A 57172-nucleotide genomic window follows, 5' to 3' on the forward strand; every position below is an offset into this window, starting at 1 on the left:
AATAATTTACAATTTTTAAAAAATGTAGCTTATTACACTGGAAAATTCAGGGGGATATCCAACTCTTATTTTCTGTGGTTCTTTTAAACTCATAATCTTATGTTTTTTTAATAGCCATTGATACTAAGATAAGTAAAATTAATATACATCTAACTTTCATCAAAGATGAAAAACTATGATAAACTACTGATTTCGAAAATCAAAGACTCATCTATTTCTATATATCTATATGGTCATTTATTCAAAAGTTACAACAAACCACTTCCGTAATCAATAAAAACACACAAGTATTATTATTTTTAAGGGAAACAATTCATTTCTAACTTAAAATCAATAAGATAATAGATTAATTTTATATAAATCTTACAACTTTTTTTATGAAGAGTCCACTAATAAGCTCATCTAAAGTTTCAAGATGAGCTTTAATCTACTTTTTACTTCTTTCATCTAATTTATTCCGTAAATTTGTTCTCACATTTTAATCTAAATTATTTGAACTATGTTCCTCGAAAATACCTTTAATCATAACAAAAAAAGTGGATGGATAGAAGTCATCTGTGGCTCAATGTTTTCTGGTAAAACCGAAGAACTTATACGCCGTCTAAAACGTGCCGAATTTGCCAAACAACGTGTCGAAATCTTCAAACCTACGATAGATACGCGTTATGCGGACCGCGAAGTCGTTTCACACAATCAAAATTCTATTACATCAACGCCAGTTGAGTATTCTTCAGCAATTTTATTATTGGCTGATGATTGCGATGTGGTAGGGATTGATGAAGCACAATTTTTTGATGAAGGAATTGTAGACGTAGCCAATCAATTGGCAAACGAAGGCAAACGCGTTATTGTTGCTGGTTTGGATATGGATTTCAAAGGTCGTCCTTTTGGTCCAATGCCCAATTTAATGGCGACTGCCGAGTATGTAACAAAAGTGCATGCAATCTGCGTTCGTACAGGAAATTTAGCCAATTATTCGCACCGAAAAATTGACAGTGATCGTCTTGTAGAACTTGGCGAAGTACTAGAATATGAACCATTAAGCCGAGTTGCTTTCTGGGAAGAACATAACAAACATAAAGTTGAAAACTTATAATCTAAATCAAATTGCAAGTATCATCAACGGTACTTTGATTGGAAATGGAGACGAAATCATCAATCAAATTTTCTTTGATTCGCGCATGATTGTCAATCCAATTCACGGAATTTTCTTTGCTTTTCACGGAAACCAAAAAGACGGACATTTGTTTTTGCAAGATGCTTATCAAAGAGGAATTCGAAATTTTGTCGTAGAAAAAGCGTTGACAAATTTGCCTCATGCAAATTTTATCGAGGTTGAAAATCCGCTACTTGCTTTGCAAAATTGGGCAAAAATTCATCGCAAACAATTTCATTTTCCTGTGATCGGAATTACCGGTTCCAATGGAAAAACGATTGTCAAAGAGTGGTTGAATCAATTGTTATGGAAAAAATTCTCGATTGTTCGTAGTCCAAAAAGTTACAATTCTCAATTTGGAGCAGCACTTTCTGTTTTGCAAATGGAAGAGAAAAACGATTTGGGTATTTTCGAAGCTGGAATTTCGATGCCAAATGAAATGCAAAATCTCGAAGAAATTATTCAACCAACAATAGGTGTGTTGACAAAAATCGGAGAAGCGCATTTAGAGAATTTTAAAAATCAAGATGAATTGATTCAGGAAAAACTGAAACTATTTTCTCATGTTGATAAATTAGTTTTCAATATCGAAAACGAAAAAGTTCATCAAGCTATTCTTGAAAACGCTCATTTAGCAAAAACAGATAAATATACTTACGGTTACTCCAATTCTGCCACTGTACAGATCAAGCAAATACAAAGTAATCAGACTAATACGCAAATTTCTATTTTACATAATCAACAAGAATTCACCTATTCGATTCCTTTTATCGATGATGCTTCGATTAAAAATAGTTTAATTTGCTTAACGACTTTAATTAGTTTAAATATTGATTATAAACAACTTAAAAACGAATTTAGTCAACTTCTACCAATCGAAATGCGTTTGGAAATTAAAGAAGCGATTAATCATTCAATTTTAATTAATGATACATTCAATTCTGATCTAAATTCATTAAAAATTGGTCTAAATGTGTTAAATCAACAACCACGCGACAAAAAATCGTTGGTGTTGACGGATATTTTACAAAGTAACTTATCTGACCACGATTTATATCAACAAGCAGCCAATTTAGTCAACCCTTATCATTTTGATGAGATAGTTTTAATTGGAGAAAAAATTTCTCAGTTCAAACATTTATTTGAATCCTATGTTCGTTCATTCAATTCGACTGAAGAATTCTTAGAGCAGTTCCGTCATCAAAACGTCGACAACGAAGCTATTTTATTAAAAGGCGCTCGTCCGTTCAAATTAGAAAAAATTTCGAGTGAATTAGAAACACGTTCCAACGATTCTGTTCTTGAAATTAATTTGCAACACCTGATCGAAAATATAAATGTGTACCGCTCATTGCTAAAACCTACCACAAAATTGATGTGCATGGTAAAAGCGAATAGTTATGGAACAGGAAGTTTTGAGGTAGCAAATACCTTACAAAATAACGGTGTCGATTTCTTAGGCGTTGCGATTGCAGATGAAGGAAAAGAATTGCGCGAAGCTGGAATTACCATTCCAATTATCGTCATGAACCCGGAACAAAGTAGTTACTCTACTGTTATCGATTATCAATTGGAACCAGAGATCTATAGTTTACGTGTTTTGAAATTATTCATTCAGAAACTACAAGAAAAACAAATTTCTTCACCTTATCCAATTCACCTAAAAATGGAAACAGGTATGAATCGTCTTGGTTTTCACGAAGATGATTTCGAAGAGTTAATTGCAATTCTAAAAGATAATTCACATGTTTATGTTCGCTCAATTTTCACGCATTTAGCAACTGCCGATATGCCAGAGCAGGAAGATTATGCGAAATATCAATTAGAACGTTTTGATAATAGTTATTCAGTAATTACAACTGCTTTAAACATAAAACCAATCAAACATGCATTAAATTCTCCTGGAATTGTAGCGTATGGAGAACATCAATATGACATGGTTCGTTTAGGAATCGGAATGTATGGCTACTCTGAATATACCGATTTTATGGAGAAATATTTGAAACCTGTTGTGCGTTTCAAAACGGTAATTTCTCAGATTTCAGAGATTGAAAAAGGCGAAACTGTAAGCTATGGTCGTCGTTTTACAGCGGAGCGTCATACCAAAATTGCAACCTTGCCTGTTGGTTATGCAGACGGAATTCGTCGTTCACTTGGTTACGGAAAAGGAAAAGTAGGTATCAACGGGCATTTGGCTACAATTACCGGAACCATTTGTATGGATATGATGATGGTTGATGTTACCGATATTCCATGTAAAGAAGGTGACGAAGTGACTATTTTTGGAAACTCGCCAACTTTAGCTAACGTTACCGAATGGTTAGGAACAATTCCTTATGAAGTCTTAACTTCGGTTTCCCAACGTATAAAACGCGTTTATTACAAAGAATAATTTATTGAAAAGAGTTACTGAATAGTAGCTCTTTTTTTGTAATTTTAAAAAAAATAAATGGATAAAATAATTAGATTAATTGAAGAGTATAATAATTCTGACGATTCTCTGAACAATGAATTCGAATTAGAAATAACATCTGAACAGATTCTTCTTTATTTAAATGATTTTATCCTAAATAAGGATGATTATCCATCAGAAATTTATGATTCATATCCACTTTCTGTTTCACAAATAGAAAAACTAAAGCCTTTTCTAAAACTAAATAAAGCTTTTTCTGCAGACTTTTCGAAATTTTCATATTATTTAAGTTGTTATGAAAATAATGTAGAATAGGTTAAACAATTCTACAACTTAGATTCAAAATTGCTATCTTTATTCCTCAATTTAGATCAATTTATGCGCAGTCTTTTTGCTTTCATTTTCATTATTTCAACCATTTCTTTTGCACAAGAAACGAAGAACGATTCAACGCGTCTAAAAGTGGGTGTTGTATTGAGTGGTGGTGGCGCAAAAGGCTATGCACATGTTGGCGCTTTGAAGAAAATTGAAGAAGCTGGAATCAAAATTGATTACATCGGAGGAACAAGTATGGGCGCGATTATCGGTGGATTATATGCCGCTGGATATACACCTGACGAACTCGAGAAAATCATGCATCAATTGGACATTTCTTCATTGATTACGCAAAATAAAGATCGTGCAGAGATTCCTTTTTTCGAGAAAGCATACAAAGAAAAATACATCTTAGAATTACCTTTTGATAAGTTCAAATTAACGATTCCAAATGCCATTTCAAAAGGTCAAGGTCCGCTTGATTTATTGACTTATTTATTGCGTCCAGTTCATGATATTGATGATTTCAATAAACTTCCGACACCTTTTGTTTGTATCGGAACCGATCTCGAAACTGGAGAAGAAAAAGTCTTTCGTTCGGGATTCTTACCTCGCGTTATTTTGGCTTCTGGCGCTTATCCAACGATGTTAGATCCTGTCACAATTGATGGTAAAATATATGTTGATGGTGGCGTTGTCAACAATTTCCCCGTGAAAGAAGTGAAAGATATGGGTGCTGATATTATTATCGGTGTTGAGCTGGGTGATGGCTTACAAAAACGTGATGATCTAAATTCTGCTATTGATATTTTGAGTCAAATTATGACGATGAGTATCGTTAAAAAAACGGATGAGCAGAAAAAACTAGTCGATTTATTGATTAAACCAGAGCTTAAAGAATACGCTGTGACAAGCTTTGATGAAGTAGATTCTATTTACAATCGTGGACTTATTGCTTCGGAAAAAGTATATGATCAACTCAAAGAAATTGCAAAAAAACAGCATGCTTCAAACAAAGCTCGAAACGAAATTAAACTTGATGATTATGTTTTGGTGAAAGAAATTGAAGTAGAAGGATTGAAAAACTTCAACAAGAATTATATCGAAGGTAAACTAGGGATTCGTACACCTGAAATTATAAAATATGATGATTTGAAAGCTGGAATTTCGAAATTGTATGCTTCTGGAAACTTCAATAATATCACGTATAAAATCTCAGAAATTAACGATGAAGAGAATTTATTGACGTTAAAAGTTCAAGAAAATAAGACCAAACAATCAATCCGTTTTGGATTACATTACGATGATTTATTCAAAACAGGATTACTTTTAAACTTTACTTCAAAGAATTTATTTGTCAAAAACTCGGTGCTTTCTGCTGATGTTGTGGTTGGAGACTATGCGCGATATAACATCAATTTTTTCATTGATAATGGTTATTTTCCAAGTATCGGCTTCAACTCTTTTTCGCATTATTTTGACAAAGAAATTGATTTAAGAAACTTCTTTGGTCAAGATAATATCTACAAAAAAGTAAATTATAACTTTAGAGAATACATCAATCAACTCTACATTCAATCAACGATTAAAGAAAAATATGCGATTGGCATTGGATTGGAGCATCAATACACAAAAGTTTTCACGAATAATTTCATCTCTTCTAACGAAGAATTTCCAGCAAAATCAGAAGGTTATTATTGGAAAGCGTATGGATATATCAAAGCAGATAATCGAAATAATGCAAATTTTGCGCGTAGTGGTTTAAAATTTGATGGAAGCTTTAAGTATTTGTTTGATTCTAATGTAACTGGATTTGAAAATAACTATTTGTTAGAATCGAGTTTAGAGGCAAATTTTCCGTTAAATAATTTCCTAAGTTACAGATTTACTGCTAACTTTGGAACCTTTTTCAACGATAATGTAACAATGCCTCAGAAGTTTTATATCGGAGGTTATGTTGAACAAGATTTTTTAAATTATACCAAGTTTTATGGGCTTCCTTTTGGCTCTGCGATTGGCGACAATCAATTGCTTTTTGGCTCTCATATCCAAGCTCGAATTTTGAAAAATCATTACACAAGTGTATTTATGAATATTGCAAATATCACAGATAGATTTGAGCAATTAAGTTTAACAGATTACAAATATCTTGGGTATGGCGTTACCTATGGCTACGATAGTCCATTAGGACCTTTAAATTTTATTTGGAGTTATTCGCCTTACACAAAAAAAGGGTTATTTAATTTAAGTTTAGGTTACTGGTTTTAGAACAATGATAGAATTATTTTACGAAACAGATTTTGAGCTAAAAGATGCTCAAACTTGGATAGATTGGATCGTAGAGAGTATGAAGAATGAAGGGAAAACAATAGAAGATTTAAACTATATTTTCTGTGATGACGAATACTTACTTCAAATTAATCGACAATATTTAGACCACGATTATTACACAGATGTTATCGGTTTCGATAATTCTATTGAAGACGAATTGATGGGTGATATTTTTATTAGCGTCGAACGAATCAAAGATAATGCAGAGCAAAATGGTGTTTCTTTTGAGAACGAGTTGGCTCGTGTTGTTATCCACGGAATATTACATTTTGCTGGTTATATGGACAAAGAACCAGATGACAAAGAATTGATGACTGCTAAAGAAAATCAATATTTAGAAACGTTTAGTAGCTATCTAAATCAATAATGTTCCACGTGGAACATTTATTATTTTAACAAGAAAAATAAGTTTACAAATCAAATGATATTTCAATCAGAATATGATGTAATTGTAGTTGGTGGTGGTCACGCAGGTGCAGAAGCAACAGCGGCAGCAGCCAATTTAGGAGCAAAAACGCTTCTTGTTACAATGAACTTACAAACAATCGGACAAATGTCTTGTAATCCTGCTATGGGTGGAATTGCGAAAGGGCAAATTGTTCGCGAGATTGACGCTTTAGGCGGATACTCAGGTATTATTACCGACAAAACTGCGATTCAATTCAAAATGTTGAATCAATCAAAAGGTCCAGCGATGTGGTCACCACGTGCGCAATCAGACCGTATGCGTTTTGCAGAAGAATGGCGTTTATCTTTAGAGAGAACAGAGAATGTTGACTTCTTTCAAGATATGGTAAAAAATTTAATCATCGAAAATGGTAAAGTTTGCGGAGTAATTACAGCCATGGGAATGAAAATTCGTTCTAAGTCTGTTGTACTTACAAATGGTACTTTCTTGAATGGTTTAATTCATATTGGAGAAAAACAATTTGGAGGTGGACGCATGGGAGAATCTGCTGCTTTCGGAATTACGGAACAATTAGTTGATTTAGGTTTCGAAGCTGGACGAATGAAAACAGGAACTCCTCCACGTGTAGATGGTCGTTCTATCGATTATACGAAAATGGTTGAGCAACCAGGTGATGAAAATCCTTCAAAATTCTCATATACAAATACACAAAAATTAACAAAACAACGTTCTTGTTGGATTACTTATACGAATCAAGAAGTTCACGATTTATTGCGCGAAGGTTTTGATCGTTCTCCAATGTTTAACGGAACAATTAAATCAACAGGACCAAGATATTGTCCATCTATCGAAGATAAAATTAATCGTTTTGCAGACAAAGATCGTCATCAGATTTTTGCTGAACCGGAAGGTTGGCACACGATGGAATTCTACATAAATGGATTCTCAACATCTTTGCCAGATGATATTCAAGCAAGAGCTTTACGTTCTGTTCCTGGTTTTGAAAATGCAAAAATTTTACGTCCAGGTTACGCCATCGAATATGATTATTTTCCACCAACACAGTTAAAACATACGCTAGAAACTAAGTTAATTGATAACTTATATTGCGCTGGTCAAATTAACGGAACAACAGGTTATGAAGAAGCTGCTTCTCAAGGTTTGATGGCGGGTATAAATGCTGTGTTAAAAATTCAAGGAAAAGATCCATTTATCTTAAATCGTAACGAAGCTTATATAGGAGTTTTAATCGACGATTTGATAACAAAAGGTACAGAAGAACCTTATCGTATGTTTACGTCTCGTGCAGAATATCGTATCTTATTGAGACAAGATAATGCTGATGAACGTTTGACAAGAAAAAGTTTTGAACTAGGCTTAGCCTCAGAAGATCGTTTGAGAAGAATGGAAGAAAAATTTGACAAAGCTGAAAAGCTTGTTAATTATTTCGAAGAAAATTCAATCAAACCACAAGAGATAAATGATGTAATTGAAGAACGAGAAGGAACACCTTTAAAACAACCAAACAAAATGATTTCGGTTATTTCTCGTCCTGAATTAAAGCTTTCTGATTTCACAAAATTAGATCGAGTAAAAGAGTTTATTGAAACGAATGAATACGATCAAGAAGAATTAGAACAAACAGAAATTCAGATCAAATACAAAGGTTATATTAAGAAAGAACAACAGAATGCTGATAAATTGCATCGTTTGGAAAATCTAAAAATTCCGGCTGACATCGATTATCATGTCTTTGGTTCGATGTCGATAGAAGCTCGTCAAAAATTAACAAAAATAAAACCTGCGACGGTAGCACAAGCATCAAGAATTAGTGGTGTATCACCAGCAGATATTAGTGTATTATTAATTTACATGGGAAGATAATATGGAAAATGTTCCACGTGAAACATCTCAAGAAAATCCTTCAAAAGAAGGATTTTCTGGTATTAAGAAATTAGATTTAAAAGATTATTTTTTAACAGGAGAAAAGTTCGAAATTTACGAAGATTCAGAAACTGAAGTTTTGTATACTCTCCCCCAACCTATCGAAAATTTAGGAAAGTATTACGAAAGTAAAAATTACATTTCTCATACGGATGGAAAGAAATCTATTTTCGAACGTTTTTATCAAATGGCAAAATCAATCAATCTAAATAATAAATTAGAATTGATAAATAAAGTTTCAAATGGTAAAAATATTTTGGATTATGGTTGTGGTGTTGGAGATTTTTTAGAACATCTACAAAAAAATGGGTATGATGTTTTGGGAATGGAACCAAATGATTCGGCACGAAAAATTGCACAATCTAAAATTGGAAACGAAAAAGTTACTTCTACAGAACTAGAACATAATGATCAAAAATTTGATATCATCACGTTGTGGCATGTCTTAGAACATATTCCAAACTTGAATGAAATCATTCAACAATTAAAAAATCATTTATCAGAAAATGGTCGATTAATTATTGCAGTTCCAAATCACAAATCATATGATGCAGAATATTACGGAAAATATTGGGCTGCATATGATGTACCAAGACACCTTTGGCATTTCTCTGCAAGTAGCATGAATAAGCTTTTCAACAATTTTGGTATGAAAATTGAATCTATCCACCCGATGAAATTAGATTCATTTTATGTGAGTCTACTATCTGAAAAATATAAAGGTAATAAGTTAGGTTTTATCAATGCGCTTAGAATTGGTTTGAAGTCTAATGCTCAAGCTAAAAAAACAGGTCAATATTCTTCTTTAATCTATATTATTAAAGCTGAAAATTAAAATAAGCGTTTTTAAAGAATGATTATCTAATCAGATGTATTAGAAGTCGTTTTTTTTCTAAAAATTTATTAAATCTAATTTATAAAAGCCATTTTTTAAGATTAATAATAGATAAAATAAATAGCTATGAAAAAAAGTATTTTATTATTTGGGATATGCGCTTCAGCATTTTTAACTTCTTGTGCATCTACAACCGTTGCAAAACAAGAAATACAAACTGGTAAAGAAGTAAGAGGTGCATGGACTTTGACAAATGTAGACTACCAAGGTTTAACAACCAACGAGGTACAAGGTAATGTAAAAGTTACAGATGCAGTTTCAAAAGTTTTTGACACAGCAAACCCAGAATGTTATGAAGGTTCTACATGGAACTTAGTTCAAAACAACAAAAAAGGAACATATACATTTAATAACGCTGGCGGAGATTGCCCTTCAGGAACAGCAAATATTATTTGGGATTTACAACAAGATGGTTCTACAACTTACTTTATCTTCAAAGATGTTACAGGAATCAAAGCGAAACAAAATACAGCAGGATATAAAATGCGTGTAGATTATGTTGATGCAAATTCGATGAAATTGGTACAAGATATCAATGCAAACGGAAAAATTGCTCAAGTGATTTATAACTTCGTACGTTAATCAACAATTTAAAAAACTTTGAAATTATGAAAAAAATAAATACTAAAATAGCCGCAATTGTATTAGGAGGATCATTTATTATGTCTTCTTGTACAGCTGTACAAAATGCAAATAATACACAAAAAGGTGCTGGTATTGGTGCTGTTGCTGGTGGTGTTATTGGAGGAATCTTAGGTAATAATATCGGTAAAGGTGGTAATACTGCTTTAGGTGCTGTAATTGGAGCTGCTGTAGGTGGAGCTGCTGGTGGTGTTATTGGTAACAATATGGATAAACAAGCGCAAAAAATTGAGCAAGTTTTACCAGGTGCAGAAGTTGTAAGAACTGAAGAAGGAATTAATTTAATTTTAGATGAAAACTCTAAAGTTACTTTTGATTACAACAAAGCTTCTTTAACTGCTGTTGCTAAATCTAACTTAGATAAATTAGTAGAAGTTTTCAACGAATATCCTGATACAGATTTATTAATTGTTGGCCATACTGATAACGTAGGTTCTCAAAATTATAACTTACCATTATCTCAAAAACGCGCACAGTCTGTAAAAGATTATTTAGTTTCTAAAGGTATTGCTTCTTCTCGTTTAACATCGAAAGGAAAAGGTTTAGAGGAACCAATTGCTGATAATACAACTGCAGAAGGACGTGCTCAAAACCGTCGTGTAGAGATTGCAATTACTGCAAACGCAAAAATGAAAGCGGACGCTGCTAAAGAAGCAAACGGACAATAATTCATTTCAATATAAAACAAGAAAAGCGTTCAGATTTTGAACGCTTTTTTTATCTTTAATACGTTTACGATTATTTAAAATTAACCACAAACCATTTATTATTGATCTTTTCTAAAGTCACTTGATATATCTTAGAAGATTGGTCTTTTAAATTTGCATTCACTTCAACCAAAGCTACTTTTTCATCTGCATCTAACACTTTTGCATCATTAATTGTTGCTTGCTCTAAATTCTTAATTGATTCATCAGAAGAAAATTTTTGGAAAGTATTCCATTCTCCACTTCTTGTCAACGCAAAAGCGCCAGAATAATTTTTCTTAGATAAATTTGTCATAAAACGATTCGAAAGAGATTTTACCATTCCAGCTTCTTTACTTACATGTGCAGGCGTACTTTCAACCAAAAGAGAATCTACAACCTCAGCAGCACCAACTAAATTTAACGGAACTTTTACCGCTTTACGATTCGTTAAATATCGTTCAGAATTCGGAATTCGAACCAAAATATCTAATCGATCACTCTTAATTTTAGAAGCATCTAATGACGAATATTTAATATTAATTGTATTTTTTCTGTACAAATCATCCATAGAATTTGGATCAATTGTAGAACGAAATGTGTACACAATACTACCTGAATTAAACACTTCTATTGTTGCCGTTACAGCTTTATCCAACTGAATTTCCTCTCCTTGCACATTATAAAAGAATGGCGAAATTGCAATTCCTTTCTCATCTTGTTTTACACTAAAATCAAAACGTTGTACATTAGAAGTCGGTTCAGCAGGCGTTTCTACAGTTTCGGTTGCGCCTGGTTTTGGAATTCCATTCACCAAAGGAACTTGATTTCTATTCCATGTAAATTTATTTTGTAATGCAACTTTTTCTGCAATATCAAAAACCTCATCTACCGTTTTTCCATCTAACAACGTACGCACAATTCCCCAACGCGCTTCATTATCCATTGATTGACTTGTGTTGTACTCGAAAATAATTTGCAAAGCTTCCTTAAATTTATCTTGTTGCATAACAGGCAAAGCCTTCGAAATTTTGTCTACCGTTTCACTAAAAGTTTGCGCAGATGTAGAATCAATTTCAATGTTATCATTTTTACAACTGATAATCATTAAAGCAAAAGAGGCAATGATGAATAAACGTTTCATATAGTATAGATTAAGTACGTTTTGAGTTAAAGTTTTATAAGAAGTAAATATACTAAATACTTGTGTTGATAATGATATTTTTTTAACAAAAAAAAAGCAAATTTCATTTCTGAAATCTGCTCTATATATAAAACAACTAAAACTTGAAAAAAATTTCTAAATATCCATAGGAACTTCGATTAACATCAAGCGAGAATCTTTTGCTACATTGAAAGAAAACTCGTTTGTATCTTTAATCTCGATGACATCTCTTCGTCCTAATTTATTTCCGTCAAATTCAACTTCTCCTTCAACAACCATAAAGAAAACACCATTTCCTTCTTTTTGTACTTTGTATGTTTCTTGATTATCTTCTGTATAATTTCCTAAGAAAATCCATGCATCTTGATGAATCCAAACTCCTTGATCATCTGGATTTGGAGAAAGAACTTGGTATAATTCATTTTCTTTTGCAACTTCACGAACAGAAATTTGTTGATAGCGAGGCTCAACATTCATTTTATTTGGAATAATCCAAATCTGAAAAAAATGTCCTTCTTGGTTTTCATAAGCATTCATTTCACTATGAAAAACTCCTGTACCAGCGCTCATTACTTGTACATCCCCAGACTCAATTACAGAACCAGTTCCCATTGAATCTTCGTGAGAAATTCCTCCTTTTGTAGGAATTGTAATAATCTCCATATTATCATGAGGATGTTTTCCAAATCCCATTCCTCCAGTAATTATATCATCATTTACGACACGCAAAGCTCCAAAATGAATACGGGCTGGATCGTAATAATTTGCAAAACTGTAAGAATGTTTAGAGTTTAACCATCCGTGATTTCCTCCACCTCTTGATTCTGATTTAAATATTTGGTAATTCATAGTAATTTATTTTTATACAAATTTAGGGTGCGAAAAAAACTTATCTATTGATATGTGATAAGTTATCAATTAACACACCTAGAAGATGAATAAAATTATTTTTAAATTATTAACGAAATGTTAAAAATAATTAATATTTTAGCATTCAGTTAACACATGAGACATATATATGCTATCAATTTCAGGCGAATCGACATTTAATGTTATACTTTGGATTCTACTCCAAATCGTTCTTGTTATTATAGTAGCAGTTATTTTGTATAAAGTTTACAAAAAACTTACAAAATGAAAAAAGGTTCCAAAATTTCGGAACCTTTTTAGTTTATATCAATTAATCATTTTACTGATTATTCTTCCAATCTATTATTTTATCACGAATAAACTCTGCTAATTTCACTTTACTTTGATGCGTCCAACCTGCAATATGTGGCGCTAAAACAACATTATCCGCTTGGATTAAATACTGAAATTCTTCTGGTAAATCAGATGCAACTAATTTCTCAAAACTCGATTTTTCAAATTCTAAAACATCTAAAGCAACACCTAAAACTTTTCCTGTTTTTAATGCTTCAACCAAATCTTTTGTCACAACAGATTTACCACGCGCTGTATTCACAAAATAAAATGGCTTTTTGAAGTTAGAAATAAATACTGCATTAATCATTTGCATCGTTTCTGGCGTTTGCGGCGTATGTAAACTTACAACATCTGCTTGCTCAAAAAAATCTTCTAACGAAACTTGTTTCGCAAATTCATTTCCTTTATTTGGCAAAATATCAAAACAAATCACATTCACTTCAAAACCTTGCAAACGTCTCGCAAAAGCATTTCCCATGTTCCCATAGCCAATAATCCCAACCGTTTTACCTTTCAATTCATCACCACGATTTTCTTCACGTTTCCAAATTCCATTACGAACTTCGTTATCAGCTCTGCGCAAATGATGCATCAACATCAACAACATACCAATCGCATGTTCACCAACAGAATCTCGGTTTCCTTCGGGAGAATTGAATAAAACAATGTTATGATCAGCTGCAAACTCTTCGTCAATATTCTCCAAGCCTGCCCCTACTCTACCAATAAACTTTAAATTCGTTGCTTTTGCTAAAAAATCTTTATCAATTGGAAATCTACTCCTTACAATCAATCCATCATATTCATTAATCTTTTGTTCGATCAATTCTTTTGATGAAATATAATCTTCATCAACAATAAAACCAGCTTCGCGAAGTCCATTATTCAAACATTCATGATTAGAATCGATTGCTAAAATTTTATAAGGCTTATTCATTGCAAAAATTTTATTCAAAGTTACAACGAATGCAAGTATTATTATAAAATTGAAGATAAAAATGGTTACACACAAATCGTTTACAACTCAGTTAATAACATTTTAATTTATTGAAAATGTATGATTTATATTGTTAATTAAATAATAATTGAAGTTTAAAAAATGATTTTTAAACCATTTGGTATGACCTTAACTTTTACTTGAAGTGAATCGGTATTATGAATCTCTCCATCAAGTTGATACGTAATCGGATTATTATCTAAACTTTCAATCTTGAATTTTTTCACTTTTCGATACTTTGCTTTGTCTAATAAATCAATTTTCTTGGCTAAAACCAATACCGAAAAATAAAATTGTTCGAAAACATCTAAATCTTCAATCATCAATAAATCCAATTCTCCATCAGACAAATCAGCTTTCGGTGTAAAAGAGATTCCATAACCAGCAATGTTAGAATTAGAGCAGAATAGATAATAAAAATTTTTCTCAATAATTACATCATCAATATAAAGGCGAAACAATTTAGATTTATAATTCAACAACGTTTTCACAGATGCATCAACATAACCAGTAATCGTACGTTTTTGATTTTCTTCATATGTTTTGATAACTTCTGCGTCAATCCCAAAACCTAAATTGCTAAAAAAATAGTTGTCCTCTACTCTACCAACATCAATCGTATGAACAATATGGTTTTTGATAATTTCGATTGCCTTGTTAATATCTTTCGGAATGTTAAGATTTGTAGCCAAACCATTTCCAGATCCGGCAGGAATTATTCCCAACGGAATATTTTTTTTCACCAAAGCACTCGCCACTTCATTGATTGTCCCATCACCACCGCACGCAACAATAACATCTGAATTTTCTGCAATCGCCTCCTTCACCAATTCTTTTGCATGAAATTGATAAGCGGTTTCTTTCAAAACGATTTCGTCTGAAGAATCAAATTTTGATTGTAAAAAATCGAGCGAAATATCGTGTTTTGCGTTTCCAGAATTAGGATTAACAATGAAAGTGTACTTCATTTTTTGGGAATTGAAATTTATCAAAACACAAAAATAAGAAATCTAAAAGAATCAAGCTATTTAACGTCTTTTTTTGAGGAAAAACTATCAAAAACTTTCTAACTTTGTCATATGAAAATTAAAGAAATTCAAAACGAAATAGTAGACGAATTCTCATTTTTTGACGATTGGGAACAACGCTACGAATATTTGATCGAGTTAGGAAAAAGCTTAAATAATTTACCAGAAGAAGCAAAAACAGATGATAAAATCATCAAAGGTTGTCAATCTTCTGTTTGGTTAGATGCAGAATTGGATGGTAATACAATCGAATTTAAAGCTGATTCTAATGCTATTTTACCAAAAGGAATTGCCGCATTATTGGTGAGAATGTATAATCATCAAACGCCAAAAGATATTTTAGAATCGGATACAGATTTTATCAACGAAATTGGTTTATCAGAATTTTTATCACCAACTCGTGCAAATGGATTATTAGCGATGATAAAACAATTCAAATTTTATGCGATTGCATTTCAATCAAAACAAAATAATAGTTAGACACATCATCTAATCAACCTTATAAAATAATGAACGACTTTTTAGGCCAAGCATTTATTTTTCTATTTTCCGCTGTAATCTGCGTTCCTATTTCCAAAAAATTAGGAATGGGTTCGGTTTTGGGATATTTAATTGCCGGAGTTTTAATTGGACCTTATCTGCTGAAATTTGTTGGCAATGACGGTACAGACATTATGCACGCCACTGAATTTGGTGTAGTTATGATGCTTTTTTTGGTCGGATTAGAACTTGATCCAAAGGAATTCTGGAAGATGAAAAATAAAATCATCAACCTTGGTGGAATGCAAGTTTTGGGAACAATAATTATTGCAACTTTAGTCGGAATATTTGCCTTGAAAATGGATTTTTCTTTGGCTCTTTCTATAGCTTTTGCAATAACCATGTCTTCAACAGCCATTATTATGCAAACGCTTAGCGAAAAAGGATTGACCAAAACAAACATAGGTAAATCAACTTTTTCAGTTTTGTTGTTTCAAGATATTATGGTAATTCCAATCTTAGCAATTATTCCACTTTTAGTTGGAGATTCCTTGATTCAGTCCATTGGAGATGATTCTAAAAGTTTGTTAGTTGGTGGACCAGCGTTCATGAAAACCTTGGTTATTCTTGGTGCAATTACATTTATTTATGTGATTGCAAAATACATTATTACACCTTATTTCAAGTATGTTGGACAATTACAAGTTCGAGAAATTTACACCGCTTCTGCCCTACTTTTAGTCATTGGAGTTTCAATTTTGATGCAAAAAGTTGGAATTTCTCCTGCCTTGGGAGCATTTATTGCTGGTGTTGTTTTGGCGAATAACGAATATAAACATCAATTAGAAAGTGACATTGAGCCATTCAAATCATTATTATTAGGAATCTTTTTTATTGCTGTTGGATCAACGATTAACTTTAAATTAATTGCAGATAAACCTTTTATGATTCTTGGATTAACATTTGGAATAATGTTAATAAAATCATTGGTTTTATGGTTTATTGGAATCAAACATAAATTTGATTTTGATCAGAAATGGTTGTTCATTTTGCTTTTATCACAAGTCGGAGAATTTGCTTTCGTTATCTTATCATTGACTCGAAATTTAGATATTCTAAACAAAGAATGGTACGATTTGATGTTAGCTACAACAGCGATAACAATGGTAATAACACCATTACTTTTAGTCTTAAATGAAAAATTAATTCTAAAATATTTTGGTGTAAAAACAAAAGTAAAAACAATCATTGAAAACGATAAAATAAATCCACATTCAGCAGAAGGTGAAATAATTATTGCTGGTTTTGGTGATTTTGGAAACACAATTAGTCGTGTCTTGAAAAGCACTGGAATAAAATCGATTGTTTTGGATAATGATAGCGAGCGTGTAGAGAAAATGCGCAAGCAGGGTTTTAATGTTTTCTATGGTGATGCAACAAATGTTAACTTACTAAAATCGGCTGGTGCTGAACATGCAAAATATTTTGTAGCTGCTTTGGATCCGCCAGAAATTAATCAAAAATTAGTTTATATTGTTCGTAAAAACTTTCCGAATTTAGAAATTATTGTTCGTGCAAAAAATCGTAGTTATGCGTATAATTATTTGAAAGATGGTATAGACGAAGTTTATCGAGAAAACTTTTTCTCATCTGTTTACGTTGGTAGACAAATCCTTATAAAATATGGTTTTTCACCTGAAGAAGCGTCTAAAATTGGGGAAATTTTCATAAAAAGTGACCGAAAATCGTTGCGTAAAATTGCAAAACATGCCGAAAATTCTGATCAATATTTTGAAGCATCTAAGGAAGAGTTTGAAAAGCAAATGAAAATGGTTGCAAAAGAAATTAACAATAGGAATAATGGAGAAAACGAATCATAAAAAACTATTAGTTTTACGTTTTTCTGCTTTGGGGGATGTTACAATGATTGCTCCTGTTTTAAAAGAGTTTATTGAACAAAATCCTAATGTCGAAGTTTATGTTGCTTCGCGCCCTTTTATGGGAAATATTTTCAAGCAATTTCCTCAAATCAAATTTATTTCGGTTGATTTGAACAAAGACTACAAAAGCTTTTGTAGCTTGTTCAAATTATACAAAGAATTAAAACAATATAATTTTGATTATGTAGCTGATTTTCATAATGTAATCCGATCAAAAGTAATTGCAACTCTATTCAAACTTAACGGAACAGAAACGGCTACTTTAGATAAAGGTCGTGAGGAGAAAAAAGCTTTAGTCAATCAAAAAAATCGCGTTTATAAGCAATTAAAATTAACAACTGAGCGCTATGCTGATGTTTTGCGTAAACTTGGTTTTAACGTCAATTTAAAGCATAAAATCGAACCAAAATCGATTAAGGAACCAAAATCAATTGGAATTGCACCTTTTGCAGCCTTTACAAGTAAAATGTATCCCATCGAAAAGATGAAAATCGTGACGAAGAAATTAGCTGAAAATGGGTACAAAATTTATTTATTTGGCGGTGGAAAAACTGAAATTGATGAATTAAAAACATGGGAAAATTTCAATCCAAACATCCATTCTTTAGCTGGAACAATCTCTTTTGAAGAGGAATTACAAGCAATTGCTAAATTAGAAGTAATGATTTCTATGGATAGCGCAAATATGCATTTAGCTTCGTTGATGGGTACGCGCACGATTTCTATTTGGGGTGGAACGCATCCATTTGCTGGATTTTTAGGTTATGGACAATCTATGAATGATGTGATACAAGACGAATCGATGAAAATTCGTCCAACTTCTATCTTTGGAAAAGATCCAAAAAAGTTTCAAAATTATGATTATTTTCAAAATTTGAGTGCCGAAGATGTTTATCAACAAATCGTCAATAAATTAGAAAAATAATACTTTTAAAAGCATCATATCGATGCTTTTCCTATTTTTATAAGAAATTATAATCACATGAAGTATACATTTCTTATTCTTTCCTTATGCTCAAATTTTTTATTTGCTCAAGAACCGAAAGTTATCTTGGTTACGCTGGATGGTGTTCGTTGGAAAGAAGTTTTTCGGGGAGTTGAAAAATCAATTTTAAATGATAAAAAATACAACTCACTTATTGTTCAAACTAATGAAAAATATTGGACAGAAGATTCTATAAAACGTCGCGAATTATTGATGCCATTTACATGGAAAACGATTAAAGAAAAAGGAGTTATTTTAGGAAATCGTGATGAACAAAACTTTGTTAATTTGACCAACAAAAGATTATGGTCTTATCCTGGATACAACGAAATTATTACAGGAAAAGCTGATGATGAGCGAATTAAAAACAACAAAGATATTCCGAATCCTAATGTATCAGTTTTTGAAATTGCAAATCAACAAAAGAATTTAAACAATAAAGTAATGGCTTTTGGAAGCTGGAGAATGTATACAAATATTTTGAATCAAGAACGTTCTAAATTGTTTGTAAATGCTGGATATCAAGATAGTTTTAATCAAAAAAAATCTGAACGAGAATTGCTTATAGAACGTTTTCAATTAGAAACACCAAAACAATGGTGGGCAACAAGATTTGATATTTTTACGCACGAATTTGCATTAGAAGCGATGAAAAATCAAAAGCCAAAATTACTTTTTATTGGTTATGGAGAAGCTGATGATTACGGACATGATGAAGATTACGATCAATATATTACTTCAATAAACCGCAATGATAGAATGATTGAGGAAATATGGAATTATGTACAAAGCGATCCATTCTATAAAGATCAAACAACTATTATTGTAACAACTGATCACGGACGTGGAAATGGAAGACAATGGTCAGAACATTATGATGAAATTCTTGGATCAGACGAAGGTTTTATTTTGATGATTGGAAATGGGATTAATCCTAAAAAATTCAAACAGAAACAAACTTATCTCAATCAAATTGCCTCTACAATTGCTGATTTAATGAAAGTAAAAACATGGAATTATAAGGATTCTGGAAAGTCGTTATTGAAGTAAGATTTGTCTGCTTTGAATATCCGATTCCAACGGTAAAATGCGGTCTCCAGCGTGTTTTTCTAACTGAAATAATTTATTCAAAACGGCACTTTCAGTAAACCAACGTTTTAACCTAAAAAATATTGGTAGATAATACTAATTATGTTTAGTAGATATCTGAAACAATTTTTACATATCAATTAGTAAAGAATAAAGTCATTAAGTTAATGGTTTTATTCTTATTAAAATAGTATATATCCAAATTTAACGCCTATAGTTGGGCTTAAGTTTCCTTCTTTAAAATCATAATCATAAAGATATCCTAATCCAATATGCGTTCTAAAATATATATTAGATCCTAAATCTCTTTGAATCCCCCAATGAATTTCGGTTAATAATGTTTTGTTTAAGTCTATATCATTTTTATCTCCAAAAGAATATTTCATTTGTAATTCTATAAAATTTCCTGAATTACTTTTTAATGACTTGCCTTTTTCTTCCCTTTTTTTCTTATTATAATTAATAGCATATCCCACTTTAGCATAAGGTATAGGGTTTTTAAAACTAAAAACATACTCCGCAGAACCATCATTCACATTTGATCCCGCTCCTAATCCAACTTCAATATTAAAAAAGGATTTTTCTCCTACAAGTATACTATATCCTACATCTATACCTTGTGTACCTAATTCAACTACTCCTACATTTTTATAGTTGTCTTTTTTTTCTTGAGAAAAACAAAAAAATGGTATTAAATTCAAAATAATTAGTGTTAATTTTTTCATAATTTTTTTTTTGATGTTATTTTTAATATAAATATATTTGATTTTCAAATATATACAAATATGAATTTAAAAAAACTTACTCTCTTAGGGATTTATTCCATCTTACTAACATTCAATTCTTGTAATGATGATGAATCTTTTTTAAACAACGATGAAATTAAATCTTCAAAAGAATTATCTTATAGATTTAATAATGAAAAAAATATGATTGTTTTTTCAGGTAAAAAATCAGATCTAAAAGACTTTGTCTATAATTCTAAATCCCAAAAAGCCTCTTTATTAGAAAATTCTTACAATAATGGTTTTATTCCTTTATCAGTTTCTACTGAAATTAGCAATGAATCTCTTTATAACGAAATTATTACAAAAAAAGCTAATAGAAATAGTTTATTAGAAAATCTATTTTCTAATAAAATTTTATCTAAGAACAATACGGATATAGATGGAGATATTACTGATGTTGAAACTTTTTTAGAAGATGAAGATTTTGCTTCAGTACTTAATGAAAATGGGCAATTACAATTAAATGATTCTATATATATGTACACTCCTAATGGTTTGTTTATTGTAGATAAAGATGATTATGAAAGTCTTGATGAATTCATTGAAGAAAATCCAGAAATTTCTATTCCTGAAGGTTTAAACTATGTGAACGACAAAATAGTATCTTTTAAAGCTGAATCTTCTTTCACTCAACAATTCAAAATTCTGCCTGCTGATCCTTGTGATGGATGTGGAGGCGGAGGCACTGGAGGTAGTGGAACCAATACAACTTACCCTCCAAAAATCCCTACTTCTTCTCAAACTACTCATTATACAACAAATGTTGTTAATCCATCATTAGGGAATATTTTTGGACAGCAATATGTAGCTTATTACAAATTTAATGGAGATAGACAATCTAAAACTGTTTTTGAAGTTCAAGATTTTTTTCTTTTCAATAGCATAAGAGCTAAAGAAAAAATGAGAAAAAAGGGATGGACAGGCATTTGGACTGGTGTTAATGCAAATTTACTATATTTAAAAATTAATGAAGCTATTTTTAATATTGAAAGAAGAACATATACAGTTTCAATTGATAATAAAACTATAAGACCTGTTTTAGATGTTATAAACAAATTAGGCACGCCTCAAAACAGGTTTGTAGCTTCTGTTTCTAATGAATATTTTTTTGATTATTTAACTCAAAAGTATAATCAAAGAATTTTTGATATAAAAATGGCAGACTTAAATAATACTAATCTAAATCCTAATTCTGTTTTCTATCCTGGTAGTTATACTAATACTACTAATACCAATATGGATTCTTTTAAAGGACTTCTTAATCTTAATAAAAAATTAATAGTCTATGTTTCTGTTTTTAATGGAGATAAAAAGAAAATAGATTTAACCTAAGCTTTAAAATTTGCTGCTGATATTTATAAAAAAAATGCAGCAAAAGGAATACCTCAAAGTGATATAGCGGTTGTTTTAAATCAGCTAACTGACGCACAGACGGAGTTAAATGCTGAGCCTTTTTGTATTATTACGAGAGACGAAATATTTTCAACCAATGGAGCTGCTGAGAAAATAACTTATGACTTTACTGTAAAAAAAGAATTTAATTTAGAGTCTTTTGATCTTTCAGCTATTTTTGGAGGAGGAAATGGAGGTTTAAATACTGAAAAAGCCAAGGCTACATTTAAATTAGGCTATAACAAAGTAATTAGTTATAAAGTAGATATGGAAGGAGGTGCTTTTTTTGATAATAGATGGGGAGGTGCCAAATTTGTCGTTTCCAAAGAAAAATAATAAAAATTTATAACACCTTTTATGTTAAGTAAAAACTCCCATCAAAAAATTTGATGGGAGTTTATATTTCTAACTTGTTTGTTCTTGATTAATGAGCTGATTCTCTATCTTTTGATCAATTTCTTTAAAGAATCCGAAACCTTTTAAGATAATGATTAATCCAAAGACTAAAAGACAAATACCAACTCCTTTTCGCACCATAAATACTTTTTGATCGGTAAAACGTTTTTGAAGTTTTCCTGCCAAAAATATTTTACCCAAATCTATTACAAAATAGGTCGTCAAAACAACGCCCATATACAGCATAAAATCGCTTGGATTTGGATATTGAATCATAATTGAAGAGACAATTACAAACCAAAAAACAATGACACCGATATTCAACAAATTCATAATAAATCCATTGATAAACGTTCTCAAATAATTGTTGCTTACAAATCCCGCTTCGCCTTCTATATGTAGCTTTGGTTTAGAGAAATACATGAAAATTCCGTAAATCAATACAAAGAAACCTGCAATGATATAAATGCGGTAAAACTTTGGATGATTGGTCACATAATCTGTAAAATCTTTACTTCCGTAATAGGCTGCTGCAATACACAAAATATCAGCTGCAATAACTCCTAAATCTAGGACTACAGCGGTTTTCCAACTTCTACGCAAACTGGTTTCAATAAGTAAGAAAAATACAGGTCCAATAAGAATTGTACTTAACAAAAAACCTATTAGTATGGCCGAAAATATTATTTCCATAACATAATTAAGGTCTGCAAGATAAGTCTAAAATATGAAACTTAAGCATCAACTAATTCAAAATCTAATTGCTTCTTGATTAAATCAGCATTTAAAACTTTGATTCTAACCGGACTTCCTAACTGATATTTAACACGTGTGCGTTTACCTATTAAAGCATGATTTTTTTCGTCAAAAACAAAATGATCACCTTTCATAGCACGAGAACGAATCAAACCTTCGCAACGCGTTTCTGGGATTTCAACAAAGATTCCATAATCTTGTACACCTGTAATAAAAGCATCAAAAGTTTCGCCAACAAATTGCTCCATGTATTTTACTTGCATATATTTTATTGACTCTCTTTCTGCTTCTGCAGCAATTTTTTCGCGAGAAGAACAATGTTTTGCTTTATCTTCGTAAACAGCTGCTGCAGGAGATTTTTTATCATCTAAATAATCTTGCAACAATCGGTGCGCCATCATATCTGGATAACGACGAATTGGCGATGTAAAATGCGTGTAATAATCGAACGCTAAACCGTAATGTCCTATATTCTCTGTTGTATATTTTGCTTTCGCCATTGTTCGCATTGCCAAAGTTTCAACCATATTTTCTTCTGGTTTTCCTTTCACTTCTGCTAACAACTTATTCATAGAATTGATAGTTGTTTTACGATCTCCAATCTCTAATTCATACCCAAATTGACGAATAAAATTTTTTAAGTCTAATAGTTTATCTGGATTTGGATCATCGTGAACTCGATAAATATAAGTGTTCGCATTCTCTTTTCCATGTTTATCTAAACTAATGAATTCTGAAACTTTTTTGTTACATAATAACATGAATTCTTCAATCAATTTATTCGAATCTTTCGAAATTTTGAAGAAAATTCCTTGTGGATTATGCGCTTGATCTAAATCGAATTTTACTTCAACTTTATCAAAATTAACCGCTCCATATTTCATACGTTTTTGGCGCATTGTTTTGGCTAAACGATCTAAAGTCAAGATTTCATCTTTAAAATCGCCATCTTTTCCTTCGATAATTTCTTGTGCTTCTTCATATGTAAAACGTCTATCCGAATGTGTAACAGTACGACCAAACCATGTTTTTACAATCTTCGCATTATCATCCATTTCGAAAACTCCCGAAAACGTATATTTATCTTCGTTTGGACGCAAAGAACACGCAACATTCGACAACACTTCTGGCAACATTGGCACTACTCTATCCACCAAATAAACAGAAGTTGCACGCTTGTATGCTTCTTGCTCGATCAACGAACCTGGACGAACATAATGTGTAACATCGGCAATGTGAACACCAATTTCCCAGTTTCCATTCTCTAATTTTCGTATTGATAAAGCATCATCAAAATCTTTTGCATCTTTCGGGTCGATTGTAAATGTCGTTACATTTCGCATATCTCTACGACGAGCAGCTTCAGCTTCATCTATCGAAGTATCCAACTGATTTGCTTCTTCTTCAACTTCCTCTGGAAATTGTGCTGGCAAATCGTATTCTAACAAAATTGCATGAATTTCTACATCCGTATCGTCTGGACTACCCAAAACTTGCGTGATTTCACCAAATGGTGAATTAGATCCTTCTGGCCAATTTGTTAATCGAACCACAACTTTTTCTCCTGGTTGAGCATTTTTAATTTTCTCTTTCGGAATAAAGAAATCGTGGTTACCATTTTGCATCGTTACAAAACCAAAATTTCCGTTCTTTCCTAACTCGAAAATACCTGTAAATTCAGTTTTATTACGCTCGATAATTTCTACAATTTCTCCTTCTGCTCTCGATTGATTGGCATGTTTTTTTGGATAAACATATACGCGAACCGTATCGCCCATTAAGGCATTTCGCGTTTTTCCTTTTTGTACAAAGACATCTTGTTCAAGACCATCAATCATAATATAAGCGCTTCCCGAAGAAGTCAAATCCGCAATCCCAACCATATAATCATTGGTTGCATTGATTTTGTATTTTCCTCTTTCTACTTCAGAAATCTTTTTGTCAGCTAATAAAACATTCAAATTCTTAATCAATAATTCTGTATCAATTCGATTTGTTAGGTTTAAAGCTGCTGCAATTTGTTTATAATTTAAAGGTTTATTCGGATTTTGAAATAAAACTTCGATGATAGACTTCGTAAACTTTGTTATGTTTTTGTCTTTTTTCGCCTTTGTATTTTTAAAATTTCTTCTTGGCATAATTTGTTTTCTGTCAAATCTCTTCTTTTTTTTTAGAGATTTATTTTAAAATAGTTAATAAATAAACATCTTAATTATTTGATTATTAAATTATTTTTAATAACTATTGATAAGATGTTAATAAACAACATAACCACTGCAAAGGTAATATATCCTTTTTCTAAAATAACATTTTACAGCCAATTCTATGTTACGGAAAGGATAAGATTACTTGTAACGTTTTGATTTATTGCGAAAATTGAGCCAAAAAAGCTATTTTTGCATTGATAATTAATTGAATGAAAACTAAACCATTATATCAAACTTACTTGATTAACCTTGATAGAGCTACGGATCGGCTTGAATTGATGCAAAAAGAATTCGAAAAATGTGAGATTACTTACGAAAGAATTTCTGCTGTAGATGCCAAAACTTTGGATTCGTCAACCTATAAAATAAAAAATAAATATGACCGCGATTTAGTTCCTGGAGAAATTGGTTGTTATTTGAGTCATGTGAAAACGCTAGAAACTTTTTTGGCTTCTGAAAATGATTTTGCTTTGATTATAGAAGATGATGCAATTTTGGTTGATGATTTTAAATCTGCTGTAGAACATGCTCTTTCTAATTATGAAGAACTTTCTAACAAGCATAAATGGGATGTTTTGAAGCTATTTAACGGAAAAAGAAAACATATAAAAATTGCTGATGTGAATAATAAATACATTATTGGTGCTTGTGGAACGAGTATTCCAATCACAACAATTGCAGCCATTTGGACAAGAAAGGCCGCAGAAAAATTTTTGAATAAAATTAAAACGCCACTACCTATGATTCAACGTCCAATTGATTGTGATTTGCAGCATGCTTGGGAATTTGATTTAAGAATTTACAACCTTCTTCCATCGCTTGTTAAACCAGCTCCAGTAGAAACGCAAATTCAGATTAATCGCAGTTTAAGAAAGTCTAAATTTCCAAAACAAATTCAATACGAATTGAATCGATTATTTCCTAAATATTTCTATTTGATTAATCATCATGGTTTCAAAAAATTCTATGATAGTTTTATTGTGAAGAAAAATGAAAGAATTTCTTAATCAACAATTATTACACTTATTAAGTTACTGAATTAAAATAAATTAACAACCTTTATCAACAGTTATAAACATTGTTAATTTCGATATAAAATACAAAAATAGCAGTTTCAAAAATTTTGAAACTGCTTTTTCATTTATAATAATTCGATGCTTTCTTCTTTTAATTTTTCTTTTACTTTTCCGTCCCAAATACTCGCTTGTACTTCGCCAATATGTCGAGATTTCAACATAAACATACACATACGAGATTGTCCAATTCCACCTCCAATTGATTCTGTTAACTGATCATCTAACAACATCGAGTGAAATAATAAATTTTTACGATCCGAAAAATCTCTAATTTCTAATTGTTTGGTCAAAGCTTCTTTATCTACACGAATTCCCATCGAGGATAACTCGAAAGCAGATTCTAAAACAGGGTTCCAAACTAAAATATCACCATTAAGACCTCTAAAACCAGCACTGTTTTCTGTACTCCAATCGTCATAATCAGCGGCACGTGCATCGTGTAATTCTCCATTACTCAATTCTCCTCCAATTCCGTAAATAAAAACAGCTCCAAATTCTTTACAAATTGCATTTTCACGTTGTTTCGGCGTAAATGTTGGATACTTTTGTAGTAAATCTTCAGACGAAATAAATGTAATTTGTTCTGGTAAAACAGCTTTCAATTGTGGATATTTCGCCTCTACATTTTGCTCCGTTTTTTTAATAACTTTATAAATCGATTTTACTGTCGAAAAAAGATAATCCAATTGACGATCTTGTGGAACAATTACTTTTTCCCAATCCCATTGATCCACATAAATAGAGTGAATTGGCGAATAATCTTCGTCTGGACGCAAAGCGCGCATATCTGTTATAATTCCTTCGCCTGGCTCAATTTCTAATTCTTTCAAACGAATACGTTTCCATTTTGCCAAAGAATGTACAACTACCGCATTTTTATCATTCAAAGATTTTATAGGGAATTTTACAGGTCTTTCGATACTATTCAAATCATCATTAATACCTGTTCCGTCCAAAACTACCAATGGTCCAGAAACTGGAATAATGTTTAATTCTTTTTGTAATCCTTTCGAAAATTCTTCTTTTACAAAAGAGATTGCTTGTTCTCTACGTAATAATGCTCTGCTCATCTTTTTAATCTTTAAATGATTTGTTTTTTTAACTGATGTAAAAGTAGAACAGCTAAAATCAATAAATATACTATTGACTTAAATTGGTTTAAAAATATTTAATTTTAAATATAAAATATTATTTATACTTAACTATTTAAACTTTATAATAGTTTTAAATTTAATTTTTAAAATAAAAATCGGTCAACTCTAACGAATTGACCGATTTTATATCTTATAATAGATGTATAAAATTATCCGTTGTATGAACAAGCAATTTTATCTACGCGTCCTTGGTGACGACCACCTTCAAATTCTGTTGCTAAAAATGTATTCACAATTTCTTCTGCATAGTCATACGCAATAAAGCGTGCAGGTAATGTTAACACATTTGCGTTATTGTGTTGACGAGCTAACTTGGCAATATCCGTCATCCAACATAATGCAGCACGAATTCCTTGGTGTTTATTTGCAGTCATTGTAACGCCTTGCGCACTACCACAAATCAAAATTCCGAAATCTGCTTTTCCATCTTCTACAGCTTGTGCCGTTGGGTGTGCAAAATCAGGGTAATCAACACTCGCTGTTGAGAACGTACCAAAGTCCTCAACCTCAAATCCTTGACTTGTTAAAAAGGGTACTAATTTCTCCTTATAATCGAACCCAGCATGGTCCGCTCCGATTGCAATTTTCATTTAATTAACAGGTGTTTTTGTTGTTTTTGTTTAAATAATTGTAAATCAAATGTTAAGTAAAAGTAACAACTTGTTAAAAGATGATTGAATAAAACTAATAACTTTTCGAGAGAAAAATTTGGAAATCTGATTCAAAAAATCAATTAGAAATAAATCAATACAAGTCAAGTAAAAGTTTTCATTTTGGCATAAAAGATTTACACACCGTTATGAATAGTTTTCACAAAACTTCTTTTTAACAAAAGTTGTTTATCAACCAAAATGATAAATTGTTGATAGAATATCTAACTCTTTCATTACAAAACAAAATTACAAATAATAGCTTGTTAATTGCTATTAAATAAAATTTATCTCACTTTAGTTATCCACATATTAACAGTGCTAATAATAGTAACATATTTTTCTTTTTTTAAAATTTAAAAATTAATTAAACTATATATATTATTATGAATTGTTAATAGTTGAAAATTGTATTGAATGATTTTAAGTCTCAAAATGAAAGTTTGATTACTTTTGTGTAGTTCAAAATTTCAAATCAAAATATGAAAACAATCAACGACTACAATTTCGAAAACAAGAAAGCATTGATTCGTGTTGACTTCAATGTTCCGCAAGACGAAAACTTAAATGTGACAGATGATACACGTATTAGAGCTGCAAAACCAACGATCGACAAAATATTGAAAGATGGTGGCGCTGTTGTATTAATGAGTCATTTGGGACGTCCTAAAGGCGAATTCAATGATAAATATTCATTAAAACATATTGCATCAAAAGTTTCAGAAATTCTTGGCGTTGATGTGATCGTTGCGAATGATGTTATTGGCGATGATGCGAAACAAAAAGTAAGTAATCTAAAACCAGGCCAAGTTTTATTATTAGAGAATGTTCGTTTCCACAATGAGGAAGAAGCTGGAGATAAAGACTTTGCAAAAGAATTGGCTCAATTTGGAGATATTTATGTGAATGACGCTTTCGGAACAGCACACCGCGCACATGCTTCGACTGCAATTATTGCTGAATTTTTCCCGGGAAATAAATGTTTTGGTTTGTTAATGGAACAAGAATTAACAGCTATTAACAAAGTGTTAGATGATGGTGAAAAACCTGTAACAGCGGTACTTGGAGGAGCTAAAGTGTCTTCTAAAATTACGATTATCAACAATATTTTACCAGTTATTGATAACTTGATTATTGGTGGTGGAATGACGTATACATTTGTGAAAGCAAATGGAGGAAAAATTGGAAATTCGTTGGTAGAAGATGATAAATTAGATTTAGCGAAAGAAATTTTGGCTGAATGTGAAAAACATAATGTAAAAGTTTATTTACCGGTTGACAATGTAATTGCTGATAATTTCAGTAATGATGCAAATACACAAACAGTTCCTTCGGATCAAATTCCTGATGGATGGATGGGAATGGATGTTGGTGAAGAATCGTCAAAAGTTTTTGCAGATGTAATTAACAATTCGAAAACAATTCTTTGGAATGGTCCTTTAGGTGTTTTTGAAATGTCAAATTTTGCAAAAGGAACTATTGCTTTAGGTGATGCAATTGCTGAAGCTACGGCAAACGGCGCTTTCTCGCTTGTTGGTGGTGGAGATTCTGTTGCTTTCGTAAAACAATTTGGTTACGACGACAAAGTAAGCTACGTTTCTACAGGAGGTGGCGCAATGTTAGAATCGTTGGAAGGTAAAGAATTACCAGGAGTTGCTGCGATTTTAAAATAAGAAAAGGAAAAAAATACTTAAAATAGTAAAAAATTAAGTCGAGCATTTGCTCGACTTTTTTTGTCTTAATTGTTAAGCTGAATTTATTTCAACTTCTCATCTTAATGATTAGGTTCTTCACTTTGCTGTCGTTTCGTTCAGAATGACATTTTTTTTTTAGCATCAAATTTTCTGCCATTCCAACGTTAGGAGGAATCTCAATGATTCTAAAATTGTTAATAGTAATCACTTGTTATTTAATAAATTAACTACTTTTCAACTGAGTTATAAAAAGAATGTTTATAGCTTGATTAATTACTCAAATTGTTAATAGTAAACTATTCAATATAAATGAATTAAAAAGTTATGAATAAACTTTATTAAAACTTGTGAATAATGATGATTTTAGAACTAAATTGATTTAATAAAGTTAAAATTGTTAATTATAAAAACTTGATAAATAATGAATTAAAAAGTAATTAAGAAAGTTTATCAAAAATTGTTGAAACTGAAATCTCCCTACAATTAGCCATTTTATTTATAGAAAAGGATTGTTATATTCGTAATGATTTAATAATCAATCTATGAATGAATTTAACCAACGACTAAACGAAGTAGAAAATCATTTGCAGCACAATGATCTTGATTTGGGCTATCGCCGATTAATTGATTGCGTGTTGGATTTGGGTGAGAAATCTTTTTACAAAGAGATTATCTCCTATTCGGATCTTTATTACACCGAAAATTCTACGAACGAAAATAAAATAACGCAGGCTTTACAATTGGTGGAAAAGTTAAAACAAGCTTCTCCTCCTCCCTTTCAGAAAGAAGAAACATTGATATCAACCAACAATGTTGAAAAAGCTTATCATCGTCGAAATTTTAAACTCCATCCCATTACTTTTGATTTGAAATCACGAGAAGTTGTTGGATTAGTTGGAGAGAATGGAAATGGAAAAACGACTTTATTGCGTTTAATTTGTGGTGAATTGAAACCAACTTCTGGCGAAATAATTTATCATTTTTCTAAAGCAAAACCGTTTAGTTTTGAGCTGAAAACAAAATTAGTTTATGTGCCGCAACGAATCGAAGTTTTATATGGTTCGTTGATGGAAAATCTGCAATTTACCTTGACATGTTATGATATTTACAACGAAGAAAATAGGTTATTAGCGAATGTTATGTTGGCGCGTTTGGGGCTTTGGCCTTACAAGGATTTGCAATGGCGACAATTGTCGTCTGGTTATAAAATGCGATTCGAGCTCGCGCGAACGTTATTGCGTCGTCCAAAAGTATTGTTGTTAGATGAGCCTTTGGCTAATTTAGATATTTTGGCACAACAAATTATTCTTGAAGATTTGAAATTTTTATCACAATCAATCCGAAATCCTTTTGGTGTTATTTTGAGTTCTCAACAATTGTACGAAGTTGAAAAAGTATCGACAGAAGTTCTCTTTTTAGAGCAAGGAAAGCTTAAAATACAAGGAGATACAAATGATTTGGAAGGTGATTTTACGATTGTTGAAATTGATGTTGAAAATACCAAAGAAGAGTTATTAACAGCTTTATCTAACATCGAAATTAAACAGATAAAATTCAATGGAGGATCATATATCGCATATTTTGATGATGAAATTTCAATGAATATGATTTTGTCTGAAATCGGAAAATCATTATTGAAAGTAAAATATATTCGAGATATTTCGAAATCAAGTCGTCGCTTTTTTGTCAATTAAAACCAACCAACTATGTTCAAAAAAATAAATCAAACTTTAATTACCAAATATCCATTGATTTGGAATCTGAAATTTATTTGGATTTTGTTGACGGTTTTAGTTTTCAACTTGATTGCATTTATCAATGGTTTTTTGTTTTTTACTAAAAAATCTCAACTGCAAGAAACTGGACTTTATGAAGTGTTTTTCAACTCAGGAATTGCAATTTATTACCTATTAATTGGTGACATTATCGGCGTTATTTGGTTGTATTTCTATATAAAAAATAATCGTTTCAAATCAAATTATCCAACCTCAAGAAATTATTTATTCAAAGAATTTTTGGCCGTTTTCTTCATTATATTTTTGATGTTTTATGTACCAAATTCGTTCAAAACTGGTCTTAAATTTCGTGTTTCAAATTATATAACTGAAGAACAATATTTGAAAGATATCGATATTATAAATAGAACGCAAGGTTTTACGTTGCAACCAAATTTTGGGTACGATAATTATTCGAGAAATTTGCCTGTTCCAGCTTTTGATTCGTTGGTTTCGGAAAAAGAAACAAGAGAATTATATGAAAAAAATAAGAGAGAATATTTAAGAAAAAATCCAACATACTCATATGATGCTTTTTTGGATCCGTATTTCAGAAATCCTGAATTTGAAACCTTATTAAGAGATTATTTTCCGGATCGATTTAGTTATTCTAAAATTAATTTTAATCAAACGTATCAACCTCTTAAAAAGAATAATTCATCTACAGATTCATTTCAAGAAGAAATGGACTATCCTACTACAGTAGCTGTAGATTCAACTTATGCTGTTGTCGATTCTGCTGCAGTAACATTAAATTCTGGTGGAAAACCAGATGTTTATTACAACTTAGCAAGTTTGTATAATTATAGTGTTTTGGCTTTTAACAATCCGAAAGATTCTACTTTAAATCATCAATTTTATGATGGACAATGGATTGCTTTGTTGCAAAAAAATGATCGAAAAGTAATTGAAAATTTATTGAATAATTATACCGATTTATTAAAAAAGCAAGAAATTGGGTATCAGTTCAAACATAAAAAGTGGATTGATTATTTGCCTCAATATCCGTATTATTTTATTGATCATAAATTGAATTATATTGATCCTTATCAAACTGTAGATAAAAAACTGAATGATTATATCCACCAAGATAGTTTAAACAAAGTGTATGAAAATATTGAGTTTTCGAAATATAGTTCCACTTGGTTAGAACATATTCAGTACTATTTACTAATCGCTTTAGTTATTACCGTTCTTATTATTACATTCAGATTTAGTTCGTTCAAAGTTTGGTTAATTTCATTGATTGGCGCAGGAATTTTGGCAATTTTAGGAAGCGTTTTCGGAATTTCTATCGATGCAAGTATTGGTTATACACAATTCACACCTTATATTATTTTATTTGTTTTTTACATTGCATTTATAGTGACTACACTAATTGGCTTACGTTCCAAAAAATATAAAGTTTTGACAGGTGTTAATCTTAATTGGTTTGTTGCGACCAATATTTTTATTGGAATTGTGATGCTTAGTTTTTACACAGATTTGCGTGAAGAAATGTTATATGAAGCAAATAAACATATGAATATTTATGAGTTTAGACAAACAAATAAAGAATTATTGCTGTTACAAGAATTTGCAGAAATTTTTCTTTACATCAATCCAATTTTATATTTAATAAGTTTTTATTTCATCATCAATCTTTACAAAAAATGGCAAGCAATGCCAGAAGAATAAAAAAAGAAAAGCGAGCTAAATCGGCTCGCTTTTCACTTGATAATTGAATGAAAATGAATTTTAAAAACTACTTTAAAAAAACTTACTTATGAAATAAAATAACACATTGTGCTATTCAATAATAATTTTAAAACTCATACAAATTTTAAAATATTCTTTCAAAATTTAAATTAATAGAGGTTAACCATCAAAATTTATAGGTTAACCCTATTTTTTATGATTTTATGCACATTTAGACGAATGTCTATTTCCTTTTGCATCACGTTTTTTGTGCATACTAAATTTATCAGATTTCATACGTTTTTCACGATCTTGTTTGTATTGATTGAACTGATTTTTGTCTAAAATTTTCTCTAATTTAATATCAAAATCGTTTGTACCTTTTTCTGGTCGAGAACCTCTTTCTCCTTTTTGAGTAGAATTTTTGTCTCTGTTCGCAAATTCTTTTTTCATGTCAGAATCTCTACTTTCTAACAACGATTTTACTTTTTTCTTTTGAGTAGAACTCAAATTATATTGATCAAATTTTTTTAATTGTTGATCTACAGTTGGGCGTTCTCTTTGCTCTTTTCTATTTCCAGATCGTTCACCTTGTTGTGGTCTTTGTTGAGCAGAAACTGCCATAACCATCATTATACTTGCTAATAAAAATGCTTTTTTCATAATCTATGTTTTTGTTTACAACTAAATGTTAGAATTATATTCTTTTCATTTTTCTTGAAACAAAGTTGCAACACAAAAAAAAGACGTCAACAATATTGAGGTAAACGAGTGTTAAGTATCGGTGAAATCAAGGATTTATTAAATTTTTTAACAAAGTTGTCAAATTTATTGAATAAAAAAATCCATTCTTTATCGAATGGATTTTGATGTATTTTTTTGAAAAATTATTTCAATTCTTTTCCTAATAATTTTCCAGTTGATTCGTAAGCAGAAGCAATTCGACCGTATTCCATAACAAAATCATTTTTACCCGAAGTTCCTTTTACTTTATCCGATTTTATAGAAAGTAAAATGTTAGAAGGATTTGCAGTTTCAACAAAATTTAAAGTTGTGCTTAGTTTTGCTGGTTCAATAGCTATACCAGCATGATAACCAGGATAAATCCATTCAGAATTGATAATCAAAGTATATTTTGCAGCTGGATTTTTTACAAAATTTAATTTTTTAGATTTAGTAGTTCCTTTTATAAATTTATCCAAAAAAGTAACATTTCTATTTTCATTCCAATCTGCAAGCCATTGTTTCCAATAATTTTCTCCTCTTTTCGGATTATTTAAAACATCTTTTTCACGTTTCTCTAAATATTCAGTTTCAGTTTTATTTTCATCATAAAATTTAACATCATCAAATAATAGTTGAACATTAATTTCTTTTTGATCTTTTAAAAAATCAGTGTTTCCAGATACAACCTGAATCTTTTGAGCAAAAGTTAAAATGCTTGTTATAAAGCAAATCATCAGTAAATAATTCTTCATACAGTATTGTTTTTCAGTAAAAATATAAATATTCTTTAAATAGTTATTGTATAATCATTTAAAGAAATATTATTTGGAAACGTTTATTGTTTATAAATAGTTTGTAAGTCTTGGAAAAATTTTACTGAAAATAATAATCAAAACGTTTGGTACACTACTTTTGTCTTAACAAAGTTTAACAATATTGTATGAAAGTTTTAATTTCTAAATCAATTGTATTTGTTAATTTTAGAGGAAATTTGAATCAATAATATAAACATTAATTTCAACGAAATTTTGGATATACAACAACTAAACCAACAAATAGAAGCAAAAAGCGAAAGCATTGCAAGGTTGACATCGGAAATAAATAAAGCGATTATTGGACAAGAAAAAATGATTGAAAGTCTATTAATCGGATTACTTGGAAATGGACACGTTTTATTAGAAGGTGTTCCTGGATTAGCAAAAACATTGGCGATTAAAACATTATCTGATGCTGTTGATGGATCTTTTTCTCGTATACAATTTACACCAGATTTGTTACCTGCCGATGTTGTGGGAACACTTATTTACAATGTAAAAGAAAACGATTTTAGAATCAAAAAAGGACCAATATTCGCCAATTTTGTTTTAGCTGATGAGATTAACCGTTCGCCTGCAAAAGTACAATCTGCCTTGTTAGAAGCAATGCAAGAGCGTCAAGTAACAATTGGTGATGAAACGTATCCGTTACAAAAACCTTTCTTGGTTTTGGCAACTCAAAATCCAGTGGAACAAGAAGGAACTTATCCTTTGCCAGAAGCGCAAGTTGACCGTTTTATGTTGAAAACTGTAATTACTTATCCGGAATTTGAAGCAGAACGTTTGATTTTAAGAAATTCGATTAATCAATCTTTTCCAAAAATTGAGAAAGTAATCTCTATTCAAGAATTGTTGGATGCGCGCGAAATGGTGAAACAAGTTTATATGGACGAAAAAATTGAAAAATATATTTTGGATATTATTTTCGCGACTCGTTTTCCAGAAAAAGTTGGATTAGAAAAATTGGTTCCAATGATTTCGTTTGGTTCTTCGCCTCGTGGATCGATCAATTTGGCACAAGCTTCAAAAGTGTATGCATTTTTACGCAAACGCGCTTATGTTATTCCAGACGATGTACGTGCAATGGCAAAAGATGTGTTGCGTCACCGTATCGGAATTAGCTACGAAGCAGAAGCAGAAAATGTTACACCAGAAGAAATTATCGACAATATTCTTAATGTTGTTCCAGTTCCTTAAACCATTATTCAAAATCATTTAAACTTTGGATGCAAAAGAAATCATCAAACGTGTAAAACGTATTGAGCTAAAAAGCAAGCGTAAAGCGAGCAACCTTTTTATGGGTGAATATCACAGTTCATTCAAAAGAAGAGGTATGATTTTTAGTGAAATTCGTCCTTATCAATATGGTGATGACGTTCGTAATATCGATTGGAATAAAACGGCTCGGTATAGCGAACCTTATGTAAAAGTTTTTGAAGAAGAACGAGAATTAACCATGTTTTTATTGGTTGATGTTTCGAATTCTGAAAACTTTGGAACACGAAAACAAATTAAAATGGAAACGATTGCTGAATTGAGCGCTACATTGGCTTTTTCGGCAATTACCTATAATGATAAAGTTGGTTTGATTTTATATTCGGATCAAGTGGAGAAATTTATTCCACCCAAAAAAGGAAAACAACATGTGTTGCGTTTGGTAAGAGAAATTGTTTCTTACGAACCAAAAAGCAAGAAAACTGATTTGGCAGCGACGTTGGAAACATTTATAAATTTGGTTCGCCGAAAATCAAATGTTTTTATTCTTTCAGATTTTATTGATTCTTCTGATTATGAAAAAGCATTGCGAATCGTGGCAAAAAAACATGATGTGACTGGAATTAGAGTTTATGACGAAAAAGAGCAATCTTTTCCAGATGTCGGTTTGGTTCATGTGCAAGATAACGAAACAGGCGAAATTCGCTTGATAGATACTTCATCGAAGAAATTGCGCCAACAATATGCGCAATATTATCGCGATTTAAATCAACGTTATCAATCTATTTTCAAGAAAAATCATTCAGGCGCAATCAGTATTCGTACCGACGAAGATTATGTTCGCCCATTGTTAAACTACTTTAAAAGTCATAAAGCCTAATGAAGAATTTATTGCTTTTAGTAAGTTTTTTTATCTTTCAATTTTCGTTTGCGCAAGAAATTACACCAAAATTGGATCGCACGACAATCAAAATTGGCGAGATAATCCAATATGAAGTAAAAATTGATTACAAAGAAGGAGATAAAGTTGTTTTTCCTACGATTTCAGATTCAATTAATCATCATATCGAAGTTTTAGGTCAAAAAATTGACACTATAAAAACGGATGGAAAATCTGAAATTGTTCAACATTTAGAACTGACTGGATATGATGCAGGTAAATTTAATATTCCGTCATTTATCATTCAGAAAAATGGAAAAGATTTAACAACAAAACAACTTGAAATTGATATTCAAGATATTGCAGTTGATACAACGAAAAATGCAATTTTCCCGATAAAACCTGTAATGGAAGAAGAATATTCTATTGGAGATTATTGGAATAAATATTGGTTGTACGGCATTATTGCCTTGATTTTATTTATCATTGGAATTGTTTTGGTTGTATTATATGTTCGCGCAAAATCGAAATTATCTGGCAAAGATTCGTACAAAACGCCTTATGACGAAGCGAAAGCAAGTTTGAAAGCCTTGGATGCCAAGAAATATTTGAAACGTGGTGAACAAAAAGAATATTATACACAATTATCATTTATTGTAAGACGATATTTAGGACGTATTTACAACTTTTCGGCATTAGAAATTCTGTCGGATGATTTGGTAAAATATGTTGCAACAAAACCAGATGTTTTACCAGAAGATGTACAAAAATTTAAACAATTTTTGTTCGATGCTGATTTGGTAAAATTCGCCAAACAAGAGTTTGATGAACCGACAAATACTTCGCACCGAAATTGGGTAGATGAATTTGTAGATCGTGTAAAACCATTAGAAATTCCAGAGAATGAAGATTTGAAAAAAGACCAAGTGACGGGAGAAAAATATAAACAGTTTAATAACAATTAGGAATGCTAAATTTTGAGTTTCAAAATCCTTGGATCTTACTCTTATTGCTTGCTTTGCCTTTCTTTATTTTCAGAGAAATTCGCAAAACGAGCCAGAAAAAAGCATCCTTAAAATTACCTTCGCTCAAAGCATTTGGAGGTGCAAAAAGTTCGTTAGCGACGTACAAACCACTTTTATTTTTGATGCGAATTATCGCAATGGTTTTGTGCATTGTTGCTTTAGCTCGTCCACGTTATGTAGATGTTACGACAAAAGTAAAATCGGACGAAGGAGTTGATATTTTATTGACTGTAGATACGTCATTGAGTATGTTAGCGCGCGATTTGAAACCAGATCGTTTAACAGCGTTAAAAGAAGTTGCAAAAGACTTTTCACTTGGAAGAAAAACGGACAGAGTTGGTTTGGTCGAATATTCTGGAGAAGCTTTGACACGTGTTCCATTAACAACAGATCGTGATGTTTTGATACAAGAAATCGAAATGTTACATTCTGGTAGTTTAGCTGATGGAACAGCAATTGGAGTTGGTTTGGCAACAGCTGTTAATCATCTTAAAAATAGTAAAGCAAAATCTAAAGTAGTTATTTTGATTACAGATGGTGTTGAAAGTGTAAATCCTTCTGGAGATTTGATGTATGTTTCACCGAGACAAGCCGCTGATATTGCAGCAGAGAAAGGGATAAAAGTATATACAATTGGTATTGGAACAAACGGAATGGCGCCTATGCCTGTTGGTTACGATATGTTAGGTGATTACGTTTTTGAGATGCGTCCTGTACAAATTGACGAAAAACTGTTAGAAGAAGTTGCAGATAAAACTGGAGGTTTATATTTCCGTGCAACAAACAATGAAAGTTTGAAAAACATTTATAACGAAATTGATAAACTTGAAAAAACAGAGATTAACGAAGTCAAATATTATAATTATACCGAATTGTTTGCACGATTCTTATTGCCTGCATTCATCATTTTGGTATTAGAAGCCATTTTACGAAGAACCGTTTTTAAAGAATTAATCTAATGCAGTGGGGAGAATTACATAATATTTGGTTGATGATTTTATTGTTTGTCGTTATTTTTCTATCGATAACAGTATTTCAATGGCGCGAACGTGTAAAGAAAACATTTGCAGATAAAGAACTGTTTCCATTTGTTTTTCCAATCACTTCTTCAAAGCGTTATGGTTTCAAAATCATTGCATTTTGTGTGGCTTTATTTTTAATGGTAATTGCATTGATGGATCCACTTTATGGTGAACGAGATGTGCAAGTAAAGCGCGAAGGAATTGATATGGTTTTCTTGTTAGATTTATCAAGCTCGATGAATGCGCAAGATGTCGCTCCTTCTCGATTAGAAAAAGCAACAAAATTAATCACAGAAACATTACATCAATTAGGCGGAGATCGAGCTTCTTTGGTTGCGTTTGCAGCGAATGCTTACACAATTTCTCCATTGACAAATGATTATGCTGCAATCGAAAGTTATTTGCAAAATGTTAATACTGAGTTAATTTCGAGTCAAGGAACAAATTACTTAAATGCGATTCAGGAAGCTGCAAAAACATTCAAAGGATCGGCGAATACAAGTAGATTAATTGTGTTAATTTCGGATGGAGAAGACAACGAAAATACAGTTAATCAAGCTTCTAAAATAGCAAAAGATAACGGAATTCATATTGTAACAGTTGGTGTTGGAACAGATAAAGGAGCTCCAATTCCGATGTACTACAATGGCTACGCCGAAGACTATAAAAAGGACGAAACAGGTTCTACAGTTATTACAAAATTAGAAGATAAAAATCTTCGCGAATTGGCACAAGATACAAACGGAACTTACATTCATTTGGATAATACACAAGATGCATTATCCGCACTATCAATGTACAAAGCTCGATTAGATAAAAACGAAATTGCTAACTCTACAACAAGAGATATGAATCACATTTATCAGTGGTTTTTAGCGGTTGCGGTTTGTTTACTTTTTGTGGAATTATTAACATCTGAATATAAGATTTTTAACAAAAAGAAATAGTAAGTTTGTATGGTAAAATGATGTACTTTTTAAAACAAATAGGATTTTTAGGAATAATGCTTTTATCCGTTTTTGGTTACAGCCAATCGAAAGCGAAAAGCTACATTATTGAAGGTAACGAGTATTATCAAAAAGGAAAATTTGATAATGCAGAAGTTTCCTACAAGAAAGCTACCATGGAAGATCCAACTTCTGTCAAAGCAAATTACAATTTGGGAAATGCCTTATTTCAACAAAAACGCTACAAAGAAAGTATAGCGCATTACAAACGTTCTGCTGAAGTATCTAAAACGAATAATGATAAACATTTGGCTTATCACAATTTGGGAAATGCTTTTATGCAGGAAAAAGATTATCAAAATGCTGTTGATAATTACAAACAAGCCTTACGAAATGATCCAAAAGATGATGCAACACGTTATAATTATGCATTAGCCAAAAAAATGTTAGAAAAAGAACGTGAGAAACAAAAAGATCAGAATAATAAGGATAATAAAGATCAAAACAAACAAGATCAAAATAATCAGCAAAAACAACAACAGCAGCAAAATAAACAGAATCAACAAAACCAAAATAACCAAAAGCAAAATCAGAATCAATCTCAACAACAACAATCTGATCAGCAGAAACAGCAAAATCAAGGAGGAAATCCGAAAGCTGGTGGTGAAAATGGAAACAATAAAGGACAAGGAAATAATCAATCTCCAGAAATCAAACAAGGAAATAATGGAGACGGAAAAGAACAAGATAATGCAAAGAATAATTTGGGAGACGGTTTGCTAAAAGCATTGCAAAATCAGGAAGCCAAAACCCAACGAAAAATTATTCAACAAAAAGCAGAAAAACAACGAACAACAACATCTAAGGATTGGTAATGACAACGACAAGCGTTTTAAATAGCTTTTTAGTGTTTGCCTTAACGTCTATCACAGCGTTAGCACAACAAATTTCTTTTAAATCTGATGCAGATAAAACACAGGTCAGTTTAGGAGAAGCATTTAGCGTGGGCTTTTTTATCGAATCTAATACAGATAGTTATTCGATTGATCAACCAATGAAATATCCTCCACATAATGGATTACAAATTGTAGGTGAACAACGCTCGCAAAATGTTTCTTATGTGAATGGAAAAGGAGTGATAGAAGAAGGAATTATCCTTGCTTTTGTTGCTGAAAAAGAAGGTAAATACCACATTGGAGCTGCTAAGATTGTGATTAATGGAAAAACCTATACATCGAAACCTGTCGATGTTGTAGTGAAAGGAACAGGATTGACGCACAACAATTTTAGAAGCAACACTTCGCAGCCTGTTTTTCTACAAAGTAAAGTTTCGAAAACGAATCCTTATGTGAACGAACAAGTTGGTTTATCAGTAAAATTATACGTAAAAGATTTATCTTATCTTAATCGTAAACAAAACTTTCGTCAAGGAAATTTAGACGGATTAAGCCCAAAAATTGTAAAAAGCTCTCCCGAAAATATCAAGCAAGAAATTGTTGGAGGAAAACAATATTTCTCCGAAGAAATTGCACGTTATTATGTTTTTCCTCAAAAACCAGGAAAGATAGAAATCGATCCGTTTTCGGTAGATGTGGTGTTGCCAACAACGTATGGAGCGGAGCCTGTAGAAGTGCGTAGTAATCCAGTTGTGATTAATGCAAAAGCACTTCCAGAAGAAGGAAAGCCAAAGAATTTTAGCGGTGCAGTTGGTCAATTTAAAATGAACGCTTCGGTTGATAAAAAAGAAGTTACAACCAATGAAAGTGTAAATTTTGATGTTGAAATTATTGGAACAGGAAACTTTAATACGATTAATTTACCTGAAATTACGACGCCAAAAAATTTAGAAAAATTTGCGCCGAAAAAACGTGATGCATATAAAACCTATGATACAGGAATGAAAGGAAAAGTTGCTGAGCAAACAGTTCTTGTACCAAATATTGGAGGAGAATATACGATTTCGCCTGTAGAATTTAGTTATTTCGATCCTGTTAAAGAGAAATATGTAACCTTGAAATCAGATTCGATTAATTTGTCTGTTTCAGGTTCTAAAACTTCTTCTGCAACTGCTATAGCATCTAATTCACCAGATTCGACAATTTCTGAAAAAATAGAAGAAATGACGAATGATGTAAAAGAAGGAAAAAGCGGTTGGTTGTGGTTAACAGGTGGCTTAATTGCATTGAGTGCCGGAAGTTTATTTTTGATGAGAAAGAAAAATAATTCGACACAAAAGCAAACAATAGAACCAAAAATAAAACCGCTTAACGAGCAAAATAATTACGAAGCTTTTCAACCAAAAACAGAAACCCAAAAGTTTACTTTGGTTGAAAAACCAACGATAAATTCGAATCAAATTTCTGCTGAATTAGATGAATTGAAGCAAAAAATAAACGTTGAAGACCAAAAAGATTTTTATCAATTACAAGAAAATATTTTGTGTAATGCCGCGCTATTAAAAACGAATACAGATTTAGCTCATTTTTCTGACGAGGTGATTGCAAATAAATTGATCGAAAATGGTGTGAGCGAATTAGCTGTAGAACAATGGAAATTGTTGCTGAACAACGCACGACAAGCTAAATATGCCCTTGGTGGTTTGCATCAAAATTTAGAAGAAGTTTTCGAAGCAACGCTAAATATTTCCGAAGAATTATTACGAAAATAAATTTCAAGTTTTTTAGATAGTAAAAGGGACAATCTCAGTTTTGAGTTGTCCCTTTTATTTTACAATTCATCCATCATATTTTACAATTCGGTAACATATAATTTCAAACGAAAAGTGTTTGTAAGAACTTTGACTCAACAAATTAAAAAACACAAATGATGAAAACAATTTTCTTAACAAGCGCAATTTTATTCACTGTATCAACTTTTGCACAAAAGAATTTTGAATCAGATATGAATAAAACTTTAACGGAATGGAACAAAGGAAATCATTCTTCTGAAGTTAATTTTAAGCAATTAATAAATGATTATCCAAATGAATGGTTGCCTAAATATTACTTGACTTTTTCTGAAGTTTTGAAAACGTTCGAATCAAAAGATATTGCTAAAAATGAAGAAATTCTTTTGAATGTAAAAACTCAAATCGATGATTTAGTCAGAAATAATCCATTAAATGTAGAAATTCTAAATTTAAAAGCGTTGTATTTAACAGCAGAAATTGTGCAGAATCCAATGCAAAATGGAGCAATTTATTATCCAGAAGTAGTACAAATCTATCAAAAATCGTTGATGTTAGACCCTACTAATCCACGTTCTGTTTTAGGTTTGTCTGAGTTCAATATCAATGCTGCAAAATATAGTGGAATAGATATTACACAAGATTGTAAAAATGTAAAAAAATCTTTAGCTTTATTTGATGCTGAAAAGCCAAAGAATAACGAACCCAAATGGGGAAAAGATCGTGCTGAACTATTGTTGAAAAATGAATGTAAAAACGTACAATAATGATAGCTTTAGTCGCTCAGTTTATTAACGAAATTGTTTGTTGGTTGATTAATTTAATTGCTTAATATGGAAAAAGTACAAAAAATAGGGTTAATTATTTTTTCAATAATTTTTACATTAATTATTTTACTTATAGAATTTAATTTAAATGAACGCAATTTTATAGTCGAATCATCTAAAGATTTAGGAAGAATATTAGGTTATTTTACTAGCTTCTTAATTTTAGGATTTATTATTTACAAATTTGTATATGGAATTATAGTTTCTGACAAAAAGTTAATTGTTCGCAATATTTTGATTCTATTTGTAGTCAATGTTTTGATTTATAGCGTGATATTTTTTACATCGCCAAATGTTTCATTCAATCAATTTTTTCATCCAGAAGCCATCAAATATTTTATCGGATATTTTTCGTTCAGTGTTGCAGCATCTTTTGTAAATACGAGTATTTTTTATGATTTTAGGCAAAATTTACCAGAATCAGCTGATTCACAAAGAATGATAAGAAAGTATTTTCTACGTTCAATTTTTTATACGATGATTTTGTACTATGTTTTTGTGAAATTTGGAAATCAACTTCTTCAAAAATATATTTTTTACGATCAAACGATTAACTATTTTTTGGTTGCGTTAATTACAACATTCTTTTTAGCACTTTTTTATTTTCTTGATAGAAAGAAAAATAAATTAGAACGTAAAATTGTTATCGAATCAACAAAAGCAGAAACAGCAACTGCACAATTCGAAACCTTAAAAAATCAATTAGACCCACATTTTTTATTCAATAGTTTGAATGTTTTAACTGGTTTAATAGAAGAGAATCCAGAGAATGCAATAGATTTTACAACATCACTTTCTAAGATTTATCGATATGTTTTAGAACAAAAAGACAAAGAAGTTGTGTCGATTCAAGAAGAAATAAATTTTGCAAAAACCTATGTCAACCTTCTAAAATTAAGATTTGAAAATAGCATCGATTTCGAAATTGAACAAATAACTTTCTCTGAAACCGAATTTATTGTGCCACTTTCTTTGCAGATTTTATTAGAAAATACAATCAAACACAATATTGTATCTGATCAAAAACCTCTTAAAATTAAAATTTATAAAAAAGATAATTATTTGATCATTGAAAATTCTTTCCAACCAAAAGAAACCATAAAAGATTCGACAGGAATTGGACTGAAAAATATTATTAATCGTTATCAATTAATTTCTAATCGAGAAGTAGATATCGAAAAAAATGAACAAATATTTCGTGTAGAACTTCCCATATTAACACAAAAAAATAAAACTATGAATACACAAAATTTTGACGAACAACAAGCTTATCAACGTGCAATAGAACGCGCAAAAGAATTGAAAAAGTTTTATGCACATTTAGGAACTTATATTGTAATGAGTTTATTCTTTTTTATTCTCAATTTAGTTACAAGTAACGGGCATTGGTGGTTTTATTGGCCAGTTTTAGGTTGGGGATTGGGCGTAGCGCTAAATGCTGTAAAAGTTTTTGCGTATGGTTCTGGTTGGGAAGAAAATAAAGCCAAAGAAATCTTGGAAAAAGAGCAAAATAAAAAGTGGCAATAATCAGTGATGAAAATACTAATTATAGAAGATGAAAAGCCTGCTGCGCGTTTATTAAAGCGACGTGTAGAAAAATTGGGTTATCAAATACATGAAATGTTGCATTCTGTAGAAGAAAGTGTGACGTGGTTGAAAACGAATCCAAATCCTGATTTAATTTTTCTGGATATTCAGTTATCAGATGGGTTATCATTTGAGATTTTTAATCAAGTAGATGTTTCGTCTGCGATTATTTTTACGACTGCTTATGACGAATATGTATTGAAAGCGTTTAAACTAAACTCGGTTGATTATTTGTTGAAACCTGTTGATGAAGAGGAATTGAAGTTTGCTATTGAAAAATTTGAAAGACAATTTCAGCAAGCATCTTCAAGTTTCAATCTAAATGAATTGAAAAGTCTTTTTTCGAATAATCAAACAGAAAAATTTAAAGAACGTTTTTCGATTAAAATAGGAACATCAATCAAAATTATAGAAATCGATAATATCGAATGTTTTTTTAGCGAAAACAAAGCAACGTATATTCATACAAAAGAAAACCGAAATTATTTGGTAGATTTTTCGTTGGATAAAGTGGAAGAACAAATCGACCCGAAAAAGTTTTTTAGAATTAATCGTAGTCAAATCATCCAAATCGATTCGATTAAAGAAATTACAATGTATTCTAATTCAAGATTAAAAATAATTTTGAATACTTACAATGAACAAGATATGATTGTGAGTCGCGAAAAAGTGGCAGATTTTAAGAATTGGTTGGATTAAGAATTGATTTATTGCTTTTTTATGAAAAATTGTTCATAAAAACTTCTATTTTTGCATCAACCAATTAATTATAACTAAATACGAATGGAAAATATAATATCATTTTTTCAGAAATTCTCTTTCAATCAAATCGGAACAACTTTCGCCGTACTTTTTGCAGTTATCGATATTTTAGGAAGTATTCCAATTATTGTAGGAATTCGGAGCAAAGTTGGACATATTCAGTCCGAAAAAGCCTCGATTGCAGCAGGAATTATGATGATTTCGTTTTTGTTTTTCGGAACAAAAATTTTGAAATTAGTTGGTGTTGATGTTCAGTCATTTGCTGTGGCTGGTGCATTTGTGATTTTTATCATCGCTATTGAAATGATTTTAGGAATTGAGATCCAGAAAGGAGTCGAATCAAACTCTGCATCCATTGTTCCTATTGCGTTTCCGTTAGTTGCGGGTGCGGGATCGTTGACAACTGTACTTTCGCTTCGTTCGCAGTTTGCAGATATTAACATTGTGATAGCGATTATATTAAATATGTTAATCGTATATTTGGTGCTGAAATTCGCAGGAAAACTCGAAAAATGGATGGGACCTGGCGTTTTATCGGTACTGAAAAAAGTATTTGGAGTAATTTTATTGTCAATCGCAATCAAATTATTTACGTCAAATATCGGTGCATTGTTTATGAATGAAATTAAAATTTAAAAATTCATTATCTAATGAAAACATATATTTATATCGCGACAATCGTTTTGTTGATAGGTTTAGGTTACAACCTATATGAGATGGATTATAAAGCTGGTTTTATGGCTGAAGAAAACTTTCGTAGCGTTTTAGGAATTGGAGCATCAGTTTGTGGATTAATTTTAGTATCTGTATACTTTAGTTTTTTCAGATTGCAGGCAAATCTTAAGAAATAAACAGTTTTACAACTTATAATAAATGAAAAAGATTAATCCGAGGATTAATCTTTTTTTGTTTGTATCGCTTCGTTTAATTTTTCTAATAAAGTTTTGACAGATTGTTCAATCACTTCAAAAGGTTGTTGTTTTGTCGAAGTATAAATCATTACTAAATCAACCGAATATTTTTCATTAGGCTCAAGCAATAATTTATTCAATCTGTAAGCTTCTTTAGCACGACGTTTCAATAAATTTCGATCAACCGCGTGTTTGAATTTTTTCTTCCCAACACTTACTCCTACTCTTATATTGTAATCCGCTTTCGGCTTGATTTTGTAGACAAATCTAATCGGATGAGAAACACATGTTTTTCCATCAGAAAACAATTCATCGAATGCTTTTCTGCTTTTAAGTTTCTCATTCTTACCAAAAGTCAATTTCATATTGCTAAATTCTACGTAAATTTGTAATTGCAAAAGTAAGTATTCTAAAAAGTTTTAGAATTATGTAACTTTGAAAATAATTTATTTTTATTTAAAACAAAAAAAGAACAATATGTATCCAGCAGAAATAGTAATGCCGATGAAGGCTCAGTTGACTTCTAATGGTTTTGAAGATTTAACTACTCCAGAACAAGTAGAAGCAGCAATCAAACAAGAAGGAACAACTTTGGTAATGGTAAATAGTGTTTGTGGTTGTGCTGCAGGTGCTGCAAGACCAGGAGTAGTAATGTCATTAGATAATGATAAAGTTCCTACACATTTAACAACAGTTTTCGCAGGATTTGATAAAGATGCTGTAGCAAAAGCACGTGAATTTTTTGCTCCATTTCCTCCAAGTTCTCCAGCTGTTGCTTTATTCAAAGATGGTGAATTAGTACATATGTTAGAGCGTCACCACATCGAAGGGCACTCTGCAGTAGCTATTGCAGAAAACTTAAAAGCAGCTTACAACGAGTTTGCTTAATAAGATATAAATCATATTAGTATTTATTTAATCCATAATCCTTGTGATTATGGATTTTTTATTTTTATTGTTTTAAAATTTTGTATTCTTAATGTAATTACTTACTTTTATTAAGTAATTAAAAACAATTAACACTAAAAATTAATTATTATGAAGAAAATTTTTACACTTTTATCAATTATCGCCTTATCTTCTGCTACTTTCGCTCAACAAAAAGAGAAAGCAGTAAAAACTTTATTAGATTTTGAAGGTAATGTATTAAAATCTAATACAAAAACTGATAATTTAAATAAAAAAGCTGTTGATTTATCAATAGGGTTTGAAGTTTCTGAAGGGTATAAACTTGGAGATATTAATAAACAAAATGGTTGGTCTGTTACAGGAACTAATGCTGAAGGGACAGCATTTGTTCAAAATCAAAACATTGTTAGTGATAAATTTCATGGAGGAGCATTATCATTTTTAGCGGCAAAAGATACACGTTATGGAAAACAATCTTCTCCAATTGTGGGAGGGTTTTATTCAAAAGGAGCTGAATCATTAGACGATGTAGAGGTTTATGTAATGGTTGGAATTGATAACGTATCATCATATATATTTTCAACGGTAAATAATGCAGCAGAATCATATGTTGACCAGATAAGAATTATTGGGACAGGAAATATTTGGGTTGCCGATTATGAAGTTGAACAATATGCAGATACAGGTTTTGTAGCTTCAGCAAATACATGGTATAAATTATCAATAAAATATAATGCGAAGGATAATAAAGTAGAATACTTTGTTGATGACGAATTGGCATATGAGCGTTTTCCTAGTGATGTAGCATCAGAAATGATTACAGATGAAATTCGTGTTACACACGATAATGCTGCAACAACAACTAAAATTTATGCAGATGATATTAAAATAGGTGCTGGTTCTTTAGCTACTTCTGAAGTAAATAAAACTACAAAAGTTAAAGTTTATCCAAATCCTACGTCAGATTTTGTAAAAATAAATAATCCATCATCAGAAAAAATTGAATCAATTACAATTGGGGATCTTACAGGAAGAACAGTAAAGTATGTTGATACTAAATCATCAACAATCGATGTTCAATCTTTACCAAGTGGAGTTTATCTTCTAAAAATTAAAACAGATAAAGGAATGAAGATTGAAAAAATAATCAAAAAATAATTTTTGAAAAAATATTTTTATACAATTATAGAAAAGTGGAGCAATTTGTTCCACTTTTTTTGTGTTCAAAATTCTTATAAAAAAGAGATTTATAAATTTTAATTCGAGGAAAAGTTCAAAAACCTGAATTAACATCATAACATAAAATATATCATATCAAATAGATTGCTAAACCTATGAAAGAGAGAAAAATGTATCGAAATAATCAGTAAATTAGCAATTCGAAATTTTTTAATACATTATTTAATAAACAAATGAGAATAGCAGTCGTAGGCGCTACCGGAATGGTCGGCAGAGTTATGCTCCAAGTTTTGGAAGAAAGAAATTTTCCAATCACTGAAATTATACCAGTAGCATCAGAAAGATCAATAGGAAAAACTATTGAGTACAAAGGAAAGGAATACAAAATTGTATCAATGCAAGATGCTGTAGAAATGCGAGCTGATATCGCAATCTTTTCAGCAGGTGGAGAAACTTCCAAACAGTGGGCGCCTAAGTTTGCAGAAGTTGGAACAACTGTAATTGACAATTCATCGGCTTGGAGAATGGATCCAGATCGTCCGTTGATTGTACCAGAAATCAATGCAGATATTTTAACAACAAATGATAAAATCATTGCAAATCCTAACTGTTCTACAATTCAGTTGGTAATGGTTCTTAATCCTTTACACAAAAAATACGGAATTAAACGTGTAGTTGTTTCTACTTATCAATCAGTTACAGGAACTGGAAAAGATGCTGTGGAGCAATTGAATGGAGAAATTGAAGGACGTGACGTTGCGAAAGTTTATCCATATCAAATTTTCAAAAATGCATTGCCTCATTGTGATGTTTTTGATGAAGAAACAGGTTACACAAAAGAAGAATTGAAATTAACACGTGAGCCTCGTAAAATTATGCGTGTGGACGAAATGAATATTACTGCTACTGCGGTTCGCGTTCCTGTGCAAGGAGGACATTCGGAGTCTGTAAATATCGAATTTGAGAATGATTTTGATTTAGCTGAAGTTCGTAAATTATTAGCAGAACAGGAAGGTGTAACTGTACAAGATAATCCTGATACAAATACTTATCCAATGGCTTTCTATTCAGAAGGAAAAGACGATGTTTTTGTAGGACGTATCCGTCGTGATTTATCTCAACCAAATGCATTAAATTGTTGGATTGTTGCGGATAATTTACGCAAAGGAGCAGCTACAAATGCGGTTCAAATTGCAGAATATCTAGTAAAACACAATTTAGTTGGATAATAATTAATTAGAATCTTTCTATAATAGATGAAAATCTGATATATAAATATTTATATCAGATTTTTTTATGGAATAAGTTTTATTTTTGTAAAAAATAACAATATAACATATGAGAAAAATATATACCCTTCTTTTTTTTAACTTTATAAGTTTTGTTTTAGGTCAATCACTGAAAACACCTGTATTTTCAAGTGAAAGTGGCTTTTATGATGAAGACTTTGACTTGACTATCAGTCATGAAGACTCTTCATTAACAATTATTTATACAATTGATGGATCTGAACCAGATATAAATAATCTGAATGGAAAAGTATATCAATACAAGAAAAGATACCCACAAAATGTAGGGGAACTTCCTTATGAGTTTTATGTATCAGAAATGAAATCATTTCTTTATGAAAAACCTATCAAGATTTATGATAGAACTAAAGAGGATAATGTGTTATCAAATATTTCTACTACATTTGATAATAATCCTTATTTTCCCTCTCATTTAATTAAAAAGAGTTTTGTTATTAAAGCAAAAGCTGTAAGTAATGAGAATTCATCTGAAACAATTTCAAAAACTTTTTTTGTTAATAATAAAAATAGTTTTAGTTATACATTGCCAATATTTTCAATTTCTATTGATGCCGAAGAATTATTTGGTTATGAAAATGGTCTGTGGGTAGCAGGAAAAACTTTTGATGATTGGAGAATTGAGAATCCTGATAAAGAAGCAATATATAATACGATTGCTAATTATCAACAATCAGGAAAAGAAAGTGAAAGAAAAGTTTTTTTGTCAGTTTTTGATAATAATAAAGAAGTAATTCATCAAACAATAGGAATTAGAAATCATGGAAATGCAACTAGAAGCTATCGAAATAAATCATTTAGATTTTATGCGAAATCAGATTATAGTAAAAGCTCATTAAATTATAATTTTTTTAAAGATTATGATTATAATAAATTTAAAAGATTAATTCTTCGAAACTCTGGTAATGATACTTATTTGACAATGTATAAAGATGCTTTGATTCAAAATCTTACAAAGCATTTGAATTTTGAAACACAAGAATATTCTCCAAGTGTTGTATTTGTAAATTCTGAATATTATGGTGTCTATAATTTAAGAGAAAGATTTGATGAGAAATATTTTGAGCGTGTATATAACATAAAAGAAAATGAAATTGACTTTTTAGAAAATGAGGGGTTTGGTGATATTGGAGATCCAATAGCATATAAAGAGTTGATGAATTTTATTGGAAATAATGACTTAACAACGTATGAAAATTATAATTATGTATCAAGAAAAATAGATTTTGATAATTTAATTGACTATTTTTTAACAGAAATTTATATTGGTAATGATGATTGGCCAGCTAATAATAATGAATTTTGGAGAAAAAAAGTAGATTATGATGTAAATGCTCCATATGGTCATGATGGAAAATGGCGTTGGGTATTAAAAGATACTGATTTAGGAATGTTTCCTAATGATGAGAAGTACAAAGTAAATTCAATGTACAATGCGACGGACACAAATATTAACCCTGAATCTAATCATTATAATCTTCATTTTGTAAAATTATTAGAGAATAGAGATTTTAAAAATAGATTTATTAATAGATTTTCTGATTTATTAAATACAACTTTCATTCCAGATAGAGTTATAAAGATTATTGATAAAATGAAACAGGCTTTGGAGCCAGAAATGCAAGAACATATTGATCGATGGAAAATGATAGGTTCTGTAGAGGATTGGAATAATTACATAGAAAAAACTAGAAATTTTGCTAGAAATAGACCACAATATCAAAAAGAACATTTGTCTAATTTCTTTAATCTTGAAGGAAATTATAAATTAACAACTAGAATAAATAACAAAGAGCAAGGTTTCGTAAAAGTTAATACGATTGAAATCAATAATTCAACAGTTGGTATTGAAGAAGATTATCAAAATTGGAGTGGAGATTATTTTAAATCTATTCCAGTAACATTAGAAGCAATTGCATTACCAGGATATAAATTTTCTCATTGGGAAGGTGATTTAGAATCGAATGATCAAAAAATTATAATTAATCCTTCACATAACTTTTCTGTAAAAGCTATTTTTGAAAAAACTTTAGGAGTTGGTGATTTAGATAAAGTTGATTTTATAATATACCCGAATCCAGTACAAGAAATATTAAATGTAGCTTCAAGTTCTAAAAGTAAAATTGAATATAAGATATCAAATATCATTGGACAAATTGTTGAACATAACTCAACAAATAATCAACAAATTGATGTTAGCAAACTTAAATATGGTGTTTACATTATCCAGTTAATTCAAGATAATAAAAGAATAACGAAAAAATTTATAAAAAAATAATTTAAAAAGTCGCTCTTGTAGCGACTTTTTTATGTTTAATGAATAAGTTTTCAGAACTTTAACAAATATTTTACGCTATCAAAGCAACCATAAGCGTAATTTTCGCATCTAAACACTGAGAAAGAAAAAGTATTTTGGACGAAAAACAACTCATAAAAGCTTGTATCAACAATGATTCGAAAGCACAGCGGCTGCTTTACGAAAAATATGATGCGCGATTTTTTGCGGTTTGTAAACGTTATTTTACCGATATACAACAAGCGGAAGATGCGTTGGTAAAAGGTTTTTTGAAGATTTTTCAGAATCTTGAAAATTATTCGTTCGAAGGAAGTTTTGAAGGATGGATGCGAAGAATTATGATTAATGAATGTTTGATGGAGTTGCGGAAAAATAAAATTTTTCACCTTAATGTAGACGATTACTCCTCTTCTATTTCATCTAATCAAGAAGCTTCGCAACAAATCGAAGAAGATGATGTGATGAAACTCCTCGATTATCTACCCGAAGGCTGTCGTCTCGTATTTAACCTTTACGTTATTGAGGGATATAAGCACAAAGAAATTGCCGAAAGTTTGGGCATTACAGAAGGAACATCTAAATCGCAACTTAATTTAGCGAAGACGAAATTGAAGGATATGTTAAGTAAGAATGAAAATATAAAATCAAATTTATCGTGAACACAAACGATCCAATAGAAGATTTATTTCGATCAAGAAGTAACGAAACTGTCGGCGAAAAACCGAGTGATTTGGTGTGGAAACGTATTGAATCTGGTTTGCAGAACGAGGAAAAGAAAAAGAAACCTATTCGCGAATTTGTTTCGAGTGTATGGTTTTCTGCTGCCGTTTTTGCGTTGATTGCGATTCCTTACTTTGTACTTTTTATCGAGAATATTAATACTGAAAATAGAGAAAATTCACTTGAAATTGTCAAAACAAATGTCCCAGTTATCGAGCAATCGCCTGCTGAACAAGAAGAAATAGTGGTTTTGGAATCGAAAGATAAAGATTTGGAAAAACCTCTAGAAATAGTAAAGAATGATAAAGATACAAAAGAGCCTGTTTATAAAGTAATTGAAGGACATTCTGCTGGTACAATTGATGATGAAGGATATTTTCCTCAATTATCTAAAGCGTCTGCACCAAATGCTCCGGTTGCTTTATCAGCACCGCAAGCGATGGAAGTTCGTTCTAAGGTTTTAGATTCCATAGAAAAAGAAGGTCAATATGCTAAAGCAAATAGTCAAAATTTTGGTTCTATAAAAGATTCAGTTATTTCGGATAAGTTAGCAGGGAAAGCTTCTGGTGTTGTAGTCGCAAATGGTGTAAGTAGACAAAATGCTAAATTAAAAGATACTTCTGATGTGATGAAAATGACGGTTGTTGCAGAAGAACGTGCTGCGAATACATCATTAGAAACAGCTTCGGTGATGGAAGTTTCGCCAAAAAAATCTGTAATTGACAAATCTGCAATTGTTTATAAACCTTTAAAGTTTACAGTAAAATCGGATATTTTACGTACTAATTTTAAATTACAAAAGAAATTAAAAAATAAAATTTCGTTTGAAAGTACAACCAATAATCTTGTCATTACATTCGAAAAAGTAAATGATAAAATTGTTTTAACAACAAACGAACCAAAGGTTGATGCGACGCTTTTGGGAGTTTTGGAAAAAAATAAAAAAGAAATATTTAAATATTATAATAAATAGAGATTAAAAAAAGGTTCGCTAAAAGCGAACCTTTTTTTAATTATTTCCATATAAATTTATTGCATTTTCTTTGTCTTGATTCATCGCGATGATTAAATCATCTAACGAATCAAATTTCTTTTCATCTCGCAAATGTCCTAAAAATTCAAGGCGAATTGTTTCTCCATAAATTTCTCGATCAAAATCCAAAATATTCACTTCTACTCGATGTTCACGAGAATTGGTAACCGTTTCTCTAAATCCGATGCTTAATAAACCTAAATATTTTTGATTATCCACAAAAACATCAACGGCATAAACGCCATCTTTTGGAATTAATTTATTGGGATCAACTTGTAAATTAGCGGTAGGAAAACCAAGTGTACGACCAATTTTGTCACCATGAACAACTTCTCCAGAAAGCGGATATTGATAGTTCAACGCTTTATTCGCATACGCGATATTTCCTTCGATAAGTGCATTTCTAATTTTTGTAGAACTCACCGCCACATCATTTTCTTCGACAGCTTGCAATTGAATCAAATTGAAACCATATTTTTTCGAAAGAACTTGTAATTGTTCAAAATTTCCTTCTCTATTTTTCCCGAAATGATGATCGTAGCCAATCACTAGCGTATCAATATTAATTTTATCAACCAATAAATTCTTGACAAATTCGACAGAAGTTACTTGCGAAAAATCTTTTGTAAACGCTTGAATAATCAAATGTTCTAACCCAAATTGACGCAAAACATTTTCTTTTTCCTCTAAAGTGTTCAAAAATTTAAGATCACAATTTGGTTGTAAAACCATTCGAGGATGTGGATTAAAAGTAATCAAAACACTTTTTCCATCAATTTCTTTTGCAATTGTATTGAGTTGTTTTAGAATAGATTGGTGTCCAATGTGCACACCATCAAACATGCCCAAAGTAAGGACAGGACGTTTGATTGGTTTGATTTCTTCTAAGGATTGATAAACGTTCACTAAAAATGATTTTGCACAAAATTAAGGCTTTCAAATCGAACTTCAAATCTATTTTTAATTTCCTTTGATTGTAATATTCTGATTACTAATCAAAATATTATGACAAAAATCTTAAAAAGTATATAAATTATACAATGTTTTTAACTTACCTTTGCACCCAAATAAAATAAACTAAATCATTTCATATAATGGCAAATCAAAAGAAAGGTAAGATTGCACAGGTTATTGAACCTGTAATTGACGTTATTTTTGATAACGCAGAAGGCCTTCCAAATATTTATGATGCATTAGAGGTTCCTCGTCAAGGAAAAGAAACATTAATTCTTGAAGTTGAGCAACACATCGGTGAAGATACTGTACGTTGTATCGCAATGGATAGTTCTGATGGTTTACAAAGAGGTCAAGAAGTTATCGCTTTAGGAAAACCAATTATGGTTCCTATCGGAGAAAACATCAAAGGACGTGTATTTAATGTAGTTGGAGATGCTATTGATGGTTTAGGGAATTTAGACAAAGAAAATGGTTTACCTATTCACCGTCCAGCTCCAAAATTCGAAGAATTATCAACATCTGCAGAAGTTTTATTTACAGGTATTAAAGTAATTGACTTAGTAGAGCCATACGTAAAAGGTGGTAAAATTGGTTTATTTGGTGGTGCCGGAGTAGGTAAAACAGTATTAATTCAGGAGTTGATGAACAACATCGCAAAAGGACACGGAGGTTTATCTGTATTCGCTGGTGTTGGTGAGCGTACTCGTGAAGGTAATGACTTAATGCGTGAGATGATTGAAGCTGGATTAATTAATTACGGCGAAGATTTCATGCACTCTATGGAAGGTGGATCTTGGGATTTATCTAAAGTAAACAGTGAAAACATGAAAGAGTCTAAAGCAGCTTTCGTTTTCGGACAAATGAATGAACCTCCAGGTGCACGTGCTCGTGTTGCTTTAACAGGTTTAACATTAGCTGAATATTTCCGTGATGGAGATGGACAAGGTCAAGGACGTGACGTATTATTCTTCGTAGATAATATCTTCCGTTTTACACAAGCAGGTTCTGAGGTTTCTGCCCTATTAGGACGTATGCCATCAGCCGTAGGTTATCAGCCAACATTAGCAACTGAAATGGGTGCTATGCAAGAGCGTATTACATCTACTAAAAACGGATCTATTACTTCTGTACAAGCGGTATATGTACCTGCCGATGATTTAACTGACCCTGCGCCAGCTACGACTTTCGCGCACTTAGATGCTACAACGGTATTAGATCGTAAAATTGCTTCATTAGGTATTTACCCAGCGGTAGATCCATTGAACTCTACATCTCGTATCTTATCACCAGCAATTATTGGTAAAGAACATTACGAAACAGCACAACGTGTAAAAGAAATCTTACAACGTTACAATGCTTTACAAGATATTATCGCGATTTTAGGTATGGAAGAGTTATCAGAAGAGGATAAATTAGTTGTACACCGTGCACGTCGTATCCAACGTTTCTTATCTCAACCATTCCACGTTGCAGAACAGTTTACAGGTATCCCAGGTGTTTTAGTAGACATCAAAGATACAATCAAAGGATTCAACATGATCTTAGATGGTGAAGTTGACCAATATCCTGAGGCTGCATTCAACTTACGTGGTACAATCGAAGAAGCGATTGAAGCTGGAGAAAAAATGTTAGCAGAAGCTAAATAATATAATTTAACCATATAAAGAGTGCTTACGTTTCTTTTCTTTTTGAAAGTTGCTAAGTACTCTTTTTTTTAAAACAATAGGATTATGCACTTACAAATTATTACGCCAGAATTCGTAGTTTTCGATGCAGTAGTAGATGCTGTTACTTTACCAGGAAAAGATGGTGAATTTCAGTTATTAAACAACCACGCTCCTATCGTTGCAACTTTAGGTGAAGGAACAATCAAAATTTACGTTCACACAAAAACTTTCGAAGATTTCGATAATATTTCAGGTAAAGTTTATAGCTCTCCATCAAATGAGTCTACATTATTATTAGACATTAAAGGAGGAACAATTGAAATGAACAACAATAAAGTAATCGTTTTAGCAAACTAATTACTTTTTTTGAACAAATATTACAAAAGGAGATCAATTTTGATCTCCTTTTTTGTTTCCTCATAATTATACTCGATAATTTCTTCAAATAATATTCT

General features: G+C 31.1%; 51 protein-coding genes. 38 read left to right on the plus strand and 13 right to left on the minus strand.

Features of this window, described 5'->3' with window-relative positions; translation table 11 throughout:
* The first annotated feature begins 499 nt into the window (after positions 1-499).
* The 9 genes from B4E95_RS12265 (at position 500) to B4E95_RS12305 (ending at position 10773) form a co-directional block, all read left to right on the plus strand.
* Positions 500-1096 carry a thymidine kinase gene (locus B4E95_RS12265; protein WP_038336222.1) on the plus strand — a complete coding sequence of 199 codons (597 nt, stop codon included), beginning with the start codon at positions 500-502 and terminating at the stop codon, positions 1094-1096.
* Complete coding sequence (locus tag B4E95_RS12270) at positions 1083-3548, plus strand: bifunctional UDP-N-acetylmuramoyl-tripeptide:D-alanyl-D-alanine ligase/alanine racemase (protein ID WP_291091769.1); 2466 nt, start codon at positions 1083-1085, stop codon at positions 3546-3548. The genes B4E95_RS12265 and B4E95_RS12270 overlap by 14 nt, the downstream gene beginning before the upstream one ends.
* 57 nt (positions 3549-3605) lie before the next feature.
* The gene (locus B4E95_RS12275; protein ID WP_280049806.1) at positions 3606-3884 is read left to right on the plus strand and encodes a DUF7683 domain-containing protein; all 279 of its coding nucleotides are present in this window, start codon (positions 3606-3608) and stop codon (positions 3882-3884) included.
* 63 nt (positions 3885-3947) lie between these two features.
* Entirely contained in the window at positions 3948-6152 is a 2205-nt protein-coding gene (locus B4E95_RS12280) for a patatin-like phospholipase family protein (RefSeq protein WP_291091771.1), read from the plus strand.
* Between the two features lie 4 nt (positions 6153-6156).
* On the plus strand, positions 6157-6582 hold the full coding sequence (gene ybeY, locus B4E95_RS12285) for an rRNA maturation RNase YbeY (protein WP_221854019.1): 426 nt from the start codon (positions 6157-6159) through the stop codon (positions 6580-6582).
* Positions 6583-6636: 54 nt separating this feature from the next.
* A complete protein-coding gene (gene mnmG, locus B4E95_RS12290; protein WP_286495677.1) occupies positions 6637-8508 on the plus strand; it encodes a tRNA uridine-5-carboxymethylaminomethyl(34) synthesis enzyme MnmG in 1872 nt (623 codons plus the stop codon).
* Position 8509: 1 nt separating this feature from the next.
* On the plus strand, positions 8510-9403 hold the full coding sequence (locus B4E95_RS12295) for a class I SAM-dependent methyltransferase (protein ID WP_291091773.1): 894 nt from the start codon (positions 8510-8512) through the stop codon (positions 9401-9403).
* Between the two features lie 126 nt (positions 9404-9529).
* Positions 9530-10045, plus strand: a complete 516-nt coding sequence (locus tag B4E95_RS12300) for a lipocalin family protein (RefSeq protein WP_221854016.1) — start codon at positions 9530-9532, stop codon at positions 10043-10045.
* 26 nt (positions 10046-10071) lie between these two features.
* Positions 10072-10773, plus strand: coding sequence for an OmpA family protein (locus tag B4E95_RS12305; protein ID WP_221854015.1), 702 nt, complete (start codon positions 10072-10074; stop codon positions 10771-10773).
* Positions 10774-10843: 70 nt separating this feature from the next.
* On the opposite strand, the gene B4E95_RS12310 is transcribed toward B4E95_RS12305, so the two are convergent.
* From B4E95_RS12310 to B4E95_RS12325, 4 genes are all read right to left on the minus strand, one after another.
* Positions 10844-11935, minus strand: coding sequence for a hypothetical protein (locus B4E95_RS12310; protein ID WP_291091775.1), 1092 nt, complete (start codon positions 11933-11935; stop codon positions 10844-10846).
* Positions 11936-12091: 156 nt separating this feature from the next.
* Positions 12092-12805 carry a pirin family protein gene (locus B4E95_RS12315; RefSeq protein WP_291064120.1) on the minus strand — a complete coding sequence of 238 codons (714 nt, stop codon included), beginning with the start codon at positions 12803-12805 and terminating at the stop codon, positions 12092-12094.
* A gap of 340 nt (positions 12806-13145) precedes the next feature.
* The gene (locus B4E95_RS12320) at positions 13146-14099 is read right to left on the minus strand and encodes a 2-hydroxyacid dehydrogenase (protein WP_291091777.1); all 954 of its coding nucleotides are present in this window, start codon (positions 14097-14099) and stop codon (positions 13146-13148) included.
* Positions 14100-14254: 155 nt separating this feature from the next.
* Complete coding sequence (locus tag B4E95_RS12325; protein ID WP_291071714.1) at positions 14255-15127, minus strand: diacylglycerol/lipid kinase family protein; 873 nt, start codon at positions 15125-15127, stop codon at positions 14255-14257.
* Between the two features lie 111 nt (positions 15128-15238).
* Between B4E95_RS12325 and B4E95_RS12330 the strand changes: the two genes are divergently transcribed.
* From B4E95_RS12330 to B4E95_RS12345, 4 genes are read left to right on the plus strand one after another with little or no spacing between them, the layout of a single operon-like run.
* Entirely contained in the window at positions 15239-15667 is a 429-nt protein-coding gene (locus B4E95_RS12330; RefSeq protein ID WP_219034091.1) for a SufE family protein, read from the plus strand.
* A gap of 29 nt (positions 15668-15696) precedes the next feature.
* Positions 15697-17547, plus strand: coding sequence for a monovalent cation:proton antiporter-2 (CPA2) family protein (locus B4E95_RS12335; RefSeq protein ID WP_291091779.1), 1851 nt, complete (start codon positions 15697-15699; stop codon positions 17545-17547).
* Positions 17528-18532: a glycosyltransferase family 9 protein gene (locus tag B4E95_RS12340; protein ID WP_291091781.1), complete on the plus strand. Its 1005-nt coding sequence runs from the start codon at positions 17528-17530 to the stop codon at positions 18530-18532. The genes B4E95_RS12335 and B4E95_RS12340 overlap by 20 nt, the downstream gene beginning before the upstream one ends.
* A gap of 57 nt (positions 18533-18589) precedes the next feature.
* A complete protein-coding gene (locus tag B4E95_RS12345) occupies positions 18590-19642 on the plus strand; it encodes an alkaline phosphatase family protein (RefSeq protein WP_291091782.1) in 1053 nt (350 codons plus the stop codon).
* 221 nt (positions 19643-19863) lie between these two features.
* On the opposite strand, the gene B4E95_RS12350 is transcribed toward B4E95_RS12345, so the two are convergent.
* On the minus strand, positions 19864-20406 hold the full coding sequence (locus B4E95_RS12350) for a hypothetical protein (RefSeq protein WP_291091783.1): 543 nt from the start codon (positions 20404-20406) through the stop codon (positions 19864-19866).
* 60 nt (positions 20407-20466) lie between these two features.
* Here B4E95_RS12350 and B4E95_RS12355 point away from each other — a divergent pair, with 60 nt between their 5' ends.
* On the plus strand, positions 20467-21801 hold the full coding sequence (locus tag B4E95_RS12355) for a hypothetical protein (protein WP_291091784.1): 1335 nt from the start codon (positions 20467-20469) through the stop codon (positions 21799-21801).
* A gap of 465 nt (positions 21802-22266) precedes the next feature.
* On the opposite strand, the gene B4E95_RS12360 is transcribed toward B4E95_RS12355, so the two are convergent.
* Positions 22267-22950, minus strand: coding sequence for a LysE family translocator (locus B4E95_RS12360; protein WP_125349109.1), 684 nt, complete (start codon positions 22948-22950; stop codon positions 22267-22269).
* Between the two features lie 41 nt (positions 22951-22991).
* Entirely contained in the window at positions 22992-25151 is a 2160-nt protein-coding gene (rnr, locus tag B4E95_RS12365; RefSeq protein WP_286495668.1) for a ribonuclease R, read from the minus strand.
* Between the two features lie 278 nt (positions 25152-25429).
* On the opposite strand from rnr, the gene B4E95_RS12370 reads away from it, so the two are divergent.
* Positions 25430-26227 (plus strand): glycosyltransferase family 25 protein, encoded by a 798-nt coding sequence (locus B4E95_RS12370; protein WP_286495666.1) that lies wholly within the window; start codon positions 25430-25432, stop codon positions 26225-26227.
* 134 nt (positions 26228-26361) lie between these two features.
* Here the strand turns inward: B4E95_RS12370 and asnA are convergent, their stop codons facing one another.
* Positions 26362-27366 carry an aspartate--ammonia ligase gene (asnA, locus tag B4E95_RS12375; protein ID WP_286495665.1) on the minus strand — a complete coding sequence of 335 codons (1005 nt, stop codon included), beginning with the start codon at positions 27364-27366 and terminating at the stop codon, positions 26362-26364.
* A 233-nt stretch (positions 27367-27599) separates the two neighbouring features.
* Positions 27600-28040 carry a ribose 5-phosphate isomerase B gene (gene rpiB / locus B4E95_RS12380; protein WP_286495664.1) on the minus strand — a complete coding sequence of 147 codons (441 nt, stop codon included), beginning with the start codon at positions 28038-28040 and terminating at the stop codon, positions 27600-27602.
* Positions 28041-28582: 542 nt separating this feature from the next.
* Here rpiB and B4E95_RS12385 point away from each other — a divergent pair.
* The 3 genes from B4E95_RS12385 (at position 28583) to B4E95_RS12395 (ending at position 33246) form a co-directional block, all read left to right on the plus strand.
* Positions 28583-29773, plus strand: coding sequence for a phosphoglycerate kinase (locus B4E95_RS12385; RefSeq protein WP_291064129.1), 1191 nt, complete (start codon positions 28583-28585; stop codon positions 29771-29773).
* A 563-nt stretch (positions 29774-30336) separates the two neighbouring features.
* Complete coding sequence (locus B4E95_RS12390; protein WP_219034082.1) at positions 30337-31488, plus strand: ATP-binding cassette domain-containing protein; 1152 nt, start codon at positions 30337-30339, stop codon at positions 31486-31488.
* 12 nt (positions 31489-31500) lie between these two features.
* Positions 31501-33246 (plus strand): hypothetical protein, encoded by a 1746-nt coding sequence (locus B4E95_RS12395; RefSeq protein ID WP_291091785.1) that lies wholly within the window; start codon positions 31501-31503, stop codon positions 33244-33246.
* Positions 33247-33468: 222 nt separating this feature from the next.
* Here the strand turns inward: B4E95_RS12395 and B4E95_RS12400 are convergent, their stop codons facing one another.
* Positions 33469-33909 carry a hypothetical protein gene (locus tag B4E95_RS12400; protein WP_291091787.1) on the minus strand — a complete coding sequence of 147 codons (441 nt, stop codon included), beginning with the start codon at positions 33907-33909 and terminating at the stop codon, positions 33469-33471.
* A gap of 224 nt (positions 33910-34133) precedes the next feature.
* Positions 34134-34724, minus strand: coding sequence for a hypothetical protein (locus B4E95_RS12405; protein WP_221855673.1), 591 nt, complete (start codon positions 34722-34724; stop codon positions 34134-34136).
* A gap of 258 nt (positions 34725-34982) precedes the next feature.
* Between B4E95_RS12405 and B4E95_RS12410 the strand changes: the two genes are divergently transcribed.
* The 12 genes from B4E95_RS12410 to B4E95_RS12465 all read left to right on the plus strand — a co-directional run bounded on the left by B4E95_RS12410 (position 34983) and on the right by B4E95_RS12465 (position 46589).
* On the plus strand, positions 34983-35984 hold the full coding sequence (locus tag B4E95_RS12410) for an AAA family ATPase (RefSeq protein ID WP_038336178.1): 1002 nt from the start codon (positions 34983-34985) through the stop codon (positions 35982-35984).
* 25 nt (positions 35985-36009) lie between these two features.
* Positions 36010-36882 carry a DUF58 domain-containing protein gene (locus B4E95_RS12415; protein WP_291091789.1) on the plus strand — a complete coding sequence of 291 codons (873 nt, stop codon included), beginning with the start codon at positions 36010-36012 and terminating at the stop codon, positions 36880-36882.
* Entirely contained in the window at positions 36882-37847 is a 966-nt protein-coding gene (locus B4E95_RS12420) for a BatD family protein (RefSeq protein WP_291050888.1), read from the plus strand. The genes B4E95_RS12415 and B4E95_RS12420 overlap by 1 nt, the downstream gene beginning before the upstream one ends.
* 2 nt (positions 37848-37849) lie before the next feature.
* Positions 37850-38866: a vWA domain-containing protein gene (locus B4E95_RS12425; protein WP_291047415.1), complete on the plus strand. Its 1017-nt coding sequence runs from the start codon at positions 37850-37852 to the stop codon at positions 38864-38866.
* Positions 38866-39876 carry a vWA domain-containing protein gene (locus tag B4E95_RS12430; RefSeq protein ID WP_291050885.1) on the plus strand — a complete coding sequence of 337 codons (1011 nt, stop codon included), beginning with the start codon at positions 38866-38868 and terminating at the stop codon, positions 39874-39876. The genes B4E95_RS12425 and B4E95_RS12430 overlap by 1 nt, the downstream gene beginning before the upstream one ends.
* A gap of 17 nt (positions 39877-39893) precedes the next feature.
* Entirely contained in the window at positions 39894-40751 is an 858-nt protein-coding gene (locus B4E95_RS12435; RefSeq protein ID WP_291050883.1) for a tetratricopeptide repeat protein, read from the plus strand.
* On the plus strand, positions 40751-42544 hold the full coding sequence (locus B4E95_RS12440; protein ID WP_291050881.1) for a BatD family protein: 1794 nt from the start codon (positions 40751-40753) through the stop codon (positions 42542-42544). The genes B4E95_RS12435 and B4E95_RS12440 overlap by 1 nt, the downstream gene beginning before the upstream one ends.
* A 158-nt stretch (positions 42545-42702) precedes the next feature.
* Positions 42703-43329, plus strand: a complete 627-nt coding sequence (locus B4E95_RS12445; RefSeq protein ID WP_221855683.1) for a hypothetical protein — start codon at positions 42703-42705, stop codon at positions 43327-43329.
* Between the two features lie 66 nt (positions 43330-43395).
* Positions 43396-44916 carry a histidine kinase gene (locus B4E95_RS12450; RefSeq protein ID WP_291066102.1) on the plus strand — a complete coding sequence of 507 codons (1521 nt, stop codon included), beginning with the start codon at positions 43396-43398 and terminating at the stop codon, positions 44914-44916.
* 6 nt (positions 44917-44922) lie between these two features.
* Entirely contained in the window at positions 44923-45675 is a 753-nt protein-coding gene (locus tag B4E95_RS12455; protein WP_291064310.1) for a LytR/AlgR family response regulator transcription factor, read from the plus strand.
* An 84-nt stretch (positions 45676-45759) separates the two neighbouring features.
* Positions 45760-46374: a MarC family protein gene (locus B4E95_RS12460; RefSeq protein ID WP_125350575.1), complete on the plus strand. Its 615-nt coding sequence runs from the start codon at positions 45760-45762 to the stop codon at positions 46372-46374.
* A gap of 14 nt (positions 46375-46388) precedes the next feature.
* Positions 46389-46589, plus strand: coding sequence for a hypothetical protein (locus B4E95_RS12465; RefSeq protein WP_125350576.1), 201 nt, complete (start codon positions 46389-46391; stop codon positions 46587-46589).
* 44 nt (positions 46590-46633) lie between these two features.
* Here B4E95_RS12465 and rnpA read toward each other — a convergent pair whose 3' ends face one another.
* A complete protein-coding gene (rnpA, locus tag B4E95_RS12470) occupies positions 46634-47014 on the minus strand; it encodes a ribonuclease P protein component (protein ID WP_291091791.1) in 381 nt (126 codons plus the stop codon).
* Positions 47015-47126: 112 nt separating this feature from the next.
* On the opposite strand from rnpA, the gene B4E95_RS12475 reads away from it, so the two are divergent.
* The 6 genes from B4E95_RS12475 to B4E95_RS12500 all read left to right on the plus strand — a co-directional run bounded on the left by B4E95_RS12475 (position 47127) and on the right by B4E95_RS12500 (position 54033).
* Entirely contained in the window at positions 47127-47537 is a 411-nt protein-coding gene (locus tag B4E95_RS12475; protein WP_291091793.1) for a BrxA/BrxB family bacilliredoxin, read from the plus strand.
* Positions 47538-47687: 150 nt separating this feature from the next.
* A complete protein-coding gene (locus B4E95_RS12480; RefSeq protein WP_291091795.1) occupies positions 47688-48716 on the plus strand; it encodes a T9SS type A sorting domain-containing protein in 1029 nt (342 codons plus the stop codon).
* 254 nt (positions 48717-48970) lie between these two features.
* The gene (locus B4E95_RS12485; protein ID WP_038336152.1) at positions 48971-49966 is read left to right on the plus strand and encodes an aspartate-semialdehyde dehydrogenase; all 996 of its coding nucleotides are present in this window, start codon (positions 48971-48973) and stop codon (positions 49964-49966) included.
* Between the two features lie 109 nt (positions 49967-50075).
* The gene (locus B4E95_RS12490; protein WP_291091796.1) at positions 50076-52322 is read left to right on the plus strand and encodes a CotH kinase family protein; all 2247 of its coding nucleotides are present in this window, start codon (positions 50076-50078) and stop codon (positions 52320-52322) included.
* A 134-nt stretch (positions 52323-52456) separates the two neighbouring features.
* Positions 52457-52999: an RNA polymerase sigma factor gene (locus B4E95_RS12495; protein ID WP_291091797.1), complete on the plus strand. Its 543-nt coding sequence runs from the start codon at positions 52457-52459 to the stop codon at positions 52997-52999.
* Positions 52996-54033, plus strand: a complete 1038-nt coding sequence (locus B4E95_RS12500; protein ID WP_291091798.1) for a hypothetical protein — start codon at positions 52996-52998, stop codon at positions 54031-54033. Before B4E95_RS12495 ends, B4E95_RS12500 begins: the two co-directional genes overlap by 4 nt.
* Before the next feature lie 36 nt (positions 54034-54069).
* Here B4E95_RS12500 and B4E95_RS12505 read toward each other — a convergent pair whose 3' ends face one another.
* The gene (locus tag B4E95_RS12505) at positions 54070-54999 is read right to left on the minus strand and encodes a bifunctional riboflavin kinase/FAD synthetase (protein WP_291091800.1); all 930 of its coding nucleotides are present in this window, start codon (positions 54997-54999) and stop codon (positions 54070-54072) included.
* Positions 55000-55187: 188 nt separating this feature from the next.
* Here B4E95_RS12505 and atpD point away from each other — a divergent pair, with 188 nt between their 5' ends.
* Positions 55188-56696 carry a F0F1 ATP synthase subunit beta gene (gene atpD, locus B4E95_RS12510; RefSeq protein WP_291091801.1) on the plus strand — a complete coding sequence of 503 codons (1509 nt, stop codon included), beginning with the start codon at positions 55188-55190 and terminating at the stop codon, positions 56694-56696.
* Between the two features lie 84 nt (positions 56697-56780).
* Positions 56781-57074 (plus strand): F0F1 ATP synthase subunit epsilon, encoded by a 294-nt coding sequence (locus B4E95_RS12515; protein ID WP_171623425.1) that lies wholly within the window; start codon positions 56781-56783, stop codon positions 57072-57074.
* Positions 57075-57172 lie beyond the last annotated feature (98 nt).

This window comes from Empedobacter sp. UBA7494, from assembly GCF_002478465.1.
GTDB classification, from domain to species: domain Bacteria; phylum Bacteroidota; class Bacteroidia; order Flavobacteriales; family Weeksellaceae; genus Empedobacter; species Empedobacter falsenii_B.

Coding starts and splice junctions, on each gene's coding strand:
- B4E95_RS12265 (WP_038336222.1), top strand. CDS start 500: ATGTTCCTCGAAAATACCTTTAATCATAACAAAAAAAGTGGATGGATA.
- B4E95_RS12275 (WP_280049806.1), top strand. CDS start 3,606: ATGGATAAAATAATTAGATTAATTGAAGAGTATAATAATTCTGACGAT.
- B4E95_RS12280 (WP_291091771.1), top strand. CDS start 3,948: ATGCGCAGTCTTTTTGCTTTCATTTTCATTATTTCAACCATTTCTTTT.
- ybeY (WP_221854019.1), top strand. CDS start 6,157: ATGATAGAATTATTTTACGAAACAGATTTTGAGCTAAAAGATGCTCAA.
- mnmG (WP_286495677.1), top strand. CDS start 6,637: ATGATATTTCAATCAGAATATGATGTAATTGTAGTTGGTGGTGGTCAC.
- B4E95_RS12295 (WP_291091773.1), top strand. CDS start 8,510: ATGGAAAATGTTCCACGTGAAACATCTCAAGAAAATCCTTCAAAAGAA.
- B4E95_RS12300 (WP_221854016.1), top strand. CDS start 9,530: ATGAAAAAAAGTATTTTATTATTTGGGATATGCGCTTCAGCATTTTTA.
- B4E95_RS12305 (WP_221854015.1), top strand. CDS start 10,072: ATGAAAAAAATAAATACTAAAATAGCCGCAATTGTATTAGGAGGATCA.
- B4E95_RS12310 (WP_291091775.1), bottom strand. CDS start 11,935: ATGAAACGTTTATTCATCATTGCCTCTTTTGCTTTAATGATTATCAGT.
- B4E95_RS12315 (WP_291064120.1), bottom strand. CDS start 12,805: ATGAATTACCAAATATTTAAATCAGAATCAAGAGGTGGAGGAAATCAC.
- B4E95_RS12320 (WP_291091777.1), bottom strand. CDS start 14,099: ATGAATAAGCCTTATAAAATTTTAGCAATCGATTCTAATCATGAATGT.
- B4E95_RS12325 (WP_291071714.1), bottom strand. CDS start 15,127: ATGAAGTACACTTTCATTGTTAATCCTAATTCTGGAAACGCAAAACAC.
- B4E95_RS12330 (WP_219034091.1), top strand. CDS start 15,239: ATGAAAATTAAAGAAATTCAAAACGAAATAGTAGACGAATTCTCATTT.
- B4E95_RS12335 (WP_291091779.1), top strand. CDS start 15,697: ATGAACGACTTTTTAGGCCAAGCATTTATTTTTCTATTTTCCGCTGTA.
- B4E95_RS12340 (WP_291091781.1), top strand. CDS start 17,528: ATGGAGAAAACGAATCATAAAAAACTATTAGTTTTACGTTTTTCTGCT.
- B4E95_RS12345 (WP_291091782.1), top strand. CDS start 18,590: ATGAAGTATACATTTCTTATTCTTTCCTTATGCTCAAATTTTTTATTT.
- B4E95_RS12350 (WP_291091783.1), bottom strand. CDS start 20,406: ATGAAAAAATTAACACTAATTATTTTGAATTTAATACCATTTTTTTGT.
- B4E95_RS12355 (WP_291091784.1), top strand. CDS start 20,467: ATGAATTTAAAAAAACTTACTCTCTTAGGGATTTATTCCATCTTACTA.
- B4E95_RS12360 (WP_125349109.1), bottom strand. CDS start 22,950: ATGGAAATAATATTTTCGGCCATACTAATAGGTTTTTTGTTAAGTACA.
- rnr (WP_286495668.1), bottom strand. CDS start 25,151: ATGCCAAGAAGAAATTTTAAAAATACAAAGGCGAAAAAAGACAAAAAC.
- B4E95_RS12370 (WP_286495666.1), top strand. CDS start 25,430: ATGAAAACTAAACCATTATATCAAACTTACTTGATTAACCTTGATAGA.
- asnA (WP_286495665.1), bottom strand. CDS start 27,366: ATGAGCAGAGCATTATTACGTAGAGAACAAGCAATCTCTTTTGTAAAA.
- rpiB (WP_286495664.1), bottom strand. CDS start 28,040: ATGAAAATTGCAATCGGAGCGGACCATGCTGGGTTCGATTATAAGGAG.
- B4E95_RS12385 (WP_291064129.1), top strand. CDS start 28,583: ATGAAAACAATCAACGACTACAATTTCGAAAACAAGAAAGCATTGATT.
- B4E95_RS12390 (WP_219034082.1), top strand. CDS start 30,337: ATGAATGAATTTAACCAACGACTAAACGAAGTAGAAAATCATTTGCAG.
- B4E95_RS12395 (WP_291091785.1), top strand. CDS start 31,501: ATGTTCAAAAAAATAAATCAAACTTTAATTACCAAATATCCATTGATT.
- B4E95_RS12400 (WP_291091787.1), bottom strand. CDS start 33,909: ATGAAAAAAGCATTTTTATTAGCAAGTATAATGATGGTTATGGCAGTT.
- B4E95_RS12405 (WP_221855673.1), bottom strand. CDS start 34,724: ATGAAGAATTATTTACTGATGATTTGCTTTATAACAAGCATTTTAACT.
- B4E95_RS12420 (WP_291050888.1), top strand. CDS start 36,882: ATGAAGAATTTATTGCTTTTAGTAAGTTTTTTTATCTTTCAATTTTCG.
- B4E95_RS12425 (WP_291047415.1), top strand. CDS start 37,850: ATGCTAAATTTTGAGTTTCAAAATCCTTGGATCTTACTCTTATTGCTT.
- B4E95_RS12430 (WP_291050885.1), top strand. CDS start 38,866: ATGCAGTGGGGAGAATTACATAATATTTGGTTGATGATTTTATTGTTT.
- B4E95_RS12435 (WP_291050883.1), top strand. CDS start 39,894: ATGATGTACTTTTTAAAACAAATAGGATTTTTAGGAATAATGCTTTTA.
- B4E95_RS12440 (WP_291050881.1), top strand. CDS start 40,751: ATGACAACGACAAGCGTTTTAAATAGCTTTTTAGTGTTTGCCTTAACG.
- B4E95_RS12445 (WP_221855683.1), top strand. CDS start 42,703: ATGAAAACAATTTTCTTAACAAGCGCAATTTTATTCACTGTATCAACT.
- B4E95_RS12450 (WP_291066102.1), top strand. CDS start 43,396: ATGGAAAAAGTACAAAAAATAGGGTTAATTATTTTTTCAATAATTTTT.
- B4E95_RS12455 (WP_291064310.1), top strand. CDS start 44,923: ATGAAAATACTAATTATAGAAGATGAAAAGCCTGCTGCGCGTTTATTA.
- B4E95_RS12460 (WP_125350575.1), top strand. CDS start 45,760: ATGGAAAATATAATATCATTTTTTCAGAAATTCTCTTTCAATCAAATC.
- B4E95_RS12465 (WP_125350576.1), top strand. CDS start 46,389: ATGAAAACATATATTTATATCGCGACAATCGTTTTGTTGATAGGTTTA.
- rnpA (WP_291091791.1), bottom strand. CDS start 47,014: ATGAAATTGACTTTTGGTAAGAATGAGAAACTTAAAAGCAGAAAAGCA.
- B4E95_RS12475 (WP_291091793.1), top strand. CDS start 47,127: ATGTATCCAGCAGAAATAGTAATGCCGATGAAGGCTCAGTTGACTTCT.
- B4E95_RS12480 (WP_291091795.1), top strand. CDS start 47,688: ATGAAGAAAATTTTTACACTTTTATCAATTATCGCCTTATCTTCTGCT.
- B4E95_RS12485 (WP_038336152.1), top strand. CDS start 48,971: ATGAGAATAGCAGTCGTAGGCGCTACCGGAATGGTCGGCAGAGTTATG.
- B4E95_RS12490 (WP_291091796.1), top strand. CDS start 50,076: ATGAGAAAAATATATACCCTTCTTTTTTTTAACTTTATAAGTTTTGTT.
- atpD (WP_291091801.1), top strand. CDS start 55,188: ATGGCAAATCAAAAGAAAGGTAAGATTGCACAGGTTATTGAACCTGTA.
- B4E95_RS12515 (WP_171623425.1), top strand. CDS start 56,781: ATGCACTTACAAATTATTACGCCAGAATTCGTAGTTTTCGATGCAGTA.